Source organism: Acinetobacter sp. CAU_H_60 (genome assembly GCF_058599385.1).
Genome location: NZ_CM178653.1, coordinates 806,916 through 864,586 on the forward strand (window position 1 = coordinate 806,916; position 57,671 = coordinate 864,586).

At 42.5% G+C, this 57,671-nt stretch carries 44 protein-coding genes, 1 tRNA gene and 1 pseudogene (2 of these 46 cut by a window edge); 23 read left to right on the forward strand and 23 right to left on the reverse strand.

Features of this window, described 5'->3' with window-relative positions:
• The 4 genes from AC4MBN_RS03720 to AC4MBN_RS03735 form a co-directional block, all read right to left on the reverse strand.
• Window positions 1-923: the 5' portion of an OmpP1/FadL family transporter gene (locus AC4MBN_RS03720; RefSeq protein ID WP_491880693.1), read on the reverse strand. The gene continues 295 nt to the left of window position 1, outside the view; the window shows 923 of its 1,218 coding nt (coding positions 1-923); it begins with the start codon at window positions 921-923; its stop codon lies off the left edge, out of view.
• Window positions 924-1,244: 321 nt separating this feature from the next.
• On the reverse strand, window positions 1,245-2,780 hold the full coding sequence (locus AC4MBN_RS03725; protein ID WP_180104480.1) for an outer membrane protein transport protein: 1,536 nt from the start codon (window positions 2,778-2,780) through the stop codon (window positions 1,245-1,247).
• Window positions 2,781-3,117: 337 nt separating this feature from the next.
• Window positions 3,118-3,193, reverse strand: a tRNA-Arg gene (locus AC4MBN_RS03730).
• A 90-nt stretch (window positions 3,194-3,283) separates the two neighbouring features.
• Window positions 3,284-4,636 carry an amino acid permease gene (locus AC4MBN_RS03735; RefSeq protein WP_166139632.1) on the reverse strand — a complete coding sequence of 451 codons (1,353 nt, stop codon included), beginning with the start codon at window positions 4,634-4,636 and terminating at the stop codon, window positions 3,284-3,286.
• Between the two features lie 332 nt (window positions 4,637-4,968).
• Between AC4MBN_RS03735 and prpF the strand changes: the two genes are divergently transcribed.
• From prpF to AC4MBN_RS03750, 3 genes are all read left to right on the forward strand, one after another.
• Window positions 4,969-6,159, forward strand: a complete 1,191-nt coding sequence (gene prpF / locus AC4MBN_RS03740; protein WP_312332410.1) for a 2-methylaconitate cis-trans isomerase PrpF — start codon at window positions 4,969-4,971, stop codon at window positions 6,157-6,159.
• A 224-nt stretch (window positions 6,160-6,383) separates the two neighbouring features.
• Window positions 6,384-7,292, forward strand: a complete 909-nt coding sequence (locus AC4MBN_RS03745) for a polyprenyl synthetase family protein (RefSeq protein WP_419363184.1) — start codon at window positions 6,384-6,386, stop codon at window positions 7,290-7,292.
• A gap of 158 nt (window positions 7,293-7,450) precedes the next feature.
• Window positions 7,451-8,602: an IS4-like element ISAbe18 family transposase gene (locus AC4MBN_RS03750; protein ID WP_058951619.1), complete on the forward strand. Its 1,152-nt coding sequence runs from the start codon at window positions 7,451-7,453 to the stop codon at window positions 8,600-8,602.
• Between the two features lie 52 nt (window positions 8,603-8,654).
• Here the strand turns inward: AC4MBN_RS03750 and putP are convergent, their stop codons facing one another.
• From putP to AC4MBN_RS03775, 5 genes are all read right to left on the reverse strand, one after another.
• Window positions 8,655-10,166, reverse strand: coding sequence for a sodium/proline symporter PutP (putP, locus tag AC4MBN_RS03755; RefSeq protein ID WP_200229996.1), 1,512 nt, complete (start codon window positions 10,164-10,166; stop codon window positions 8,655-8,657).
• Window positions 10,167-10,379: 213 nt separating this feature from the next.
• Window positions 10,380-11,231, reverse strand: a complete 852-nt coding sequence (locus tag AC4MBN_RS03760; RefSeq protein WP_005234507.1) for an SPFH domain-containing protein — start codon at window positions 11,229-11,231, stop codon at window positions 10,380-10,382.
• A 3-nt stretch (window positions 11,232-11,234) separates the two neighbouring features.
• Entirely contained in the window at window positions 11,235-11,717 is a 483-nt protein-coding gene (locus tag AC4MBN_RS03765) for an NfeD family protein (protein WP_004783073.1), read from the reverse strand.
• A 101-nt stretch (window positions 11,718-11,818) separates the two neighbouring features.
• On the reverse strand, window positions 11,819-12,736 hold the full coding sequence (locus tag AC4MBN_RS03770; RefSeq protein ID WP_491880694.1) for a patatin-like phospholipase family protein: 918 nt from the start codon (window positions 12,734-12,736) through the stop codon (window positions 11,819-11,821).
• A gap of 64 nt (window positions 12,737-12,800) precedes the next feature.
• Window positions 12,801-13,430 (reverse strand): 1-acyl-sn-glycerol-3-phosphate acyltransferase, encoded by a 630-nt coding sequence (locus AC4MBN_RS03775; RefSeq protein WP_491880695.1) that lies wholly within the window; start codon window positions 13,428-13,430, stop codon window positions 12,801-12,803.
• A gap of 133 nt (window positions 13,431-13,563) precedes the next feature.
• Here AC4MBN_RS03775 and AC4MBN_RS03780 point away from each other — a divergent pair, with 133 nt between their 5' ends.
• The 3 genes from AC4MBN_RS03780 (at window position 13,564) to AC4MBN_RS03790 (ending at window position 17,401) form a co-directional block, all read left to right on the forward strand.
• On the forward strand, window positions 13,564-14,802 hold the full coding sequence (locus tag AC4MBN_RS03780) for an MFS transporter (protein WP_419374339.1): 1,239 nt from the start codon (window positions 13,564-13,566) through the stop codon (window positions 14,800-14,802).
• A gap of 359 nt (window positions 14,803-15,161) precedes the next feature.
• A complete protein-coding gene (locus AC4MBN_RS03785) occupies window positions 15,162-16,424 on the forward strand; it encodes a DcaP family trimeric outer membrane transporter (RefSeq protein ID WP_491880696.1) in 1,263 nt (420 codons plus the stop codon).
• A gap of 275 nt (window positions 16,425-16,699) precedes the next feature.
• Window positions 16,700-17,401 (forward strand): HAD family hydrolase, encoded by a 702-nt coding sequence (locus tag AC4MBN_RS03790; RefSeq protein WP_419363194.1) that lies wholly within the window; start codon window positions 16,700-16,702, stop codon window positions 17,399-17,401.
• Here AC4MBN_RS03790 and AC4MBN_RS03795 read toward each other — a convergent pair.
• Window positions 17,398-18,075, reverse strand: coding sequence for a DUF421 domain-containing protein (locus tag AC4MBN_RS03795; protein WP_419374341.1), 678 nt, complete (start codon window positions 18,073-18,075; stop codon window positions 17,398-17,400). The genes AC4MBN_RS03790 and AC4MBN_RS03795 overlap by 4 nt on opposite strands.
• A 478-nt stretch (window positions 18,076-18,553) precedes the next feature.
• Here AC4MBN_RS03795 and AC4MBN_RS03800 point away from each other — a divergent pair, with 478 nt between their 5' ends.
• From AC4MBN_RS03800 to AC4MBN_RS03815, 4 genes are all read left to right on the forward strand, one after another.
• Window positions 18,554-19,240: a carbonic anhydrase gene (locus tag AC4MBN_RS03800; RefSeq protein WP_419374457.1), complete on the forward strand. Its 687-nt coding sequence runs from the start codon at window positions 18,554-18,556 to the stop codon at window positions 19,238-19,240.
• Window positions 19,241-19,383: 143 nt separating this feature from the next.
• Complete coding sequence (locus AC4MBN_RS03805; RefSeq protein ID WP_491880938.1) at window positions 19,384-20,427, forward strand: molecular chaperone DnaJ; 1,044 nt, start codon at window positions 19,384-19,386, stop codon at window positions 20,425-20,427.
• 90 nt (window positions 20,428-20,517) lie between these two features.
• Window positions 20,518-20,898: an endonuclease domain-containing protein gene (locus tag AC4MBN_RS03810; RefSeq protein ID WP_491880697.1), complete on the forward strand. Its 381-nt coding sequence runs from the start codon at window positions 20,518-20,520 to the stop codon at window positions 20,896-20,898.
• Window positions 20,899-21,038: 140 nt separating this feature from the next.
• Complete coding sequence (locus tag AC4MBN_RS03815) at window positions 21,039-21,815, forward strand: hypothetical protein (RefSeq protein ID WP_491880698.1); 777 nt, start codon at window positions 21,039-21,041, stop codon at window positions 21,813-21,815.
• Window positions 21,816-21,880: 65 nt separating this feature from the next.
• On the opposite strand, the gene AC4MBN_RS03820 is transcribed toward AC4MBN_RS03815, so the two are convergent.
• A complete protein-coding gene (locus AC4MBN_RS03820; protein WP_491880699.1) occupies window positions 21,881-24,775 on the reverse strand; it encodes a valine--tRNA ligase in 2,895 nt (964 codons plus the stop codon).
• A gap of 174 nt (window positions 24,776-24,949) precedes the next feature.
• Here AC4MBN_RS03820 and AC4MBN_RS03825 point away from each other — a divergent pair, with 174 nt between their 5' ends.
• From AC4MBN_RS03825 to AC4MBN_RS03835, 3 genes are all read left to right on the forward strand, one after another.
• Entirely contained in the window at window positions 24,950-25,645 is a 696-nt protein-coding gene (locus AC4MBN_RS03825) for a hypothetical protein (RefSeq protein ID WP_491876061.1), read from the forward strand.
• Window positions 25,645-26,451 carry an SDR family oxidoreductase gene (locus AC4MBN_RS03830; RefSeq protein WP_419363206.1) on the forward strand — a complete coding sequence of 269 codons (807 nt, stop codon included), beginning with the start codon at window positions 25,645-25,647 and terminating at the stop codon, window positions 26,449-26,451. The genes AC4MBN_RS03825 and AC4MBN_RS03830 overlap by 1 nt, the downstream gene beginning before the upstream one ends.
• 266 nt (window positions 26,452-26,717) lie before the next feature.
• Window positions 26,718-27,992, forward strand: a complete 1,275-nt coding sequence (locus AC4MBN_RS03835; RefSeq protein WP_491880700.1) for a glutaminase — start codon at window positions 26,718-26,720, stop codon at window positions 27,990-27,992.
• Window positions 27,993-28,199: 207 nt separating this feature from the next.
• On the opposite strand, the gene dhaK is transcribed toward AC4MBN_RS03835, so the two are convergent.
• The gene (gene dhaK, locus AC4MBN_RS03840; protein ID WP_419374347.1) at window positions 28,200-29,930 is read right to left on the reverse strand and encodes a dihydroxyacetone kinase subunit DhaK; all 1,731 of its coding nucleotides are present in this window, start codon (window positions 29,928-29,930) and stop codon (window positions 28,200-28,202) included.
• A gap of 258 nt (window positions 29,931-30,188) precedes the next feature.
• Here dhaK and AC4MBN_RS03845 point away from each other — a divergent pair, with 258 nt between their 5' ends.
• Window positions 30,189-30,563 (forward strand): endonuclease domain-containing protein, encoded by a 375-nt coding sequence (locus tag AC4MBN_RS03845; RefSeq protein WP_419363212.1) that lies wholly within the window; start codon window positions 30,189-30,191, stop codon window positions 30,561-30,563.
• 93 nt (window positions 30,564-30,656) lie between these two features.
• Here the strand turns inward: AC4MBN_RS03845 and AC4MBN_RS03850 are convergent, their stop codons facing one another.
• On the reverse strand, window positions 30,657-31,487 hold the full coding sequence (locus AC4MBN_RS03850; RefSeq protein ID WP_491880701.1) for a TIGR02391 family protein: 831 nt from the start codon (window positions 31,485-31,487) through the stop codon (window positions 30,657-30,659).
• A gap of 254 nt (window positions 31,488-31,741) precedes the next feature.
• On the reverse strand, window positions 31,742-35,428 hold the full coding sequence (gene metH / locus AC4MBN_RS03855; RefSeq protein WP_419374348.1) for a methionine synthase: 3,687 nt from the start codon (window positions 35,426-35,428) through the stop codon (window positions 31,742-31,744).
• Window positions 35,429-35,944: 516 nt separating this feature from the next.
• Between metH and AC4MBN_RS03860 the strand changes: the two genes are divergently transcribed.
• On the forward strand, window positions 35,945-37,564 hold the full coding sequence (locus AC4MBN_RS03860; protein ID WP_419374349.1) for an inorganic phosphate transporter: 1,620 nt from the start codon (window positions 35,945-35,947) through the stop codon (window positions 37,562-37,564).
• Window positions 37,565-37,976: 412 nt separating this feature from the next.
• Here AC4MBN_RS03860 and AC4MBN_RS03865 read toward each other — a convergent pair whose 3' ends face one another.
• Window positions 37,977-39,518: a hypothetical protein gene (locus tag AC4MBN_RS03865; RefSeq protein ID WP_491880702.1), complete on the reverse strand. Its 1,542-nt coding sequence runs from the start codon at window positions 39,516-39,518 to the stop codon at window positions 37,977-37,979.
• Between the two features lie 230 nt (window positions 39,519-39,748).
• On the opposite strand from AC4MBN_RS03865, the pseudogene AC4MBN_RS03870 reads away from it, so the two are divergent.
• A pseudogene (locus tag AC4MBN_RS03870) lies at window positions 39,749-40,514 on the forward strand (IS5-like element ISAba31 family transposase).
• A gap of 31 nt (window positions 40,515-40,545) precedes the next feature.
• Here AC4MBN_RS03870 and AC4MBN_RS03875 read toward each other — a convergent pair.
• Together AC4MBN_RS03875 and AC4MBN_RS03880 are read right to left on the reverse strand one after the other, a co-directional pair.
• Entirely contained in the window at window positions 40,546-41,490 is a 945-nt protein-coding gene (locus AC4MBN_RS03875; RefSeq protein WP_491880703.1) for an ABC transporter substrate-binding protein, read from the reverse strand.
• Window positions 41,491-41,603: 113 nt separating this feature from the next.
• Entirely contained in the window at window positions 41,604-42,221 is a 618-nt protein-coding gene (locus tag AC4MBN_RS03880) for a rhomboid family intramembrane serine protease (RefSeq protein ID WP_419363224.1), read from the reverse strand.
• A gap of 158 nt (window positions 42,222-42,379) precedes the next feature.
• On the opposite strand from AC4MBN_RS03880, the gene nfuA reads away from it, so the two are divergent.
• Window positions 42,380-43,018, forward strand: a complete 639-nt coding sequence (gene nfuA / locus AC4MBN_RS03885) for a Fe-S biogenesis protein NfuA (protein ID WP_004783039.1) — start codon at window positions 42,380-42,382, stop codon at window positions 43,016-43,018.
• Window positions 43,019-43,194: 176 nt separating this feature from the next.
• A complete protein-coding gene (locus tag AC4MBN_RS03890) occupies window positions 43,195-45,261 on the forward strand; it encodes a TonB-dependent receptor domain-containing protein (protein ID WP_491880704.1) in 2,067 nt (688 codons plus the stop codon).
• A 34-nt stretch (window positions 45,262-45,295) separates the two neighbouring features.
• Here the strand turns inward: AC4MBN_RS03890 and AC4MBN_RS03895 are convergent, their stop codons facing one another.
• Both AC4MBN_RS03895 and AC4MBN_RS03900 read right to left on the reverse strand, forming a co-directional pair.
• Window positions 45,296-46,303: a hypothetical protein gene (locus AC4MBN_RS03895; RefSeq protein WP_419363229.1), complete on the reverse strand. Its 1,008-nt coding sequence runs from the start codon at window positions 46,301-46,303 to the stop codon at window positions 45,296-45,298.
• Between the two features lie 14 nt (window positions 46,304-46,317).
• Window positions 46,318-47,355, reverse strand: coding sequence for an alpha/beta fold hydrolase (locus tag AC4MBN_RS03900; RefSeq protein ID WP_419374356.1), 1,038 nt, complete (start codon window positions 47,353-47,355; stop codon window positions 46,318-46,320).
• A 309-nt stretch (window positions 47,356-47,664) separates the two neighbouring features.
• Here AC4MBN_RS03900 and AC4MBN_RS03905 point away from each other — a divergent pair, with 309 nt between their 5' ends.
• Entirely contained in the window at window positions 47,665-48,279 is a 615-nt protein-coding gene (locus AC4MBN_RS03905) for a carbonic anhydrase (RefSeq protein ID WP_004783034.1), read from the forward strand.
• Between the two features lie 34 nt (window positions 48,280-48,313).
• Here the strand turns inward: AC4MBN_RS03905 and AC4MBN_RS03910 are convergent, their stop codons facing one another.
• Window positions 48,314-48,943 (reverse strand): arylesterase, encoded by a 630-nt coding sequence (locus AC4MBN_RS03910; protein WP_491880705.1) that lies wholly within the window; start codon window positions 48,941-48,943, stop codon window positions 48,314-48,316.
• Window positions 48,944-48,954: 11 nt separating this feature from the next.
• Here AC4MBN_RS03910 and AC4MBN_RS03915 point away from each other — a divergent pair, with 11 nt between their 5' ends.
• Complete coding sequence (locus AC4MBN_RS03915) at window positions 48,955-49,680, forward strand: ABC transporter ATP-binding protein (protein ID WP_419374358.1); 726 nt, start codon at window positions 48,955-48,957, stop codon at window positions 49,678-49,680.
• A gap of 1 nt (window position 49,681) precedes the next feature.
• A complete protein-coding gene (locus tag AC4MBN_RS03920) occupies window positions 49,682-52,177 on the forward strand; it encodes an ABC transporter permease (RefSeq protein ID WP_491880706.1) in 2,496 nt (831 codons plus the stop codon).
• 3 nt (window positions 52,178-52,180) lie between these two features.
• Here AC4MBN_RS03920 and AC4MBN_RS03925 read toward each other — a convergent pair whose 3' ends face one another.
• Window positions 52,181-53,011, reverse strand: coding sequence for a rhomboid family intramembrane serine protease (locus AC4MBN_RS03925; protein WP_491880707.1), 831 nt, complete (start codon window positions 53,009-53,011; stop codon window positions 52,181-52,183).
• A gap of 76 nt (window positions 53,012-53,087) precedes the next feature.
• Between AC4MBN_RS03925 and mtgA the strand changes: the two genes are divergently transcribed.
• Complete coding sequence (mtgA, locus tag AC4MBN_RS03930) at window positions 53,088-53,762, forward strand: monofunctional biosynthetic peptidoglycan transglycosylase (protein WP_419363241.1); 675 nt, start codon at window positions 53,088-53,090, stop codon at window positions 53,760-53,762.
• Between the two features lie 111 nt (window positions 53,763-53,873).
• The gene (ppk1, locus tag AC4MBN_RS03935; RefSeq protein WP_419374360.1) at window positions 53,874-55,955 is read left to right on the forward strand and encodes a polyphosphate kinase 1; all 2,082 of its coding nucleotides are present in this window, start codon (window positions 53,874-53,876) and stop codon (window positions 55,953-55,955) included.
• A gap of 48 nt (window positions 55,956-56,003) precedes the next feature.
• Here the strand turns inward: ppk1 and AC4MBN_RS03940 are convergent, their stop codons facing one another.
• Window positions 56,004-56,600, reverse strand: coding sequence for a helix-turn-helix transcriptional regulator (locus tag AC4MBN_RS03940; RefSeq protein ID WP_491880708.1), 597 nt, complete (start codon window positions 56,598-56,600; stop codon window positions 56,004-56,006).
• Window positions 56,601-56,832: 232 nt separating this feature from the next.
• A protein-coding gene (gene oxyR / locus AC4MBN_RS03945; protein ID WP_491880709.1) for a LysR family transcriptional regulator OxyR crosses the window boundary here: on the reverse strand, window positions 56,833-57,671 show its 3' portion. The gene runs 70 nt beyond the window's last position; only the last 839 of its 909 coding nucleotides appear in the window; its start codon lies beyond the right edge, outside the window — the gene reads right to left on this strand; its stop codon occupies window positions 56,833-56,835.

Sequence of the window (57,671 nt, forward strand, 5' to 3'; positions counted from 1 at the left end):
TGATCATTAGAGTAATCGATCAGATTTTGTGCTTTTCCTTTTGCCAAGGCTGAAGCTTGAGCGAGTAAAGATGGTGTCACAGCAAATTGGTCCCAATGAACCCAACGAAGATTTGCAAAAGCAATAGTATTTTGAGCGATACCTGACTGTAGATCAATATTTACCGACTGAGGTGTAACCGCCTCAACAGTGCTTTCTCTTTCACCTAAAGTCGCCAATAATGGTTTTGCTGGACTTAAAGGATGACCTGCATCAGGAAGTTGTTGTCCTAAAAGAGCTAAATCAGACTGTTCAGAAGATTTTGCTTTATGCTTAATTTCTGAACGATAGGTAACAGAAGCTTTTAATGCAATTTCAGGAATTTGATAAGCAAATCCAGCAAGCCATCCAAAGGCTTCTTCTTGTTTAAGCTGAATGTTATAGCCACTTAATAAAGAATAAGCACCCCCCCGTAATTTAATATCAGCCTCAACAGTTTGCCACACTGGACCAGCATAGAAATTCCAGTTTTCTGTAGGTTGATAACCAATGAGGGCAGTTAAATTATGTGTGTCAACATCAACTGATGTACCTTCTACACCATTACCAAAAGAACCAGCAGTTTCAGCGTATGTTGCATCTGCTCCAAAAGGTTGATCATAGATCAAGCCTAAAGAAATTTTGTCTGTTGCTTGAACTTTAATTGCAGCAGAGGGGAAATAGTAATCTTCCCCCATGTCGTTAATTTTTTCACCTTCAAAAGCAGATACTTTAGATGTCCCTTTCACAGTTGGATCAAGAACAGAAATTCCTGCTTCTGCATAGTTACCAGGTTGTAAAAAAGCCTGAATAGACTGGCCTGAACGGTCTAAACCGGCAGCGAACACGAGAGAAGTAGACAGGCTAGAAAGAAGAATAGCGATAGAGATTGGCTTAAGCTTCATGGCTCATCCTTGACAATGTTGCATAAATATTAATAAAAGTTGTGGAAAAGTAACACAAATTTAAAAAGAGTAAATGCTCCACTTCGTCCAAGAAATGAACTATGGCGGTTATAAAAAATGATTGCTTAGAGTATTTATACTATATTTTTTTGATTAACTTGATGAAAATAAACAAATAATAATTTTTATTAAAATATATTCAAAACTGAATTTAGGTAAAATTTGATTGCTGATAAAAACACCAAATAGTATACAGGTGTATAAAAATATAAATGAGATAATAAAGACCACCCGAGGGTAGTCTTTATTATCTATCACGAATTAGAAGCGATAGCCCATTTTTAAGCCATAAGCAATTGCATGGTTATCTTGGAAATCACCAACAATACGATTATCTTCGCCGACTTGTGCAGCAGTTTGTGACTTCGCATCACCTAACCAGAAGTATTTCACACCACCTGCGATGAATGTCGCTGGTGTTGGGCTATATTGAAGACCTAGGCCGACATTCCAATAACCTTCTGTAGGACCAAGTGTCGACACAGGATTTCCTGCACCAGAATCCCAGCCTACTGATAGATTGCCAGCCCATAGATCATTAAATTTACGGCCTACACCTACAGTAGCTGAAATTTGATCATCAGAGTATTCAACTAAATTAAAACCATTTGGACGATTAACAGCTGGTAATTGTCCTACTGCTTCTGAAGCTAAACCGAATTGATATGGACGAATAGCAAAGTTTGACCAATCTACCCAACGTACATTAGCAAAGGCTACAGTATTAGCCATTACACCTGTTTGGAAATCCAAGTTTACAGATTGCGGAGTAGTAATTTTTGTTACACCTTGAGTTCCAACAATATCTGCTGGATTAACACCAACTAATCCAAAACCTGCTGCTGCAGAAAGCTGCTCAGTAGTATCAGCTTCATGATCAATTTCAGAGCGGTATGTTACTGAGGCTTTAAGCGCAATATCGGGAATTTGAAATGCAACACCCGCTAACCAGCCAAGATCACCAGTTTCCTTCATCGTGGCATCATAACCATTAAAAATACTGTAAGCTTGACCACGTAAACTTACTGTGCCTTTCACAGTTTGATAAACTGGACCTGCATAAATGTTCCAATTTTCATTAGGTTGGAAGCCAAATAAGAAAGTAAGATTTTGTGTTTGAACATCAACTTTAGTATTGCCTGTCCCTAATGGAATACCTTCTAAAGTTTCTGCTAACTGTGCCTGACCTTGAGCAAGAGCACCTTCTCGTACTTGAGGAAGTACAGCCTCTGCAGCTGCATCTACATCTCCACCTGCTTGAGTGATGATTCCTGTAATAGTATTTGAAACTGCCGTAGCATAGGTTGGATCATCTGGAGCAATACCTTGCTGAGCCACTAAACCTTGAGCTGCTAAACCTACTAATTCTGTACTAGATAAGTCACCAAGAGTTGCATCAACTTGATTTGCTACTAAACCATCTAAAAGGGGTTGAGGTAAAATTGTATCAGTAGGTTGTGATACAAATGCATTGTTACCTGTATATTCTGCTTCAGCACCAAATGGCTGGTCATACAAAATACCAAATGAAAATTTGCTAGTAGGTTGAAGTTTTAATGCAGCACTTGGAAAATAATAATCGCCAGCCATATCATTGATATTACGACGAGCAGGAGCTTCTCCAGCCTCTTTACCCGATACAGTAGGGTCTAATACAGAAATACCTGCCTCAAAGTAATTACCTGGTTGTAAAAACGCTGCGATAGATTGGCCTGAACGGTCCATTGCCGCAGCAAATGCACCTGTCATAGGCACAGTTGCAAGAATCATTGCAGTAGTTAATGTTTTTAATTTCATTTACGTCTTTCCTTGAGGTACAAATTTATATCTAGCGTTGTTGTTTGCACTTATTAAATTCTTGGAGATTTCGGGTATTTATCCGCAATCATTTGTTACTCCATGTGACAAAAATAGCACAATTAAAATAAGAGTAAATGCTCTAGAAAAAACTAATTAGTCTAAAAAAGCATCAAAATAGAGTTTTTACACCAAAAAATAGCTGTATTTTAAAATAAGTATTTGAAAGTAAAAGAAATAAAATAATGGAGAAAAAATGATTTTTTGTATAAAAAATATTCTAAAAGTATGAAGATTGACGCTAATTTTTTGAAGTATAGATCACATTTTGAAAGGATGGTGCGCCCTGCGGGACTCGAACCCACGTCGGTCGCTTAGGAGGCAACTGCTCTATCCAGTTAAGCTAAGGGCGCGAAAAGAAGGCTATTGTACTGTAAAAAACGCAAAAAAAAGTTATTGCCGAAGCAATAACTTTAAAAATCATCGATTAAAAGATTTTTTGATTAATTCTTAGGGCGCAGTGCCTTAAACAGAATAAACATGATCACTACCCAGATCGGAAGCATCAGTACTGATTCTTTAAAGCCTTGTGTCCACATGATGTAAAGAATGGTTGCAATGAAAGCTAAAACCAGAATATTACTTGCAGGTGACCACAATGCAGGGAAACTGGTCTTTTGTCCTAACTGCTTCATGCTTTGCATAAACTTGAAGTGGGTCAAGCTAATCATGGCCCAGTTCAGTACCAATGCACCTACCACCACATAAATCAGGTGACTTAAGGCATCTTCAGGAACAAAGTAGTTTAGGAGTACACAGCCGAAAATCAGCAGGGCAGAGAACAGAACTGCAGGAATTGGCACCCCTTGCTTGTTCACAGTCTTGAAGATTTTAGGGGCATTACCTTGCTGTGCCAGACCATAAAGCATACGGCTATTGGCATACATACCACTGTTATAAACAGAGAGCGCTGCTGTCAGGATGATGAAGTTCAGCAGATGTGCTGCCCAGTCAATGCCCAGCTGGCTGAAGATCATCACAAACGGGCTTTTATCCAGACCACCCAGTTCCAGCTGGTTCCAAGGCACTAAAGACAACAGAATCGTCAATGCACCTACATAGAATACCAGAATACGGAATACGACCTGATTAATCGCTTTTGGAATGGTTTTTTCTGGATTTTCAGCTTCTGCTGCTGCCATTCCGATCAATTCAATCCCACCGAAGGCGAACATCAGGAAAGCCAGCATATAGAATAAGCCTTCAAAGCCATTCGGGAAGAAACCGCCTGCTGTCCAAAGATTGCTGAAAGAAGCACCTGAAGAGGCATCAGCAGTCAGGATCAGATAGAGACCAAAGACAATCATGGAAACGACCGCAGTCACTTTCACAATGGATAGCCAGAATTCTGATTCACCGTAGAATTTCACATTGCCGAGATTGACCAGCGTAATTACGATGAAGAAAAACAGGACTGAGGTCCAGGCTGGAATATGAGGCCACCAGTAATTAATATATTTTGCAACGGCGGTGAGCTCGGTCATAGCCACCAGGATATATAAGATCCAGTAGTTCCAACCCGCAAGGAAACCAGGGAATTTACCCCAATATTTATAAGCAAAATGGCTGAATGAACCTGCTACAGGTTCATGAACAATCATCTCACCCAATTGACGCATGATTAAGAATGCAATTAAGCCACCAATGGCATAGCCAAGAATAATAGAAGGGCCCGCAGATTGGATCACCTGTGCGGAACCTAAGAATAAGCCTGTGCCAATTGCACCGCCCATGGCGATCAACTGAATATGACGGTTCTTTAAGCCACGCTGAAGTTGTGAAGACTCGTTATTCAAAGTGTTCAGCCCGACAATGTAAGAAATAGGTATAAAGATTGTAATGGAACAAAGATAAGAAGCCTAGAGCGCCCGTCTGGATGAAATATTATTATCGTATTTATAAAAAAAAATTATAAAAATAAATAGAATAAAAGATATGTGAATCAATATATTAATTTTATTGAAAATGTAACTGATGAGTTTGCTGTTTTTTTAACTCGACACAAATGCTGTTTTTTTATACTTAGGTCGGGCAAGGCAGCTACTTGGCTTTAAACCGATTATACTCGTCTCACAAATATTCAATAATTTTGATCAGAATAAAGACAAGCCAGAGGAAGAAAGTATTCATGAGTTTCGCTGCCCAAATCAAAATCCCAGCCACTTACATGCGCGGAGGTACCAGTAAGGGGGTGTTCTTTAAACTGGACGATTTACCTGTTGCTGCACAGCAGGCAGGTCGAATTCGGGATCAGCTATTATTAAGAGTGATCGGCAGCCCGGATCCATATGGCAAACAGATTGATGGTATGGGCGGTGCCAGTTCAAGTACCAGCAAAACCGTGATTTTGTCTAAAAGCCAGCAGGAAAATCATGATGTGGATTATCTGTTTGGACAGGTATCTATTGATCGACCTTTTGTAGACTGGAGTGGTAATTGTGGCAATCTGACTGCTGCAGTTGGGGCATTTGCGATTTCCAATGGTCTGGTCGATCCTGCACGTATTCCTGAAAATGGGTTGTGTACGGTGCGAATCTGGCAGGCGAATATTCAGAAAACCATTATTGCCCATGTACCGATGCAGAATGGTCAGGTTCAGGAACTAGGCGATTTTGAGCTGGATGGCGTAACTTTCCCAGCAGCCGAAGTACAGATTGAATTTCTGGATCCTGCCGATGATGATGCCGAGGGCGGTTCAATGTTTCCGACCGGAAATTTAACCGATACGCTGGAAGTACCGAATATTGGCAGCTTTGAAGTGACGATGATTAATGCCGGGATCCCGACAGTTTTCTTAAAGGCAGAAGATCTAGGCTATAACGGTACCGAGTTACAGGACCATATCAATAATGATGCAGCTGCCTTGGTGAAGTTTGAAACTATCCGAGCCTATGCTGCTCAACAGATGGGTCTGATTCAGGACATTAGTGAAGCTGTTACACGTCAGCATACGCCAAAGATCGCCTTTGTGGCTCAGCCAAAGACTTATACATCCTCTAGTGGTAAGGAAGTCACTGAAGCAGATAGCGATATTCTGGTCCGTGCCTTATCGATGGGTAAGTTGCATCATGCCATGATGGGGACAGCGGCTGTAGCGATTGGGACAGCGGCAGCGATTCCGGGAACCTTGGTCAATCGTGTTGCAGGTGGCGGGGAGCGTGAATCAGTTCGCTTTGGTCATCCTTCCGGTACCTTAAGAGTGGGTGCGCAAGCAGTGCAGGAAAATGGGGAATGGAAAGTGAAAAAAGCCATTATGAGTCGTAGTGCTCGTGTGCTAATGGAAGGTTGGGTACGTGTTCCTGAAGATGTTTTCTCTTAAAATTATTACTTGAGAAAATTAGCCTAAGTAAAACCATCAGTTCTCTGGTGGTTTTTTATTGATGCAGATTTTCTACCTCAAATTTTCAGTCTCAATACAGAATTATGAAACAACATTTGGATTTAAGACTGAAAATTCAAAGCAATTCTAGGTACAATGCCTGATAACAGACAGGCACTTATAAACTGTCATTTTATTATTCTGGCTACGTATTCGAGGCGAATGTGTCATCTATCACTGACGTATCAACCCATGCACTAACTCAAGCACAACAACGGATTCAACACGATTTACTGACTGCTTTGGAAGCCTTTTCCATTCCGGAACCGTTAAAGTCGGCAGTACATCATGCCGTAATGCTAGGAGGAAAGCGGATACGTCCAGCACTCTGTTATGCCACTGCCGCATTAAAACCAAATCAGAATAATGCTGCGGTACGCCGTGCCGCAGTTGCGATCGAGTTTATTCATTGCTATTCGCTAGCCCATGATGACCTGCCATGTATGGACAATGACTTGTTACGTCGTGGTCAGCCAACCTGTCATGCTGCTTTTGGTGAAGATACGGCTCTTCTGGCAGGTGATATTTTGCAATCTATGGCGTTTGAAATTCTGGGTAGTCGTCTATTTGATCAGGGGCCTGCAGTAGAACCAGCGATTGTCTTGAAGCAGATGCAGATTCTGGCGACTGCTTCCTCGAAAATGGTCAATGGTCAGGTACTGGATTTACAGGCCGAAGGCAAAAAAATTGATCAGGAAGCATTGGAAACCATTCACCGAAATAAAACCGGAGCCTTGATCAGTGCAGCGATCATGATGGCAGCGGTGACGATCTTTGAAGGGGCTGATGTGGCCATTCCAAAACTGCGTGAATTCGGGCAAGCGATTGGTCTAGCTTTCCAGGTACAGGACGATATTCTGGATATTATTTCTGATACAGAAGTGCTGGGTAAAACGGCGGGCAAGGATGAACAAGTGGAGAAGTCAACTTATCCTGCATTGATGGGTTTAGAGAAAGCTCAAGACTATGCACAGCAGTTACATGATCAGGCGATGACTGCACTGAATCATTTTGAAGGTCAAGCTGATGACCTGATGCAGATTACCCAGTTCCTGCTAACACGTAAGAGCTGATTTAAATAAATTAATCTTCCTGAAATTAGCTTAAAACGAGCATAAAAAAGAGGACTTAAAGCACTGCTGTCCCATAGTTTACTTTAAATAAAAAAACCTGAGTCCTAACAGTTAAAATATGAGTGCAAACAAACACTTTAACGACCAGGATTCAGGTTTTGTCACATCAGAATACCGTATTTCATGAGCTAATTAAACCTGTTGTGCGACAGGATTTTGAACAACTTGCTAAAGTACACCATGTTGGACAGAAATTTAGAGCAGCTTCCCGGTGGGATCAGTTTATTGCCATATTGATGTCTCAATTCTCTTGTAGGCAAAGTCTGAGAGATATTCAATCCAATTTGGAGTGCCAACAGGAAAAGCTAAGTCATCTCGGAGCAAAGTCTATTCCCCGAAGCACGCTGGCACGAATCAATGAGCAGCAGCCTGCTGCCTTGTATCAACAGCTATTTTACAAGTTGCTTAAATACTATGAACACTCAAAAGTCGCTCATAAATTTCGCTTTAAGAATCCCTTGTATTCCTTGGATGCCAGTCATATTGACCTGTCGCTTTCCTTATGTGAATGGGCCAAAGTTCACGACTCAAAAGCCAGCATGAAACTCAGTATAGGATTGAATCACAGCAATGATATTCCTGAGTTTGTTGCAGTTGAAAATGGCAAAGAAAATGACATGGTACAAGGCCGCAAATTCCAGTTTCCTGCTGGCAGCATTGTAGTTTTTGATAAAGGCTATGTCGATTACCAATGGTATGCAAATCTGACTGCTCAAAACATTGGATTTGTCACACGTTTTAGGCCTAAATCTGTGTATCAGGTGATCCAGCAACATCCAGTGCTTGAATCCAAAGGTATTCTAAAAGATGAAACCATTCAGCTGAATAGCGCACATGCCCTAAAAAGAAAAGCCCCAGTGTTAAGAAGAATTGAATATAGAGATCAGCAAAGTGGCAAGCACTTTAGCTTTCTCAGCAATAACTTTCATTTAGCCGCCTCCACCATTGCGGCGATTTATAAAGATCGTTGGAAAGTTGAGCTGTTCTTTAAGGCGATTAAGCAGAATCTCAAATTAAAAGCGTTTCTAGGCCGCAGCAGGAACGCAATTCAGACACAAATCTGGATTGCGATGATCGCCTATTTATTGGTGAGTTTCGCTCAACATTTAGGAAAAACAGGTTGGACAGTTCAACGTTTACTCAGAATAATTCAAGTGAATTTGTTTGAAAGAAGAACTTTAAAAGCTTTATTTTCACCCGATAAAATACCCATAAAACAAGAGGAAGCTCATTTGAGCTTCCTCTTGTGAAAAATTGTGGGACAGCAATGGGACTTAAAGTCCTCTTTTCTTTTATATTAAATTATTTGCTTTCATTATACAGACGTTCTGCCTGTTCAAAGCGTGTGGTAATTTCAGCTGTTGGCGCTTTGCCGAGTAGACTTACAACTACAATCGCAATCCATGAACAGATAAAGCCTGGAATAATTTCATAAATGCCGGCTGGAATAAAACCAAGACCTGTTCCACCAATAGTATTTTTCCACAGAATCACCATGCATGCACCGACAACCATACCTGCCAAAGCACCATTTAAAGTCATACGTTTCCAGAACAGAGACAGAATAATCAATGGACCAAAAGCAGCGCCAAAACCTGCCCAGGCATACGCCACCAGACCCAGTACTTTAGATTCAGGATTACCAGCCATCCAGATTGCCAGTAAAGCAATGAGAAGCACCATCAAACGACCGACCCACACCAGCTCTTTTTGTGAGGCATTTTTACGCAGGAATGATTTATAGAAGTCTTCAGTCAAGGTACTTGAACAAACCAGTAACTGACAGCTAAGCGTACTCATCACTGCAGCGAGAATTGCCGCCAGAACCACACCAGCAATCCATGGGTTAAACAGGATTTTAGTTAGTTCCATAAATACGGTTTCAGGATTGGCATTCACCACAGCAGCGAGTTCCGGATGTTGCTGGAAATAGGCAATACCAAAGAAACCTGCGGCCACTGCACCACCCAGACAAAGGGTCATCCAAGTCATCCCGATACGGCGTGCATTCGGAATCGACTTCACTGAATCGGCTGCCATGAAACGCACTAAAATATGCGGCTGACCAAAATAACCCAAACCCCATGCCATTAGGGACAGGATTGCGATGGTACTCAGATCACCGACCAAGTTCATGGCCTGTGGACGTGCCGCTTCCAAAGCGAGTGTAACTTGGGACATATCTGAAAAAGTCAGAATGGTTACGATTGGCGTAAGGAGCAGGGCGAAGATCATCAGGGTAGCCTGAATGGTATCGGTCCAGCTAACTGCCAGGAAGCCGCCAATAAACACATAACTGATGGTTGCAATCGCACTGATCCAGAGCGCTGTACTATAAGACATGTCGAACATACTTTCGAACAGCCGCGCACCTGCGACCATGCCTGAAGCACAATAAATTGCAAAGAAAATCAGAATGACAAATGCAGAAACTACACGCAGTACTTTTTTCTGATCGTTAAAGCGGTTCGAAAAATAATCCGGCAGGGTCAGGGCATTGTGCTGGACTTCGGTATGGACCCGTAAACGGCCCGCAACCAGCAGCCAGTTCAGCCAGGCACCGATAATCAGACCAATCGCAATCCACATTTCAGACAGGCCTGAAAGATAAATTGCGCCCGGCAAGCCCATCAGCAGCCAGCCACTCATGTCGGAAGCCCCTGCAGAAAGTGCAGTTACGAAACTACCTAAACGTCGGCCCCCTAAGATGTAATCAGAAAAGTTGTTTGTCGCGCGATATGCCATCAGGCCAATCACGACCATGCCGACAATATAAAAAAGAAAGGTAATTAAGGTTGGATTTAGGGAGCTCATACGGTATCCATTTTTAAGTTGGACAGTAGATCGAAACAAGGATTATGACAGATGCGAAAGACTTTAATCCGAAAGTCAGGCAACATCGAATCCAGAGGATTTCAAAAATAAACGCGAAATTTAACCATAAATTCACAATCTTTGCTGAGATTTTCTTATTTTGAAAGAAAATAGGCAACCAATTGGCTGCCTATTGTGAAGTATCTCTGAAATTTAGTGACGTCCCATCACACCGCGAATGGTATTCAGCACATCGGCAGGCAAGACCACAGTCTTGGCATTTGGAGACTTGGCCATATCCTGCATGGCTTTGACATATTGTTCACCCAACAGATAAGCCACAGGAATTTCCTTATCGCCAATAGCCTGACTCACCATATCAATCGCACGCTGTGAAGATTCTGCCAGTACGACTTGCGCTTCTGCATCACGACGTGAAGCTTCCAGACGACCATCAGCTTCCAGAATGGCGGCCTGTTTTTCACCATCTGCTTTAGTGACGGTTGCACGACGTTGACGCTCTGCCGCTGCCTGTTCTTCCATCGCCGTCTGCATGGTTACAGAAGGTTTAATATCCTGAATTTCAACCGTCTTTAAGGTGATACCCCAGTCTGAAATATCATCAGAAATGCTGGACTTTAAACGCGCTTTAATATGATCGCGTGAAGATAATGCATCATCCAGATCCATTTCACCCACGATTGAACGTAGCGAAGTTTGTACCAGGTTCTGAATTGCCCATGAGTAGTTCTCAATCCCGTATACCGCTTTTTCAGGAGTTGTCAGGTTGATATAAGCTACCGCATTCATCAGCAGAACAGCGTTATCACGGGTAATCACTTCCTGAGAAGGAATATCCAGAACGATATCTTTAGTGGTGACTTTATAAGCCACCTCATCTACATAAGGAATAACAAAATTCAGGCCAGGATTAAGTGTGGTGTGGTATTTACCTAGACGTTGCACGATCCATTTATAGCCTTGTGGAACAATTCGTACACCTTTAAAAATGGTAATCGCAACAAAGGCCAAGAACGCAATAACAATGATAGTGCCAGCAGACATAATTTATTCACCTTTTTCGTTTTGATATTGAGTGCTGTGGGGCTGTACAACTAGGTCATTTCCCAAGATATCGACAACACGGACACGATCTCCGACCTGAACTTTATCCAGAGCCCGGCAATCCCATTCATCCGAGCCTAGAACGGGCAGCGGAAAACGGACCCGGATCTGATCCTGTTCAAGATCGGTCTGGATCACCATGCCAATTTGGCCAATGGTTGCTTCACGCGACAAGCCGGCTTTGGTCTTGTCGATAGAAAGTGGCTTGATAAACTTGAACCAGAGCAAGGTACAAAGAACAGACAGGATGATCCAGGTCAGGATCTGGGTGGTCAGTCCCATCATCGGGAACATCCAGTACAGAATGCCGACCATAATGGCACCAATCCCGAACCAGAGGGCAGCAAAAGCGGGCAGGAGTAATTCTGACAGAATAAGAAGTATTCCCAATACAAACCAGTGCCAAGGTTCAAGAACTAATTCCATATCGTGACCTATATTGCTAAGTATTTAATTAATCATCATCTTTATATGATTTACTTCCAATGTAGCAGATGCTGCAGCAGATGAATATAAAAAATTTCTGATTAAAATTTTGCCGGTCGTGCAGGCTTGAATGCAGCCGGAGACTGCCTAAAATCACTGATGGCTTTTTCAATTGAACGGATTTTCAGTTGCGCGGCTTTTTCACCTTCAAGAATGGTCTCATTGCTGGCTTTTAAATCCAGCGTACCAATATGGCCTACTTTAGGCTGGATCACGATATTGGCCTGACTGAGTTCTTTGTTGATGCTTTGCTGACCCATGATATTAATCGTCTGGTCCAGTACGCCCCACATGTTGAGCGCTTTATTGCTGTCTGGACGTGCAGATATATCTACGGCAATAACAATATCAGCTCCCATATCTTTGGCCGTTTTTACCGGAATCGGGCTAACCAGACCGCCATCGACATATTTTGTGCCGCCAATTACAGCGGGCACAAAGACATTCGGAATGCTGCAAGAGGCACGCACGGCTTGTCCGGCATTGCCTTTGATAAAATCAGCTTTACGGCCATTGTCCAGGCGGGTTGCAACTGCTGCGAAGCGAATCGGGAACTGTTCAATCGGTTTATTCGCCACATTTTTATTGACGAAATCCTGCAGTTTCTGTCCGGCAATAATCCCTTGACGGTTCAAGGTTAAATCACGAATATCAGATTCCTTAAAGTTCAGGGCAATTTGCTGCAACTGATAAGGAGATTTGCCGCTGGCATACAGGCTACCCACGAAGCTTCCGGCACTGGTTCCAGTAACAATCTTCGGTTTGATGCCATGCGATTCGAGAACTTTGAGTACCCCGATATGGGCAAAGCCTTTGGCACCACCACCACCGAGCGCAATAGCCACCACAGGTTCACGAGCCTGGAGAGGAGTAGGTGTAGTCGGTGTTTTAGTAGCTTTATCACATGCTGCAAGGCTTAAACCTATGCAGCCAATCAGAGCATAACGAGCTAATTTCATTATAAAAAACTGGCGATTAAATCAACAAAATTCAGGCTATCACATCAAAAAAAGCCAGTTTTGCCTAGTCTTTTTTCAAAAGCTTTTGTAACGGCTTGGCGACCCAATCTGGATTTTTGGCCGAAAATTTACCTTCATAATGCTTATAGATCTGTTCCAGATCATATTCATAATCACCTGTCAGGTGATATACACCGAGGATATGAATGGTCTTGATGTCATAGTCAAAGGAAAACATCACAATCGGCAAATTGGCTGCCTTGGCAATATGATAAAAACCACTGCGGATTTTTTCTGGCGCCTTGCGAGAACCTTCCGGTGCCATCCCCACCCAGATATGATTGGTTTTGTTAATCACATCGACAATCTGTTTGGTTTGACCTTGCGGCGTATCACGTACTACAGGAACTACACCGATCCATTCCAGAATAGGTTTAAGCGGAGTACGAAACAGGCTGTCTTTACCAAAAATCGTAATCTGAATACCCAGACCGAGTAGAGCATTAAAACCTAGCCAGGCATCGATATTCGAGGTATGCGGGGAAATAATTGCCACTGCTTTAGGCAGGTTAGGGAATTCGCCTTTGAGCTGCCAGCCCTGAGCCAAAAATAGCTGTTTAAACAGGGTTTGGCTCAGTTTACCTCCGCGGGAGGGATCCAATGGAGGGAGTTTGGGAAAACGTGTTGTACTCATCGATGTCTCATCCTGAAACGTATTTTTCTTTATTTTTGATCATATTAGACTGTTGTAAAATCCGGATCATTGGCAAAATGTATAGCGATGATGGATGCTTTTAGCATTTTTACCTTAAGGACCTGCGCTGAATATGCGGAATACTTATATTTTATTGTTTTCCCTATATTGGGCACAGGGGCTTCCGGTCGGGTTTATGACCCATGCCTTGCCGGTCATTCTGCGGGCTGAAGGCGTATCTCTGGCACATATTGGTGGCTTTGGCCTACTTATGCTGCCATGGTCGATAAAAATCTTCTGGGCACCTTTAGTTGATCGACATGGATCAAAAGCTAGAGGTCATTATCGAAGCTGGATTATTCCTTTGCAATGGCTTTCTGTCGCTGTACTGATTGGGCTGTCCTTCTTGCCGATCCAAGCCTTAAACCAGCCCCTGTATCTGGTGATCTTTTTTATCACGTTGTTAGTAATGAATGGGGTCGGTGCTACTCAGGATATTGCTACGGATGGACTGGCAGTCAATATTCTGAAAAATGAGCAGCAACACTGGGGCAATACCTTTCAGGTGATTGGTTCGCGTCTGGGATTCATTGTCGGAGGCGGGGCCATATTATGGCTGCTCGATTTGCTGCAATGGCAAAGTACTTTTCTGTTGCTGGCTGCGCTGGTTTTTGTTAATACTTTACCGATTTTACTTTTTAGAGAACCTCAGCATTCAAAAATTATCACGCCAGCTGATAAAGGACCTGCACTCAGCAATATAAAAACCTATTTTCAATACTTTTGGTCAGATTTAACCTTGGCGAGGTGGCTTCTGGTTTTACTGACCTTTAAAATCGCCGATGGTTTATCCGGGCCTTTATTAAAACCGTTAATGGTAGATCTCGGGCTGAGCTTTAGCCAGATTGGCCTTTATGTCACCATGTTAGGTGCATTTGCGGCACTGATTGGGGCCGGATTGGCTGGCTGGTGTCTGAAATACTGGTCACGTAGCCGGAGTTTACTGATTTTCTCTGTTCTGAAAGTCATGACTTTAATGGCTTATGCCTGGCTGGCTGCCCAGTATGAAATCCAAAATAAAGTAGAAAACTGGATCATTTATCTGATTAATGCCGCCGAAGATATGATCTCTGCCATGCTCTTGGTGGTCATGCTGACCTTGGTCATGCAATACAGTCGCAAGCATCTGGCCGGTACTGATTTTACCTTTCAGGTGGCGCTGATGGCCACAGTGAGTGGTGGGTTATATAGTCTGAGTGGGATATTCGGGGATTATTGGGGGTATGCACAGTATTTAACATATATTGTATGGATCAGTGTGTTTTTATTATGGCCTATCGTATTTTGGGGTAGAACACAGCAAGACTCCTGATCATTGCAACGCATCAATTAAAGCCGTATTAAAAACAATCAAATTATTTTAAAAGTGTCGTTAATACATATTTTAGCTAAAAGTATGAGATAAAAATGATTTCAAACTGAGTCTAAAATTGTTAAATTTCTGATGTTTTTATACGGCTTATTATGTAGGTATAGTAAAAAATCATAAATCCAGTAAAATCATGTAACATGATAAGGATGGTTTTTAACTATGCATATTGTTCGTGAGTGATCTCGCGAGATAATAAAATAAGTCAATTTATAATTATAGATATTCCCCACGCTTTAGATTTTAGTGGGAATCAGTGAGCTTTCAAAGCCAATGAACGTTTGTTCAATATGGAGAATTTAATGAATCAAGTTTTAACACGAAAGTTTTTAGTTAAGGGATTAGCAGTCGCAGTAACAACCTTGATGATGGGGACGGTTGCACATGCTGAAACACAAGAGCAAAAAGAAATTAAGCAGCTGCGTCAAGAAGTTGAAGCACTAAAAGCATTAGTAACACAGCAGCAACAAGTTCAGCAAAATCAAGCCGTGCAGATTGAACAAGTTAAAGCAGCACCACAACCATCAGCAGCTGCACCGAAAGCACTAAGTACAAAATCAGATACTGAAGTGAAGCTATATGGTTTCGTTCGTGGTGATGCAAACTATATCATTGAAGGTTCAGCAGGAGACTTCTCTGACGTTGCTAAAACCAATGGTCAAACCAGAGACAAGTTAGTCGCAACAGCAAAAACAACACGATTGGGTTTAGATTTTAAAACTAGTGTTAACGGTGCAGAGGTTGGCGGTAAACTTGAAAGTGATTTCGCAGGTACTAACGATTCATTCCGTATACGTCAAGCATATTTAACCTATGAAAATTGGTTGATTGGTCAAACCCAATCTAACTTCTTGTCAAATCATGCACCGTTTATGATTGACTTCAGCACCAACGTCGGTGGTGGTACTACCCGTCTACCAATGGTTCGTTATGGTTTTGATTTGACGCCAGCAACGCAATTGTTCTTGGCGGCAGAAAAACCAAACTCAAGTGCTGAAGACATCAAATCAAGCGTGCCAACATTGACTGCTAAATTGGCACACAACTTTGATGACAAAAAAGGTAATGCGTCTGCGCGTGCTTTAGTTGAAGTTTATAAAGATGAAGACGTCAACAAGCGTAAAGCAGGTTGGGGCCTAGCAGCAGGTACAACGTATCAAGTACTTGATCCTTTAAAAGCGACGCTAGATGTCAGCTATACCAAAGGTGTAAACGGTATTTTGTATGGTACCAATGCCAATGCTGCATTCGTAGATGATGAAGGTAACCGTAATATTGAACAAAATGAAATTTGGGCGGTACAAACGGGCTTAACGTACAGCATTTTATCTAACTTAAAAACCTCACTTGGTTATGGTGCATTATTTGCTGATAAAGACTCAGACTATGCAGACCTCAATGGGGCTGCAAACAAAGAGGTACAACAAGCATGGTTAAACTTGGTGTATTCACCAGTTAAACCGCTTGAGTTTGGTATTGAGTATGTCAACGGTGAGCGTAAAACCTTTAATAATGAAAAATTCAAAGATAACCGTATTGGTTTAATGAGTAAATATAGCTTCTAATTGATGATGTGAAGCTAAATAAAAAAAATCCCACCACTTGGTGGGATTTTTTTTATCAATACCTTGGGAGAAGGTTGTTTTTAATTAAAGCATAGGGATTTTGTACATGCTTAAAATACAAATTCTAACCCAGAGTTTTATTTTCCTATCAAAAATCGGTACTTCAGCATCACTTTTTATGCTCAAAACAACAAAACTTAGTAATTTTATGTCTGATCTAACAAGTTTCGGACTGTTAACATGATTGAAAGTTTCAGCATTTCGTTTTGAAAATTATGACCATTCAAGCAGTTTTATTCGATCTCGACAATACCTTGACACACCGTGATCTGACGACACAGGCTTATAGCCGTTATCTGGCAGAATATTATGCTTCGGCACTAGCACAGGTTGAACTTGAGAAAATTATCGAGATTGTACGACGCATTGATAATGGCGGTTATCCGAAAAAGGAATTGCTCACCCATGGCAGTATTGGCGCTTCAGCCGCATATGCATTGTTGCAGGAATTATCCTGGTTAACTCCACCAGCTCTAGATGAGCTAGCGCAGTTCTGGTTCAACCAGTTTGGCCGTTTTGCCGTAGAGATGCCGCAAGCAGGACAAGTATTAAAACGGCTTAAAACTGAAGGTTATCGCTTGGCCATTGTATCCAATGGAGGACATGAGACCCGATTAAATACCCTTCGCGGTTTAGGTATTGCAGATTATTTTGATGAGATTGTCAGTTCAGGATTGGTCGGCTTTAATAAACCGCAGCCGGAAATTTTCCAGATTACCGCAGAGCGTTTAGGTGTACAACCAAAGCAGTGTCTTTATATTGGTGATCATCCTGTTAATGATGTTCAAGGCGCAACAGCCGCGGGTATGCATGCTTTATGGATGCAAGGTTTCCATCCGGATGCCGGGCATATTCAATACAAAATTCAGCAACTGCCAGAAATCTTTGACCATTTGCAACGACTTAAGCAGCTCTAAGTAATCCGGTGGCTATTCATGGCTTTTGCCCATTGGTGAGAATGGCAGCGTGGACAAGTTTGTTTTGCTTCTTTTAAATGCTGGACTTGACCGCAATAAATACAGGCATAAAGCTCTTCTGGTCTGACTTCTTTGACAATGCAGCAGGATTTAGGGAAAAGCGGGAGCCCATGCTGAACATCATCTGGATGGAAATACAAAATACTAAATTTACCGTCAGTTTCCAGTAAACCCAAGCGCACCTGACCCAAGTGTTCAATGCCTTGCTGACGCATCTCAGCAAAGAATTCATCATGAGACATTTTGCCTTTTTTAATTTCATCAATGACCAGTAAACCATCTTCCACAATATGAATCGGTTTGCCTTCGAGCAGGTCTTCAAACCATTGAAATTTCATCATGAGCCAAGTAGTCAGACGATACAGGAAAATGATCACCGACATGATCAGCGCCGCCTGAATCAGGGGAAGATCTTCTGTAAACATCGGATCGCCGGCAATAGAACCTAAAGCAAGAATGATGGTGACTTCAAAGATCGAAAGTTGTCGTACCCCACGTTTACCTGTCAGCCGCAGAAACAGGATAATCATCGCGTACATGACTACACAGCGCAGCAAAATCTCTGTGGCAAATTCCCAGGTCGTATCATTTATAAATATGGTGGCCCAGTCCATTGTTATTATTCCAGATCACTCTTTGTTCCGAGTCTAGCAATCTCGGCTGTTAGTTTGCTGCTGTAATTATGTAAGTTTTTGAATAAAAATAAATTATGTTTTTTGAATATGATTGCTATGAGTGAAAGATATAGCGATTTTAAGAAAATAAGATAGATATTTCATGTAAATATTGATTGATTATTCAATAAATTAAATTTGAACCAGTTCACATTTTACTCTGTGTAACTTTTAAGCAGTACAAATAATATCCTGCTGAAATATATCAAGATAAAATCTGAGCAATTTCCTAGGAATAATAAGAACTATTTAATGATTTGTAATCAAATAACTTGGAACTTATAAATTTCTGTATGTTGTGCCCTGAAAAATATAGCGATTAGATCAAGCTAAAAATCTGTTTTTTAAATTAAAAATATTGATTTTGACTTCCAAGAAAGGATGTGTTGTGAAAAAGATATTCACGCTTTTAACGGTTATGGGCTTAAGTACAGCAGTATTTGCAGATGCAGACTGGAACTATAATCAGCCTGAACAATGGTCGACTCTAAACCAGAAATATTCAGCCTGTAGTGGGCTGAACCAGTCACCGATCAATATTGAACGAACAGTCAAAGCCGAACTGGAACCGCTCAAGTTTAGCTATAACACCATGATTCACGCGATTGAAAATAAAGGTCATACCGTTCAGGTAGACTTTGCTCAAGGCGGAGAATTGCAGCTGGATGGTGAAACTTTTGTGCTGAAACAGTTTCATCTGCATAGCCCAAGTGAGAACCTGATTAAAGGCAAGAGCTATCCTCTAGAGATTCATTTTGTCCATGCCAATGCTCAAGGTGAACTGGCTGTAGTGGCGATGATGTTTGAGCAGGGTACAGAAAATCCGATGCTTAAACGTATGTGGAACCGCTTGCCGAAAAAGCAAGGTGAAAAAGTTGTCTTAAAGACCCAGCAACCTGTAAATGAGATGTTGCCTAAGAATCTGGATTATTACCGTTTTAGCGGTTCGCTGACGACACCTCCATGTTCCGAAGGTGTGCGCTGGTTAATTCTAAAAGAGATCCAGCAGGCCTCTGCGACACAGATTTCAGAATTTTCCAAGCTAATGGGCCATCCAAATAACCGTCCGGTACAGTCCTTAAATGGCCGTGTGGTACTGGAATAATAAAGAACCACATGGAAAAAGCAGACTTCGTTCTGCTTTTTTTAATTCTGATACAAATTTCAATAGCCTAAGGTGAAAAGAACTTTGTAGCGAATGCTGAAAGAATTAATATAGATAAGATTTCCTTGGGTCTTTCTGCTGCCATGCTCTTTGACTTAAAAACCATGATCCAGCCATTCACAGCGCTTTCGCCACAGCAGAAGAAGCTGGATCGTCTGATTGATAAAATCGAACAGCAGAAGCTGGAGTTAAAACAATGGCAACAGGCTGAAGAAGACCTACAGCAATATACGCATAAAACTTTCATGCCGGTCTATCATGAATTACATGGTGTGCTGTTTGAGCAGCTCGAACAGCTCTGGAAGCACTTGCAGGAAACAGATTTTACCAAGGTCGAGTTGGTAGTACTGGATGAGAAGATTCAATACCTGGCAGATTATCTGCAAGATTTTCAGGCGATGTCAGCGCAAGAAGCCAATAAGGTAAATGAAATCTTCACCTATTATCAGCAGCGTGCCGAACATGCCCAATTCAGGAAAAGCCAAAAAAAGACCAATGAACTTGAAAGGTTTTTTAAGAATGAAAATGTCCCAGATCCGGCAGATGCTGAGGGATTTGAAGAATGGGCTTCTGATCATTTTCAGCAAGTCCGCGAGCAGGCCAAACTAAAACGCCGGCAGGAAAAGCAGGAACAGGCAGCCGCAATGGCAGAGCAATCAGTGAAATCGGTATATTTAAAGATTGCTGCAGCGATTCATCCGGATCGTGAAGCAAATGACGTAAAGAAGATTAAAAAGACTGAATTGTTGCAACGTGCCAATGAGGCTTATGCAGAACAGGATTTGTTTGCTTTACTAAAAATGCAGCTTCAGATTGAGCAAGATCGAGATCCTTCGCAAAAGAGTTTAAGTGCAGAGCAAGTCAAGCTGTATCAACTGGCTTTGGATGTGCAGAGCCAGAAGTTACAAGAGCAGATTGATGCATTGATCAATCGATTGGTCTGGTCATCAAAAACCAGAATTGCAGTCAAAAAGGCAAAAGGTAAGGTTCAAATTGCTGACTTGTATAAGCAGATTGATGAAGATACTTCTACTATCAAGCAGCAAATCAAAGTAGAAAAAGAACGTCTGATGTATATCAAAAAGTTAAGTGGATTAGAGATGTTTTTAAGGCATGGGATGCTTTAAGGTTTTTCTCCCTCTCCCTTTGGGAGAGGGTCGGGGTGAGGGCATTTAAAATTTCTGTTATCCTCAATAAAATAATAAAAACAAAATCCCATGAACAAAAAGCTCGATCCTCAACTACTCATTTTCGCCAAATCTATGCACCATAGTGCTACTGATGCAGAACAAGTGATGTGGCAAATACTAGGTACTAAGCGTTTTATGAATCTCAAGTTTCGCCGTCAGCATGTGATTGCTTCCTTTATTGTAGATTTTTACTGTCATGAAATTGGTTTAGTGATTGAGTTGGATGGCAGTCAGCATGGAACGGATGATGGACTTGAATATGATGCTGAACGCACAAAGTTTTTAGAGTCTTTGGGTTTGAGAGTTGTGAGGTATTGGAATAATGAAGTGTTGTTAGAAACTGATGATGTATTAGATGATTTATGGAAAGTGTGTTTAGGGCTTAAAAGTAAAAACACCTCTCCCTAACCCTCTCCTAAAAGGAGAGGGAATTTCATTACTAAATCCATGCAAGCATTAATTCAAATGACGCTCCATCTCCCTATGGGAGAGGGCTGGGGTGAGGGTATAATAAGAATATTAAATGTTAATTTTATATAGGGAAAATAATGTCTTATTTGAATCTAGCTACACATCAAGTATTACTTCGCAGTTATGAAGAATTAGCTATATTACACAATAGAAAAAATAAGCCAGAAAACCCAAAATTGACAGATGATGGATTTAGTGAGAGTTACTTGAAAGTATTTTCTAAGGAAGAAAAAAGAATAGATAACTATGTATATAACTTCCCATTACTTTCGATGAATGCAGCAATAATTGAGGGAGCGTTAAGATACGTATTATCTCAAAATTTGAGAGCTGAGATTAGCAGGCATATTAGGGAAAATTCAAAAAAAGGAGCTACAGGAAAATCATCGTATGAAAATATTTTGGATAGTTTCCTTATTCGTTTAGAAAGTGAGGGAGGTATTGAAAAGTTATTTTCGTTTTATACAGGTTTTTTAAAATTTGATATTAGTAAAGAAATTGATAAAGACACCTATAGAAAAATAAAAATTTTATTTAGTCTCAGAAATATTTTGGCTCATGGTACTACATTGGTTGAGACAGATCCAAATTCAATTGATGAAAATAATGAAGCATTTTTTAAACAGCAAAAGACTTTGGAAGAAGCAAGAAAATTGTTGAATCAATTATATGGTGAAGATGATTTCTTAAAAAATTTAAGCCATTTTGAATTACCTAAATTTTTTATGGATACAACTCAAGAATTTTTAAAAGAATTTAAGAGTAAATTTGGCGCCAAATTTAAATTATCTGATGATGATAATCGGTTTTTAGATAAGATAATCAAATACTCATGGGGATATAGATTAGTTTAACTTTAAAAATAAAGGGCTGAATAATCAGCCCTTTATACTACAAATTAGATCAAACTAACAACACATTAAAGCGCCGCAATTTGCTCCATATTCGCTTTAATCTTCGCTAACTGATCAGCAAACTCAGCAAGTTTAACTTTCTCGCCTTCAACCACAGCAGCAGGCGCTTTCGCCACAAAACCTTCATTCGAAAGTTTGTTGGCAATTTGGTCATGCTGTTTCTGAACTTTGTCTAAGTCTTTTTGCAGACGACCTAATTCCGCTTTCGGATCAATCAGACCTTTCATTGGAACGAATACAGACACGTGACCTACAACACTCGATGAAGACAATGGTGGTTGTTCACCATCAGAAAGGAAAGTGATGCTTTCAACTTTCGCCAATGCTTTAAATAGCGCTTCAATACGTGTGATCTGCGCTTTTTCAGCTTCAGTCGTGTTCTGAAGGAGAACTGGTAACAGACGCGCATTACCTAGGCCCATTTCACCACGGATGTTACGTACTGCACCGATCAGACCTTGCAGCCATTGCATGTCTGCTTCAGCTTGTTCGTTGATCTTCGCTTCATCTGCAACAGGATACTGAGCCAGCATGATGGTTTCGCCAGAGATCCCCAATTTCGGTGCAAGCGTTTGCCAGATTTCTTCAGTCAGGTACGGCATGATTGGATGCGCAAGACGTAAAGATGCTTCCATCACCGCCAATAACACACGACGAACTTCAGCTTTACGCTCTTCAGATACGTTTTCATCATTCAGAACCGGTTTAGTCAGCTCGACATACCAGTCACAGTATTCATTCCAGATGAACTCGTAGATCGCTTGAGCAGCTAAGTCTAGACGGTAAGTTGCGAATGCTTGCTGAACCGCTTGTTCCGCTTTTTGCAAACGGCTCACGATCCATTGTTCTGGCAATTCCCAAAGATCAGGACGTGCAGTTTGACCAACCGTTTGACCTTCAACATTCATCATCACGAAACGGGTACCGTTCCAGATTTTGTTGGCGAAGTTACGGTAACCTTCAACACGTTTCATGTCGAACTTAATGTCACGGCCAGTGTTTGCTAATGCACAGAAGGTGAAACGAACCGCGTCAGTACCGTAAGCCTGAATACCTTCAGGGAATTCTTTACGGGTAGATTTTTCGATCTTCGCCGCCTGTTTAGGGTTCATCAGACCGAAAGTACGTTTTTGTACCAAGGTTTCCAGATCAACACCATCAATCAGGTCTAATGGGTCAAGTACGTTACCCTTAGATTTAGACATTTTCTGACCTTCGCCATCACGTACCAGACCGTGTACATACACAGTTTTGAATGGTACTTGTGGTGTGCCATCTTCATTTTTCATGAAGTGCATGGTCATCATGATCATCCGGGCAACCCAGAAGAAGATGATGTCGAAACCAGTCACAAGCACATCAGTTGGGTGGAAAGTATTCAAGAAATAGTTTTCTTTATCTTTCGCTTCGTCGCCAGTCCAGCCTAATGTTGAGAATGTCCACAAACCAGAAGAGAACCAGGTATCCAGTACATCTTCGTCCTGTTTTAATTCAACTTCAGGTGCAATACCGTGTTTCGCGCGAACTTCTTCTTCGTTACGACCGACAAATACATTGCCTTCAGCATCGTACCAAGCCGGAATACGGTGACCCCACCACAATTGACGCGAGATACACCAGTCCTGAATGTTGTTCATCCATGACATATACATGTTACTGTATTGCTCAGGAACGAACTTGATCCGGCCATCTTTTACCGCTTCAATAGCAGGTTCAGCCAGTGGTGCAATTTTCACATACCATTGGTCTGTTAGAAGTGGCTCAACGATTACGCCTGAACGGTCACCGCGAGGTGGTTTCAAAGTGTATGGTTGGATCTGATCTAACCAGCCTTCAGCTTCCGCTTGCTCAACCAGTTTTTTACGTGCTTCAAAACGTTCTAAGCCAATGTAGTCTGCTGGTGCTGGGATGGTTTTAGAAATCTGTTCGCCGGCTTTCGCGATGTATTCAAACTCAGCCAGAACTTCAGCATTTTTGTTGAAAATGTTGATCAGTGCCAGACCACAGCGTTTACCCACTTCATAGTCATTAAAGTCGTGCGCAGGCGTAATTTTCACACAGCCTGTACCGAATTCTTTTTCAACATATTCATCAGCAACGATGGCAACGGTACGGCCAGTAATTGGCAATACAATATTTTTGCCGACAAGATGCGCATAACGTTCATCTTCAGGGTTGACCGCAACCGCAGTATCACCGAGTAATGTTTCTGGACGAGTGGTTGCAACGACAATATGGTCTTTACCATCTTGAGTGCGCAGTGATTTATCTTCAAAGAAATATTTGAAGTGCCACAATGAGCTTTGTTCTTCTTTATCAGATTCTACTTCAAGGTCAGACAGGGCGGTTTGCAGTTTAGGATCCCAGTTCACCAGACGTTTGCCGCGGTAAATCAGGCCTTCTTCATGCAGTTTCACGAATACTTCTTTAACGGCGTTGGATAAACCTTCATCCATGGTGAAGCGTTCACGTGACCAGTCTACAGAAGAACCCAAACGACGGATTTGACGGGTAATATTACCGCCAGATTGCTCTTTCCATTCCCAGACTTTTTCGATGAACTTTTCACGGCCCAGATCATGACGGCTTACGCCTTGAGCACCTAACTGACGCTCAACAACCATCTGGGTTGCGATCCCCGCATGGTCAGTACCTGGCTGCCATAAGGTATTTTTGCCTGACATACGGTTATAACGGGTCAACGCATCCATGATGGCATTGTTAAAACCATGACCCATGTGCAAGCTACCAGTGACGTTTGGCGGCGGAATCATGATACAGAATGATTCACCTTTTTGAGACGGCTTGAAGTAACCGCGCTCTTCCCAGGTTTGGTACCATTTTTTCTCGATCTCGGTCGGATCGTAGGTCGTAGCAATATTTTGCGCTGAATCAGTCATAGTCTAAACAGATCAAAAGTGGATAAAAAATTGCATCTATTGTAGCAAAAAAATCAAGGCATGCGGCAGCTTAACCAAAAGCAAACTTTCGCCAATTGGCAGTTGCCTGAACTCAACGTATGATAGATTGATAAAACGCGACTCATCGCAGACGATTAAAAAAAGGATAACAAGATGAGCTATAGCATTTCTCTCAAGATTCACCCCGATACCCATCAACGCTTTAAAGACCTGCATTCCCGATTTAATGCTGGCGAGCAGGAAAGTCTGGCCAAACTGCTCGGTGAAAATCTGGCCGATATTGCCTGTGAGATTATTGACCAGATTTTTGGTCGTGTGGTGCAGCTCTCCAGCTCCCCGGATCAGGAATCCGAAAAAGTCATTCAACAGATTTTAGAAACGACTCGCAAATATATGCCATGGTCGGTTTCTTTCTTTGGTAATGATCGGCTGATTCCTATGGTGAACTATCTGTACAAGATGACCCATGAAAATGAAGATGGATACTTTGTTCGCTATCCGGTAGAACGCATGCTGATCACGGAACTGCTGGGCTGCGTGGAGCAGATGAAAAGTGGCAATAACCAGTATGTCTCACCGGCATTGAAAGCTTTTATTCAGGTGGTGGATCAGGGTGTGACGCATCTGGTGCGTGAACCAAAAAAGATGCTGAAATTTAATGTGGTGGTGGATAAAACATTGAATGGTGTGATTCACCTGACCACACAACTGGGTTATAAACGTTTTGATAAACTCGGTAGCCTCTATGATGCGGATACCATGAGTTATTATTTTGAGCAGTTGCTGGCATTTCTGGAAGATGAAATACCGCCAGGAACACATTCGTATAAAGAGGGTGACAGGATTTAATGGCAAAACTAGAAAATTTACAGGGAAAAGTAGTCTGGATTACTGGAGCATCTTCAGGAATTGGTAAGGCACTGGCTGAAGAATGTGCTGCCCAAGGTGCACAGATAGTATTGACTGCACGACGTTTGGAAGAACTGGAAAAAGTCCGTGCAGGACTGGTGAATCCTGATCAACACATCTCAGTCGTGGCCGATATTACTGATGAAAGTCAGGTACGCACGGCTTATGAACAGGTGCTAAGTGAGAAAGGCCGCATTGACTGGCTGATCAATAATGCTGGACTCAGTCAGCGTGCCCTGATTCAGGAAACCACCATGCAGACTGAACGCGCCATTATGGAAGTCGATTATTTCTCTCAGGTGTTTTTGACCAAAACGGTTTTACCGACGTTTTTAAAACAGAAATCTGGCCGGATTGCCTTTATTTCCAGTGTAGCCGGTCTACTTGGAACTCAATATCGGGCGTCTTATTCAGCAGCCAAAGGCGCGATTCATATGTGGGCGAATAGCCTACGTGCTGAAATGGCAGATCAGGGTATTCAGGTATCCGTGATTTTTCCGGGATTTATTAAAACCAATGTGTCTTTTAATGCCTTAAATGGGGAAGGCAAACCTCAGGCCAAGCAAGATGAAGCGATTGAAAATGGCCTGGAATCGGCTGATTTTGCCCGTCAGACTGTAGAAGCGTTGAAACGTGGTGAAGAATATATCGTGGTGGGTGGCTCTAAAGAAAAACTGGGTGTTTTAGTTTCACGTCTATCGCCAAAAGTGTTGTATAAGATGATTCGCAAAACTAAGGTGAAATAATCTGCCTGGAACATCAAGCTGGTTCTCATCGGTTACAGGTTTATTGCTTCATAGAAATAGACCTGTAATCTGAAAGTAATGTGCTCATCTTTATGATTTCTCATTTTTAAGATTTCTTATCTTGTCCAATTAAGTCATCTATTTATTTTATCTCTTTTACCCATCTCCCATTTTCACAACATAAAACTGCATAAAAGTAGCAAAACCGTCTTCAGTATTCAGTTTTAATAAAAATGATATAAAAGATTGAGATGGGAGCATTTGCCATGAAAACGCCAGTACCGGATTATTTGAATCATGTGCTTTCTGCTTGCCATGATAATAAAAAAGGCGCGCTGGCAGATTACATTCCTGAACTTGCTGCGGTTGATCCTGACAAGCTCGGACTTGCACTATCGACAGTAGATGGAACCATCTATTCTGCCGGGAATGATGACGTTGAATTTACCATGCAGTCTCTTTCCAAGCCTTTTGCCTATGCGCTAGCAATCAAGGAACTAGGGCTAAAACAGGTACTGGAAAAAGTGGGTGTAGAACCTTCGGGAGAGGCCTTTAACCAGATTTCGTTGGAAAAAGAACGCAATATTCCAAAAAACCCGATGATTAATTCTGGTGCGATTACCACGCATTCTCTGATTCCTGCCAAGAAAACAGTATCACGTGCTGAACAGTTACGCCGTTTTTTAAGTGGACTGGCTGGACGTGAATTGTCCTTTGATGAGCAGGTGTATAACTCTGAGATTAAAACGGCTTTTCGGAATATGTCGATTGGCTACATGTTACGTACTGTTGGGGTGCTGGACGAAGATCCTAAAAAAATCGTGCATGGCTATATCAAGCAGTGTGCGATTAAGGTCACCGTCAAAGATCTAGCCGTGATCACCAGTATATTGGCCAATGGTGGTGTGCATCCTAAGACGGGTAAGCGCATGCTGGATCGGGCTTTAGTCCGGCAATTACTCAGTGTGATGCTAACCTGCGGTATGTACGATGCTGCAGGTGACTGGCTGACTACAGTCGGTATTCCGGCCAAGAGTGGTGTGGCAGGTGGCATTATTGGAGTACTGCCAGGGCAAGTGGGGATTGCGGTCTTTTCACCGAAAATCGATGAGCATGGTAATAGTGTACGTGGGGTCAGAATCTTTGAAAATCTGTCGCACGATATGGGACTGCATCTCATGGAAGGTACGCCGTCAGCACAGACTATTCTGCAAAGTCGTTACACAGTGGGGAAAAAGAATAACGTCGTGGTTTATGAATTGCGTGGCGTATTGCAGTTTACCGAGTCTGAAATGCTGCTACGGATCTTGCAGGATGAACCGGAAGGTAAAAGTACCATTATCCTCGATTTAACCAATCTCACTCTGATGCATGATGTCGGTGCCCGAATGCTGTTTGAAGGCGTGGATCGCTTAAAACAGGATGGGCATAAAGTGCTGGTTGTAGACTCAGAAGGTTTATTGGATAAAGATCAGTTGAAGGGGAGAAAGAGAGTGGTGGTGACGGAGGAATTGGAGAAGTTTTTGGAAAGGTTTAAATGAGACCTCTCCCTTGCGCAGCAGTGCTGCTCATCTCCTAAAAGGAGAGGCAATTTCATTTTTAAATTACTGAAGCAAATAAACACATGTTACTCCCTATCCCTGAGCGAGTTTAAAGCACTGCTTTAAAGGAAGCGCAAGAGAGGATTGAGGTAAGAATATAAATAAAAAGCCCCGAACAATGTCGAGGCTTTTTCACATCCTGTAATCTTATTTAATATGCTCAGCAATATCAGTAAAGATCACACCTAAACCATGTGCACCAGCATCTGGATAACCCAGGCTACGGTCACCTACAGTTCCAGCCCGGCCCATACGTGCCACGATGTCTTTGGTGGATTCTGCACCTTGAACCGCTGCTTGAGCACCTAGAACAAAGTTCTCTTTGAAGGTCTTGTCGGTATTGGCTGACCAAGAATCGGCACATGGAACCAGAGCATCAATCAGGGTTTTGTCACCTACAACGGCACCACGGCCAAATGAACGTTCACCAGTTGTTTGAATACCTTTTACCGCAGCTTGTAGCATCTCTGCAAAATCCGCAACAGTTAATGTGGTTTTACCTTTAATCGATTTGCTGGCTGCACGGAAAGCAGAACCCCAGATTGGACCAGATGCACCGCCACAATGTTCCATGATAATCATGGAACAGTTCAGCAGGAAATCATCCATCTGTTCAGCTTGAACCAGTTCATGCCATTGGCATTTCAGCTGTTTAAAGCCTTTTGCCACACTCATACCGAAGTCACCATCGCCGGCATGGGCATCCAGCTCACAGAAAGGCACTTCATTTTTAATGATACAGGCACTCATCACATCCACCACATAGCGCATGTTTTCAATGGTGAATTGTTCATTGGCAATCACAGCATGTTCAGGATGTGTTTCAACATCTGTATTTACTGTGCGTACAGCAGCTTGGTCTTTGGCAGCAAACTCAAATGGCAGTGCAGGTGAACCATCCATTTTAAATGCGGGGGTATTGGCTTCTGCATCCAGATAAGTTTTCAGTTCATCATCCACAGCTAGTAGCGAAACTGATGCACCTGCCATGTCGATACTGGTCATGTAGTTGCCGACAAAGGTACGGTAAATTTTGATGCCTTTACTTGCCAGATGTTCACATACATCATTATTGAACACATACAATTCTTGCAGTGGTGTTGTACCAAAGCCATTTACTAGAACTGCAACTTCAGTCAGGTTTGGACGATCCAGGAACAGGTCATCGACAATGCGCTGAGCTAGTTCTTTAGAAGGCAGAATCTTTTCACGACGGATCCCCGGTTCACCGTGGATACCGACGCCGTATTCCATTTCATCTTCAGCTAAAATGAACGTTGGTGTGCCTTTGGCTGGAACGGTACAAGAGGTAAAGGCAAAACCAAGGCTCATTACATTGTCTGCCGCTTTTTGTGCCAGTTCTTTCACACGTGCAAGTTCATAACCTTTAGAGGCAGCAGCACCGGCAATCTTATGCACGAAGATTGTACCAGCAACACCGCGACGACCAACTGTATATAGGCTGTCTTTTACTGCGATGTCATCTGCGACTTTTACGTAATCAACCTTGATGCCATCTTCAGTTGCTAATACAGCGGCATTTTGAAAATTCATCATATCGCCAGAATAGTTTTTGATGATCATCAACACGCCTTTGTCAGTCGCCACTTGCTGCAAGGCTTTATAAACTTGAATCTGTGAAGGTGAGGCAAACACGTCACCACATACGGCAGCGTCCAGCATGCCTTGACCGACAAAACCGGCATGAGCAGGTTCATGACCGCTACCCCCACCACTGATCAGCGCGACATTTTGGTGTTTTTCCTTTCGGGAAATGATTTTATAAGATTCATTAAATGCCAGTTCTGGATGTGCCAGGACAAAGCCTTTGCACATTTCGACAACGATGTTTTCAGCACCGTTCATGAGTTTCTTCATTGGAACACCAATAGTCATTGATTTGGGAGATAAATTTATTGGTCTATTATTCATGAAAGTGATGATTTTTGCAGACTTAAAAATGTAATAACGGACAATTTTGGAATGATGGGTTAGAAAAGGGGCGCATATTTGATAAATTAAATCCCTCCCAACCTCCCTTTGAAAAAGAGAGGAGCTGTCACGTAATTTATTTACATGGCGTCCCCCTCTTTGGAACATAGGGGTTAAGGGAGATTCTAAAAAATGAGAATAAAAATGAAACCTTACAATAAAAACTTAAAACAAGCCTCGCGTGACTTACGTAACAACCTGACCGATGCTGAAAAATTATTATGGTCACGACTTCGGAATAAGCAAATTTTAGGTTTGCAGTTTTATAGACAGAAACCAATTTTAAATTACATAGTGGACTTTTATTGCCCAGCAGCGAATTTGGTCATTGAATGTGATGGTAGTCAGCATTTTACAGATGGTGGTTTAGAGGCAGATCGGGTTCGTGATAAAGCCTTGGCTCAGCTAGGTTTAAAAGTATTGAGATTTGATAATAGGCAGGTGATGGGGCAGATTGATGATGTGGCAAATGTAATTTATAAATATTGTTTGAATGAACTTCCTAAAGAATCCCCCTAAATCCCCCTTTTATAAAGGGGGACTTCATGCGAATTTGATGGCGGTTATGGAATCACGTAGTTCCTCCCTTTTTCAAAGGGAGGTTAGGAGGGATTAAAAACTACTTTCATATATCTTTCTTGCTTCAGCGGCTTTATCTAATTTTCTATGAATTAATGATACTGTTGATAGAATATCTAAGGCATCTTGTTCATCAATATTCCATGTGATTTTGGGAGCATGAGCAGTCGTATTTCGAAAATTTCCAAAGACACCTTTAAGTAAATTCATGAAACCCTTCTGCTCGCTCTCCTCACTTTCAGTGGTAAGTTTATTTAATGCTAAATAAGGGATTTTACCTTTATAAGAAAAGGCTTGATCAACAAGTTCTGCACCATCAGTAGTTAAATTTGTTTTAATTCTAATTTTTTCAGCAATACTTTTAGTAGCTTCAAAAACCGCATGAAAATAATTATCTACGAGTAGTTCTGCTCTACAGAAGGCTAAGACATCAGGATGTATTTTTCTATCTAATAAAGTTTTTCTTAAATTTTGTGCTCGTGCTTCAGCTTCATCAAAAGTTTGAACTTTGTCTGCTTGCTTGAGTTCGCCACTTTCAGTGAGTTCAAAACCTTCAAATGACAAAATATAATTCAATTCAGTTCGTATATTTTCAAACCATTCTTTTCTATGGATATGCCGTGAAGGACGCATAACATACTTAATAAAAGCTAAGACATTATTGGAGCAGCGATCTTCAGTTTGTTTTGAGTATAGAGCATCATATAAGCGTTTCCATTTTGTTGAATTTAATTGAAGATCTTTGATATTACATTCAGCCAGATACTTGGTAATTTCTGTTCCTGAAAGCCCATTATTAGTTTCACCTAAAGTTTTACAGATGCTTTCTAAGCTTCCAAGATCTAAACTTTTTATTATTGCCATTTGTCAATCTTAAATTTTTCATGGATTTAAGCATTCTAAATATTCATTTTATTTATAGCAATTTAATCCCTCCCAACCTCCCTTTAAAAAAGGGAGGAGCTGTCATGTAATAAATTTGATACGTGAAATCCCCCTCTTTGAAAAAGAGGGGTTAGGGGAGATTAAAAACAAAAAAATCCCCTCACTCGAGGGGATTTTTTATATTCGATAAGAATGGATTCTTCTCCCTTTATCAAAGGGGGATCGAGGGGGGATTAAACCACTGAATCATCCAGATTTGGCGCTAACCAGCGTTTCGCTTCATCCAGTGTCCAGCCTTTACGCTTCGCATAATCTTCCAGCTGATCGCCAGAAATTTTGCCCACGTTAAAGTATTCAGTTTCAGGGTTTGCATAGTAGAAACCGCTCACTGATGAAGGTGGCCACATCGCAAAGCTAGAAGTCAGGTAAGTACCCATCTTCTCAGTCGTACCTAACCAGTCAAAGAGTGGCGCTTTTTCAGAATGTTCAGGACAAGCTGGGTAGCCCGGCGCAGGACGGATGCCGACATATTTCTCTTTGATCAATTCATCATTGTCTAGAGTTTCGTCTGCCTGATAGCCCCAGAACTCTTTACGGATCCTCTGGTGCAGATGCTCAGCAAAAGCTTCGGCAAAACGGTCACCCAAGGCTTGAACCATAATCGCATTATAGTCATCACCTTTGGCTTTATATTCCTGAGATAATTCTTCCGCACCGAAGATCGAAACGGTAAAGCCACCCAGATAATCCTGAGCTACATCTTTAGGTGCAATAAAGTCAGCCAATGAGTAGTTTGCTTTACCGGTTACTTTGTCAGATTGCTGACGTAAGTGCTCGAAGGTATGCGTTACGTTACCAGCTTCATCAGTCACTGCAACCGTATCTGAACCGGTACGATTTGCAGGGTAGATGCTGAACGTTGCACGCGCATCGAAACGTTTATTTTCGATAATGTCTTTCAACATTGCTTGTGCTTGTGCATACAGATCACGTGCTGCTTCACCAACGACTTCATCTTCAAGGATTTTCGGGAATTTACCCGCAAGGCTCCAAGAGATAAAGAACGGTGTCCAGTCAAAGTATTCCACCAAGGTTTCTAAAGGATAGTTGGTGAAAGTCTGTGAACCGATGAAGTTTGGTTTAAATGGCGCATTCTTGTCGAAGTCGATTTTGAAACCATTTTCAACCGATTCAGCATAAGACAGTTTCGCTGCTTTCGGCTGTTTGTTGGCAAGACGGGTACGGATTTTTTCATAATCCGCTGCATAGTCTGCTGCCAGTTTTGGCTTCATCTCGGCAGAAAGCAATTGAGTCGCTACACCTACAGCACGAGAGGCATCAGCTGTGTAGTACACGCCATCATTCTGGTATTGAGGGGCAATCTTCACAGCCGTATGTGCCTTAGAAGTCGTCGCACCACCAATCATCAATGGAATGTTAAAGCCTTTACGCTGCATTTCTTTGGCAACGAATACCATTTCATCCAGAGAAGGGGTGATCAGACCAGACAAACCGATGATGTCAACTTTCTCATCAATCGCAGTTTGCAGAATCTTTTCACATGGCACCATGACACCAAGATCGACCACGTCATAACCGTTACAGCCCAGTACCACACCAACGATATTCTTACCGATGTCATGTACGTCGCCTTTTACGGTGGCCATCAGGATTTTACCTTTGGCTTCACCTTGGGTTTTTTCCGCTTCAATGTACGGGTTCAACCAGGCCACGGCCTGTTTCATCACACGTGCAGATTTCACCACCTGTGGCAGGAACATTTTACCGGCACCGAACAAGTCACCGACCACATTCATACCGGCCATCAATGGACCTTCGATTACGTCGAGTGGACGAACGGCTTTCAGGCGAGCTTCTTCAGTATCCTGATCGATATAAGTGGTGATACCTTTAACCAGCGCATATTCAAGACGCTTTTCAACCGGTTCATTACGCCATTCCAGGTTTTCTTCAGCTTTTTGCGCGCCGCCTTGACCACGATATTTCTCAGCAATTTCAAGCAATTTTTCAGTTGCTTCGTTGCCACTTTCACCCTGGTTACGGTTCAGAATCACATCTTCAACCGCATCTTTCAGCTCTTTGTCGATGTCATCATAAATCGCCAATTGACCGGCATTCACGATACCCATGGTTAAACCTTGCTGGATACCGTAGTACAGGAATACCGCATGGATCGCTTCACGCACCGGTTCATTGCCACGGAATGAGAAGGATACGTTCGAGATACCACCAGAGATCATCGCATTTGGCAGGTTCTGTTTAATCCAGCCAGTAGCTTCAATGAAATCTACAGCATAGTTGTTGTGTTCTTCGATACCGGTTGCTACCGCGAACACGTTCGGGTCAAAGATGATGTCTTCAGACGGGAAGCCTACTTCATTCACCAACACGTCATAAGAACGCTTACAAATTTGTTTTTTACGTTCAGCAGTATCGGCCTGACCATTCTCATCGAATGCCATCACAATCACCGCTGCACCGTACTGACGGCAGAGGCGGGCACGTTCTACAAACTCGTCATAACCTTCTTTGAGGGAAATCGAGTTAACAACCGCTTTACCTTGGACGCATTTCAGACCAGCTTCAATGATTTCCCATTTTGATGAGTCAATCATGATTGGCACGCGTGAAATATCAGGTTCAGATGCCACCAGATTCAGGAAGTGCACCATCGCGCCTTCCGAATCAAGCATGCCTTCATCCATGTTAATGTCGATGATCTGTGCACCGGCTTCAACCTGTTGACGGGCAACATCTAGCGCTTCGGCGAAGTTTTCTTCTTTGATCAGACGCAGGAATTTTTTCGAACCGGTAACGTTAGTACGTTCACCGACGTTCACGAACAATGAATCTTTGGTAATGTTAAATGGTTCCAAACCACTTAAACGACATGCAGGCTCAATTTCTGGCACTTGACGTGGGGCAATACCTTCAACTGCTTGAGCAATGGCACGGATGTGATCAGGCGTCGTACCACAACAACCACCAGTAATATTGATCAGACCACTTTCCGCAAATTCTTTAATGAATGCTGCGGTCTCTTCCGGAGTTTCATCATAACCACCGAAGGCATTTGGTAAGCCTGCGTTAGGATGGGCGGACACAAAAGTATCAGCCACGTCAGATACAGTTTTTACGTGTGGGCGCATGGCATCTGCACCTAGGGCACAGTTAAAACCAATCGAAATTGGTTCTGCATGACGCATTGAGTTCCAGAACGCTTCTGCAGTTTGACCAGTCAGGGTACGACCAGACGCATCGGTAATCGTACCAGAAATCATAATTGGCAATTCAGTGCCTAGTTCTTTAAATACTTCCTTCACTGCAAAGATCGCAGCTTTGGCGTTTAAAGTATCGAATACGGTTTCGATCAGGATGATATCGACACCGCCTTCAATCAAGGCCTTGGTTGATTCGATGTAATTCACTTTCAATTCGTCAAAAGTGATATTACGGAAGGCAGGGTCATTTACATTTGGTGAAATCGACGTAGTACGTGATGTCGGACCAATTACACCTGCCACAAAACGTGGTTTTTCAGGCGTTGAATATTTTGCACAGGCTTCTTTAGCCAGACGTGCTGCTTCACGGTTGATTTCCGGAACCAGATCTTCCATGTGATAATCAGACATTGAAACACGGGTGCCGTTAAAGGTATTGGTTTCAATAATATCGGCACCAGCTTCAAGATACGCTTCATGAATGCCTTGAATAATCTGTGGCTGAGTCAGCACAAGTAAGTCGTTATTGCCTTTAAGGTCGTATGCCCAATCAGCAAAACGCTCACCACGATAATCGGCTTCTTCCAATTTATGGCGTTGGATCATGGTACCCATCGCACCATCGATAATTAAAATTCTCTTGGCAAGAAGTTCTTTTAGGGTGGCAAGTGTGGACATTCAAACTTTCTCAGTAAGCATCAAAAACGGCAATAATCTTAACAGATTAGTGCGCAGTTTTCTGTAACGCTTATACAGAATGCTGGATATGCCTGATTTGAAAATTTGATAAAGACACTCAAGCCGGTATAGAAAGCTGAAAACAGATGGAAATCTGGAAATTAAAGTTCTTGATAAAAGCGTGCGACTGGAAAATAAAATGTAAGCAGCTTTCATCAGAGTGTCATATAACAAAGCTAATCTTTAATCAAATATGACAGGCTCGGAAATATGACAGCCGGGTAGGAATGACCAGATATATTGCAAAACATGAATAAAGCCGGGCGATTCAAGTGTTTTTCTTTTAATAAATAATTGATTATATTTGTATATTTTTAAAATTTAGAGCATGTGGTTACAGGATAAACGGCAACGAGAAAGTCTAAAAAACTGGTTTATATGACAGCACTTTGTCATATAATTGTCACAATTTAACTGAACAATATGGGGATTCTTGAATCCTCTATTCCTGCTTGCATGAATTCTAATCAAACTCCCTTAGGTTCAGCACAACAGTCGCCTTCTGATAAGCCGGCCAATGTTCATGTGCCAACACCGAAATTTTTTATGCCGGTGTTTCTGACTCTAATTATCTCCACGCTGATCTATATCGGCTTCCAATTGACTTCAGATTTAGCTCATGTCCCACCGATCGGTCTGTATTCAATGATTCTTTTAGGCACGGCGTTATTCATTGCGCTGGGCTTTGAATTCGTCAACGGTTTCCACGACACGGCCAATGCGGTTGCGACCGTGATTTATACCAATGCATTGTCTGCACCGGTTGCAGTCATGTGGGCAGGTTTTTGTAATTTCCTCGGGGTAATGGTGGCCAGTGGTGCTGTTGCATACGGAATCATTGCATTATTGCCTGTCGAGCTGATTATGAATGTCGGCACAGGTGCCGGTTTCGCTATGGTCTTTGCCATGCTGATCGCTGCGATTCTCTGGAATCTGGGTACCTGGTTCCTTGGTATTCCCGCTTCAAGTTCACATACCCTGATCGGTTCGATTCTGGGGGTAGGTATCATGAACTACCTGCTGAATTCTGGTGGTGGTGCTTCTGGTGTGGATATGGAACAGGTGCTGAAAGTTGGTAAAGCATTGCTGTTTTCACCTCTGATCGGTTTTGCTTTTGCTGGGGTACTATTTCTGCTGGTGAAAAAGATCTTCAGAAAGCAGCTTGAACTGTTTAAGCCACCTGAAGGCAATAAGCCACCACCACCGCTGATTCGTGCCATTCTGATCTTTACCTGTACTGGTGTAAGCTTCGCGCATGGTTCAAACGATGGTCAAAAAGGTATGGGCCTGATCATGCTGATCCTGATCGGCTGTGTACCTTTAGCATATTCATTAAACAAAAATCTGGATGCAGCGCATATCCAGTCTTTTGGCCAGTTGTCTGCGCAAACGGCTGATGCGATTTATCCGCAGCATGAAGATATTCCGGACGAAAAAGCACGTGCCATCATTACCACATACATTCAAACCAAAGAATTGAATGCTGAGGTTGTTCCTGCACTGGCAAGTCTGACCGATCATTTGGGTGATAAAGTTGGTAGCTACAGCAACATCAAGGATGTTCCAGAAGCACAAGTTTCAGAATTCCGTAATGACATGTACCTGAGCACCACAGCGTTTAAACGTCTGGATAAAGCACAAGCTTTACCGGCAATGAGCGAGGTTCAGGAACAAACCGTTGATGAGTATCGCGACAATCTGGATTCATTCCTGCAATACATTCCGACCTGGGTAAAAGTGGCAACAGCTTTGGCACTTGGTCTGGGAACGATGGTCGGCTGGAAACGAATTGTCGTGACTGTGGGTGAGCGGATCGGTAAAGAACATATGACTTATGGTCAGGGCATGTCTGCTGAATTGGTAGCGATGTCGACCATTGCCGCTGCGGATGGTTTCGGTATGCCAGTCTCTACGACTCACGTTCTAAACTCTGCAGTTGCAGGTACCATGGTGGCGAACAAGTCTGGCCTAAACTTTAAGATGGTGAAATCGATCCTATCGGCTTGGGTGTTTACACTACCTGCAACGATCTGTTTATCTGGTGGTTTGTACTGGATTCTTCTGAAAGTTTTCTAAGAAGATTCGATGTAAAAAACGCTGCTGATGCAGCGTTTTTTTATGGGTGCTAGAAAAGTTTTAGCCTTAAGAAATAGTGATTTGCTTTCTGGAAATAGGAGACTTTTTGTTATCTAATGACTTTCAAAATTATAAGGGATGCTCTCTCTATGGGATGAGTAGCATTGCTGCGCAAGGGGGGGAGGGTAATCAGAAGGCTAAAAGTATTTTCAATAGAAGGATTAATAGCTAATTTCAACTAAATGTAAAAAATGAGTATTTCTTAGTCTTACTTTTGAAAGATGAGAAGTGCACTTCGCAAGGTAACAAAAATCTTTTGTTAGGCTGATGATATGTCCCTATATCACAGCCTAACGGCGACATCCATGTCGCCTGACTAATAAAATTGATTTCATCTTTATTTCAGAAAAAATCACTTCTTCAACTTACCTAATAATCCTTTCGGTAGTTTATCTGTTGCAAAACCATACAACGCAGCAAACGGCAATGCTGTACGTGCCAGATAAGCCACACGCCATAAACCGCCATGATTCGCACCAGACATCATTAACTCAAGTGGATGATTGAGTTTTACATCAGGATTGGCGACTGACTCAGGATTACGCAAGTCATGAATCCAGAGTGCAGCCATAATCGCATTGGTGGTTTCAGGAGCGAATGCTTCTACATCAAACAGGCTGGCACCGTTAAATGCAGCTTTTAATAACGGATTCTTGGTCACTGAATAAGTTGTTGTTGAAGGGGCGATATTGATGCTCACTTGCTGCCCGTTAGCACGTGCCAGCGTCGCACGCCATTGCTGGATCCGTTTAGCCAGTGCATAGTTTGGACCTTGCTCAACGACCAGACAGTCGCAAACACCATAGGACTTGTCGCCAACCTTAAACAGATCCTGCTCATTCTTCTGGAAAAAATGCTTGCGTGAAATCAGTGAAATCCCTTTAGTTAAAGTGCTTTCTAGCTTAGATAATTGCTGATATTTGCTTTGTGAAGCCTGCACCACTTCTTCAGGTACTGCGTAGACATCCGTTGGCGTACACATATACATCAGGCTAGTATTAGCTTTCTGCTCGCTGACATATTTCATGATGGCATCCATCGCCATGGAAACACGTACGTGCTTTTCACCGTCCAGATAAGCAATTGCCGCGAGATCCAGATTCTGTTTGAACTGAATCAGCCATTGGGCAATTTCAGGAATCTGGGTGAGCAGGTTAGCCCCCAGTTTTTCTTTTAAAATATCTAGTGAAGTATCAGTTGGCAGCGCTTCAACTGATGGTGCATATAAAGTGGCGTTGCCTTGACTCACTGTATCTAGAATCTTGCCCCAGACACGAGTATTTGGCAGATCGATCGCTACGATATTGGCTTTCCATTTGGATAGCCAAGTCAGTGGACCTGCTTCAGAAGCGGCTCCAAATAGAACAGTGGTACGATCGGATAGGTCAAACCATTCCGGATGGGCAATACATTCACGCAGTGCATTGGCATGACTAGGTTCGACGATACCACGCTCTTCCCAAGACTGGATTTGATCCAGTAATGTTTGTCCTTGCAGTTTTTTGCCATGATAAGGCACATACCATTCTGGGGCTTTTTCAGACTGGCCTTTCAGCTGGAAGGTATTCAGGTTCTGCGCAGGCAAGGACATCACATCTTTTAGTAGATGCTTCTGGCCATCACGATCAAATTCAAAGCTGGCATGTGCAGTTTCCAGACCTTGCTTGGCAATACTCAGTGCTGCACCTGCGGAGCGTAATCCATCTACAACCAGATGTTTAAAGTGTACTGGATATTGCTTACGCCAGTTCTTTTCCTGCTGTGCTGCGGTAGCATGTACAGGATCAACTGCGCCTAAGGCTTCAGAAATAATGTTACGGCCGATTTTCGATGTGCTTGGTTTTTGTTGTGAAGCAGAAATGGGAAATTGAAGACCGTCTAGGGAAGTGGACATGCAAAATATCTCGCAACTTACAGCAATTAATATACAGATGTATACATTATCGCTGCTAAGTTGCTTCCTGGGTTGGCATTAAATTCCAGTCTTGGGTCTTAATTTATTACGAGATGTTTCAAATAAAAAGGAAGCTTGAAGCTTCCTTTTTAGGGTGTGTTGACACTTTTAGCTTAAAAAAATAGCGAAGTAGTAAAATCAAATCACCAAACCCAATTTTACTATTCGCTATGCCTCGTACCATGCTGACAGATCAACACTGGCAAAAGTTGAAAGTTATTCTGCGTAATTTATCCATTCACCACAACTCAAATTTACGCAATTTTATTGAAGCTATTCTCTATAGAATTAGAACAGGCTGTCCGTGGCGAGATATTCCTTCTTGTTTTGGTCATTCCAATTCTATTTTCAAACGTTTTAATCGTTGGTCAAGCAGCGGTAAGTTACTTAGATTATTCAAATTACTAGCCTCATGCCCCGATATGGAGTGGATTTTTATTGATGGCTCTCATGTACGTGCTCATCAACATTCTGCCGGCATAGCGAATCAATCTATTTCTAAAAGTGTAGGAGGAAACTCCTCAAAAATACATTTGATTGTTGATGCACATGGCAATCCTATTGATTTCATGATTACCGATGGAACCACACATGATGTTAAAGTTGCGCCTGATTTAATATCAACATTAGATTTAAAAGAGACAAAAGTGGTATGTGCAGATAAAGGCTATGATTCAGAACCACTGCGTGAACAGATCAGGAAAACAGGGACTAAAGCGAATATACCAAAGAAAACGAATAGCCAATCGAACAATGACCATATGGACTGGTATTTATATAAAATCAGGCATTTAGTTGAAAATATGTTTTGTAGATTAAAGCAATTTAGAGGAATAGCTACTCGATATGACAAGCTCAAAAGAAATTATCAAAGTTCTGTTGCCTTAGTCTGTATATTTTTATGGCTACCGTTATAGGGTTAATTATGAACAGTAAGTGTCAACAGACCCTAGCAATAGGTTAAAAATTAATTCGCTGTGCCTTTAATGAGTTCTTCCAGCATGAAAGCGGTATTGTCCAAACCCGCACCAGTGATGTACCAGGCATCGGCATTCACATAGATGACTTTTTTCTCAGCCAAGGCTTTGGCATTTTTCAGGGTAGGGTGTTTTTGAATATTATCCTGAGCGGTGTATTTCTGGGTATTCACCGCACCACGATCCAGGACAATGATGTAATCCGGATTCTTCTCAACGGCTGCTGTAATACGCTGAACATTTTTCTCAGCTGCTTTCAATGCTTCTGGAGAGCCGACTTCTGGACGGGGTGCATCAGACTGTTCAGATGGATCCAATACCGGTTTAAAACCTGCTAATTCATAAACAAAGCCAAAACGGTCATTTTCTGCATGTGGCATAAAATTTTCACCGACTGCAAACAGCATCAGTGCAGTTTTGCCTTCAGTCTGCTTTTTCAGTTGTTGCTGCAGCGTTGCGATTTTACCGAGCTTTTCAGTAGCAATTTTCTCTTTACCAAATGCACGAGCCAAGACATGGGCACGTTCCGTCAGATTGGCAATATATTGGCTAGTATCTGGAGAAAGATCTAAAGTCGGAGCAATACCTTTAACAGCCTCTGCTTTGGAAGCCGAACGGCCACCGACAATAATCAGATCAGGTTTTGCAGTTTTTAGTACATTGAGATCCGGTTCGAACAGTGAACCAGCTTTGGTGAATTTGTCCTGCTGGTATTTGCTTAAGTTGCCTGCAAAGTTTGCTGCAGGCACCAGTTGAGCTTCAAGCCCTAGTGCATTCAAGGTATCCAGTGCAGATAGGTCATATACTGCGATCTTTTTCGGGGCTTTTTTGAGTTGAATATTTTGGTCTTTATAGTCGAAAGTGACCTGTGCAGAAACTGTAAAAGAAGTTGTCAGTCCTAATATTGTGGCAAGTACTAAAGTCTTAAATTTCATATTTATTCCTCTAAATTCGCGACAAGATTAGCATAATTTATAGAAATGAAAATTATTTTCATATGTGAATTGTTAAAAAAGGGATATTTGCTATCCCTTAATCATTCAAAACTTTAGAAGGGAATTTGAGTTAGTTTATTTAGGAAATGCGGAATAAGTCGTGGTTCCAGAATAATCGTCATCACCACACCATAAGCCGCACCCCATAGATGGGCACTGTGATTGATATTGCTGTTGCCGCGCTTGCCCGACCAGATACTATAAGCCACATATAAAACAGCAAAAATAATCGCAGGGACTGGAATAAAGAACACGAAAATCAGCTTCCATGGTTCAAACAGAATATAAGCGAACAGAACCGCGGATACTGCACCGGAAGCACCTAAGCTTGCCCAACGCGCATCATTTTTATGTTTCAGATAACTTGGCAGAATCGCTGCAACCAGACCACCGAGATAAAACAGAATAAAGCCCAGATCATATAAATACTGGCGATAAAAACTTTCAATAATGCTGCCGAAAAAGAACAGCGTGATCATATTGAACAGTAAATGCGTGCCATCTGCATGGATAAAACCATGGGTAATGAAACGGTCATATTGACCACGTTGCATGGCAGGCGGCCAGAAAATCAGACGATTCATGACCTGTTCTTTTGAAAAAGCAATAAAAGAAACAATACAGGTGATCAGAATAATAGTGACGGTATGATTAAAAGGTAAATCAAGCATATAAGTAATTCTGGTTCTATCTATTTGACAATGATCATGCCATTAAAACAAATCTAAAGTGCGACTTTTATAATAAATCCGACAATTTTGGTTGAATTTTTATAATTACCCCGCATCTTCAGTTAAAATAGCAGCTTCAGCTTGAGGAAATTATTGTTATGTCGACTGAGAACAGCAACACTCCGGTTGCAGAAGAAATTCCAAATCTTTTGATTACACCGACAGCACAAGAGTATTTAAAGGATCTATTGGACAAACAGAATACACCAGGTATTGGCGTACGTGTGTTTGTAGAAAATCCGGGTACACCGCGCGCTGAATGTTGCATGGCTTATAGTGCACCTGATGAGGTTGTACCTACAGACTATAAGCAGGAATATCCAGATTTTCCGGCCTATATTGACTCTCCGTCAATTCCATACTTGCTAGATGCAGTTATTGACTACAATAAAGACCGTTTTGGTGGTCAGCTGACTTTCCGTGCACCAAACTCTAAAGTGCCACGTGTCGGTCCTGATGCCTCTGTAGAAGAACGTATTACCTATGTGCTTCAGTCAGAAATTAACCCGGGTCTTGCAGGTCATGGTGGTAACTGTGCACTGGTCGAAGTGGTTGAAGATCCTGAGCATGGCTTAACTGCGGTTCTTAAATTTGGTGGTGGTTGCCAGGGTTGTTCAGCAATTGATGTGACTTTAAAACAAGGCGTTGAAACGACCTTGAAACAGCACATTCCTGAGTTGGCACGTGTCGTTGACCAGACTGACCATACCCAAGCTGAAGGTGCTTATTTCAAATAAGTCTCTAATAAAATTTAGCTTGTAAGAAATACCTCGAATGATCGGGGTATTTTTTTATTCAAATTTAATAATGATAATAATTATCAATACTAATTGTATTTATAGTTACATTTGATACAATGCGTGACAATTTCAACATGATTTCTTCATCAAAATGACTTTGGGGCGTATAAAGCATGACTAAGCCATTCATAAAATCGACTATAGCTTTTGCTGTATTTACAGCGATGACGGGTAATACATTTGCAGTAGAAGAAACAGCTGTTCCGCAAGCTGAAGCAACAAAACTGCAAACGATTGTGGTGACTGCAACAGGCTATGAGCAGGATCTTGCTAAAGCGCCAGCATCCATTACAGTAATTGATCGTGAAGAATTAGATAAACGCGAATATAACGATATTACGGATGTATTACGTAATGCCCCAGGGGTAGTTGTTTCAGGTGCAGGTTCTGCACAAACCATTAGTATCCGTGGGATGAGCTCAAACTACACCTTGTTTCTGGTTGATGGTAAACGTCAATATGGCAAGGATGTAAACCCGAATGGTGATGATGGTGGTTTTGAAAAAAATATTCTGCCACCGATTGCTGCCATTGAGCGTATTGAAATTATCCGTGGCCCTGCTTCAACCCTTTACGGTTCAGATGCAATGGGTGGGGTAGTCAATATCATTACCAAAAAAGTATCGGATGAATGGTCTGGGAATGTTGAATTAGGAACCATCATTCAGGACAGTAACCGTTCAGGTGACATCAAAAATGGTTCTGCCTATCTGACAGGTCCTCTAATTGCAGATAAGCTTGGCTTGCAACTGGCAGTTAATAAACAAGAACGTACAGAAGATAATTATGTGGGTGGTTTCCGTGGAACAGAACGTGAAAGCTTAAATTCACGTCTGACCTATGCAATTAATGATGATCATGATGTACAGCTTGAAGCCAATTTTGTTCAGCAGGAATCGACGACATCGGTAGGAAAAACGGTAGAGCCAGCTCAAGGGGCAGAAGACTCTTTCTCGCGTAATTACCGTAATGTTTATTCAGTGACACATAATGGCCGTTATAGCGATAATTTGGACAGCTCATCCTATATTCAGTATGAAAATTCAAAGAACCCGGATCGTGGCAATACTGAGCTGGGGACTAAAGGAATCACGCTGGATACCTGGACGGCGAACAGTCAGTGGAACTGGTTATTAGGCGATCATACCTTGTCCTTCGGAGGATATTTCAAGGATGAAAAACTGGTCGATAAAGCAACGAACCGTAATCCAAATGCGCCTGAATTTAGTGAGCTCACACGCTGGTCTGCTGCAGCCTTCCTCGAAGATACCTGGAGTATGACGGATCGTTTCGACTTAACGGCTGGTCTACGTTACGACCATGATGAAAACTATAGCGGCCATTTATCACCACGACTTTATGGCGTCTATTCTGTAAATGATAATTTCGTTGTAAAAGGTGGTGTCGCAACCGGTTATAAACAGCCTGATATTCGCGCAGCTACTGAAGGCTTCTATAGCGTGACGGGTGGTGGCGGTTCGCCATTACCGACAGGTCGTGGCATTATCCGTGCCAATCCGGACTTGGAACCTGAATCAAGCGTATCGACTGAATTAGGTTTTAACTGGAAAAATGATTATATCAATACGTCGCTTACGGGCTTTATCACTAAATATGAAGACCGGATTACGGAAGTTCGTGCCTGTGAAACCGATACTGACGGTACAACCACAAACCGTAATAACTGGCAGAGCTGGAGCTGTTTCGAAGGGGATATTCCGTTCTACTTTATCAGTGAGCGGATTAACGTCGATAAAGCGGAAATTCGCGGTGTAGAAGCAACTGTAGAAGCTGATCTAAATGATTACACGACTTTAACTGTCAATTATACCTATACCGATTCAGAATTTAAATCAGGTGATTTTAAAGGTCAGCCACTGAACCAAATGCCAGAACATATGTTTAATATTGGCGTGGATTATGATTTAAATGATGCACTGAATGTATGGAGCCGTTTGCATTATCGTTCTGAGACCTCAGCTTACCTGAGCCGTACTTCGATGGCTGAACCAAATCCAGGTTATCAGTTTGTAGATGTGGGTTTTAACTATAAATTTAGTCCGAATTTAACAGGTAAATTTGGCGTATATAACGTTCTTGATGAAAAAGCTGAAGATATTGATGGCGATCAGCTCCTAGATGGCCGTCGTTACGGTATCAGCTTGAATGCTAAATTCTAAAAATATAAAAAAAGCCGCTTTCAAGCGGCTTTTTTTAGTCTTCAATCTTTAAAATTTTTAAGGTATTTTCAGTATAATAGAATTTTTCCAGATAGGCACGGGCACGTTCACGTAAATAGCCCTGATGAATCATCTGCTGAATAATCGGTGTCAGCAATTCATTCAGTTCGGTCTGGATCAGCGATTCATCAATATTCAGATCTCGTAATAATTGATCAAAAGTATGTTCCTGATTGCGTACATACCAGGTATAAATCCCGTCATGCAGTTGCTGCTGCATATATTCCGTCTGGCGCATATGATCCCAGATCTCGTGCCCTAAACTCACCGTCTGGTTCAGATCCTGGGTTTCAATATAGTTCTTGAGTACGGAAAGTGGCATGTCTTTAATCTTATGCCAAAGATTGGCCTGAAAATGATACAGCTTTTCATCATCGAAGTGCTGATTTAGCACATGCTCACTCATCTGGCTAAGTTTTAAAATATTTTTTTGCAAATAACGGGCGACCGTGTTGTCCAGACTGGTATCAGTGACATTTTCCAGAACAGATTTTCCCATTTTCATAAAACGGGAAACGCCCGGCACACTCTTGGCTATTACAGAATTGTCCAGATAATCCTGAATTGAATGCTGGATCAGTTGCGTAATCATCGCTGAAAAAGCAGGATTATTCACCACCGCTTTGATCAGGCGCTGACGATGACCACTTTTGCTGGCCACATATTGTGCAATTTTATCTATGGTCAGTACCGGAATGACATCGGCGATTTTGGTTGTATCATTGGCTGGATGAACCAATGCGAACCGGATATGTTCGGCAATCTGCTCAATCAGAAAAGAACTGGCAGCAGTATCCAGAATCTGCTTTTGTAGCAGCTGATTGATCAGTTCACAGCTCCACAGATCTTTAAGCGTCTGCTTGCGCAACCAGAGATAAAACTCATGAAACTCGCTTTGAATGGTTTCAGATTGAGAAAATACCTGATCAAGAAAATCAAGTTGAGCATCAATCAACTGCTCAATCATCGGGTGTTTCTGCATAACTTCTCTGAAACTTAATTGAAAGGAATGAGTTTATCAGCTAGTGGATTTTTTAGGGTCTGTGTCTTGGCCAGGAAAGGCAAATAATGTTGGGCGACCTGTTTTTCTGCTTCCAGAATCGGCATATGACCGACATTATTTAAAATTACCGGAGTTTCGGCACGTTTCAGCAGTGAATAGAGCTCTTTCACCACTTCGACATTAATAATTCGATCCTGTTTTCCCCATAGAATCAAGGTAGGTGCTTCCACTGTACGAGTCAGACGGGCAAATGTATCAGGCGTATACAGCCGGTTAAGCATCACCACCTGATCAATCGATTTGCTGGTTTGCTCAGAACGGGCAATCAGCAATTTTTCTTGTGCATGTCTTAACTGGTAAGGCAACGCTGGTGGATTCTGCATCAGCTGTTTGGAGACATCTTCCAGATCGCCCGGTTTACTGACAATCAGGTCTTTGAGTGCATGCGGGTCTTTGGTATAAGGCGTATTGCCCATTTTATAGATGCCAGCACTATTCACCAAAAACAGGCTTTGGGTATCGAAAGGGTATTGGGATGCATAAACTGTCGCAATTGAACCGCCTAGAGAATGGCCAGCGACATGCAGATTTTTTTCAATCTTCAGAGTTTCGACAAAGGTACGTAATTGCGAAGTGACATTGGGTACAGACAAGTCAAAATCTGCTGGAATCCGGGTATCGCCATTGCTCGGCAAATCTGGAATGATGACATGATAATACGGGGTCAAAAACTGGGCGACGCGGTTCCAGTTGTCGCGTGTGCCTGCCAGACCATGAATCAGGATAATCGAGGGTTTGTTTTTTGCCCCGCCTTCACTATAACTCCAGGTCACCTCACCAACTTTTAAGGTTTTAGATTGTAGACCCGCCTGAATGCGTTGCTGGCTCAGATAAAGCTGTAAAACTTCGGCAGACTTGGCTTTCGGCGGCGTAAACAGATATTGGCTATGGCTCAGGCTAGATAGGCTAAGACCCAGAGCGACTAAAGTGGAATAGATAATTTTTGAGCGCAATTTTATTATTTTCTTCATTAGCACTGTCCCCTGAAAAAACTGAGCAAAAACGCTCAAAATACTTCCGTGTTATCGATTTGCAATTTATAGATGAATCAAATCGTAATCTTTCACTTATTTTAAAGCATTCCTTAATATTGTACATCTGTTAATTATTAGCTGGAGCAGAAAAACTGCCCAAAAAACGTGATGAACTTCACAGAAAAAATTCCCAGAACAAGAAATCATCAAAGCGCTAAAAATTTTACAGCTAATTTTTTTTGCAAGTGACATTCAAAAAATCTAGCAGTAAGATATTCCCACTAAAAACATCGATGGTAAAAAAGAATGCTCACAGCTCAGGAAGCTATAGATCGTCTTAAAAAGGGTAACCAGCGCTTTGTCAATGGTGAAACGCAGCATTTAAAATTATTATCGCATCAGCAACGTGCTGAGATGGCAGAAAGTCAGGAACCATTTGCTATTGTTTTAGGATGTTCAGATTCACGTGTACCCGCAGAAATGGTTTTTGACCAGGGTCTGGGTGATCTGTTTGTCATTCGGGTAGCAGGTAATATTGTTGCACCGTCTCAAGTCGGCAGTGTCGAATTCGCAGCAGAAAGCTTTGGCTGTCCGATTGTAATTGTCTTGGGTCATACACATTGTGGCGCTATTCATTCAACAATTGAAGCATTAACCAATCCAGCAACGCCGCCATCTGCAAATCTGATGTCCATTGTGAACCGTGTACGTCCATCAGTTGAAATTCTAATGCAGACTGAACTGAAAGATGACCTGAATAAACTGTCTAAACATGCAGTGCGCTCAAATGTATTTGCATCAGTAAACCAGTTACGTCATGGTTCTGCAGTTCTGGAAAGCCTGATTGCTAAAGGTAAGCTACAGGTGATTGGTGCAGAATATTCACTTGAAACCGGTGAAGTAACTTTCTTCGATTTCTAAGTAAATTTCAAGATTTGATTTAGTTAAAGGCGCCTTAGAGGGCGCCTTTAATATAAGAATAAGCATTATTTAATAAAATGGACTGGGCTTTGGCATTAGGGTGGATCTGATCCTGTTGCATCAGACTTTTATTGCCAGCGACACCTTGCATAAAGAAGGGTAGTAGTTTGACCTTATACTGTTGACTGACCACCTTATAGTTATTTTCAAAAGCCTTACTATATGCCTGGCCATAATTTGGCGGTATTTTCATTCCAAAAACAACCACATTCGCTTTGGCTTTCTGGCTTTGTTGTACCAGAGCAGCTAAATTTTTTTGAATCATTTGGGGTGGCTGTCCACGCAGGCCATCATTCCCACCAAGCTCAATCACCACAATATCTGGACGGTGCGTCTGTAGCAGTTTCGGCAGCCTTGCCAAGGCACCACTGGTGGTTTCACCGCTCACACTTGCATTGACCACTTTATGCTGTTTCGGATAGTGTTGGTCCAAACGCTTTTGTAATAAATGTACCCAACCTTGCTGTGGTTGCATGCCATAACCAGCACTTATACTGTCACCCACAATCATAATGGTCTTTGCCGACAGACTAAAAGGAATCAGGCACAGTCCAAAGAATACCAGGCAAGGCAATACACGATTTTTCTGATTTAGATCTTTCATATAGGACACGTATGATTCAAAGCAGCAACGATTCGACCATCATGCCACAAGCGATTATTTCTGCCCAGAAATTGACACAAAAGATACAACTTTCACAAAAACAACTGACTATTTTTGAAGATCTTTCGCTGGAAATTTTGACTGGAGAACAGGTCGCCATTACCGGACGTTCCGGTTCAGGAAAGTCGACTTTACTGGGCATTTTGGCCACTTTGGATCAGGCCAGTTCCGGGCAGTTAACCGTTTGTGGGGAGTTGGTATCGAGCTTGAATGAAGAACAGCGTGCTTTAGTCCGGCTAAAAAATATTGGCTTTGTATTTCAGTCTTTCCAGCTTTTGCCTCATCTTACTGCGCTTGAAAATGTCATGCTGCCTTTACGTTTACAGCCAGATTTTAAGTATAGCCATGCCGAACAAAAGGCGCTGGCATTGCTACAAAAAGTCGGATTAGACCGTCAGGCTCAGCAAACACCGAAAGTGCTGTCGGGTGGGGAGCAGCAACGTGTCGCCATTGCCCGTGCACTGGTCAGTGAACCTAAAATCATTTTTGCTGATGAACCGACAGGTAATCTGGATGGGGAAACTGCCCAAGAAATCGAACAGCTGCTCTTTCAGTTAAATCGCGAATTAGGCACCACACTGGTTCTGGTTACCCATGATCCTGATCTGGCCCGACAATGCCAGCGTCATTTTGAACTGGTCAATGGTCAGCTGATTGAACATGCGAGTGGAGGCTGATATGCAGCATCTGTTTCGTCCTTTACTCAGACAAAGTTTTAATACGACAGGGATTTATCTGCTAATCATCGCGCTGACCTTAGCCATTAGTGCCACAACGGCGCTCAAGTTCAGTAATGAACAGATTCAGAACGCCGTTGCTTTACAGGCAGCCGAAATGCTGGCTGGAGATCTGGTGCTATCTGATAATGAACCGTTGGCACAGGAATGGCGTGATCAGGCCAGGCAGCTCGATTTACAGCAATCTGAAGTCACATTTTTCAGTACGATGGCTTATACCAATGATCAGTTTGTCATGGTGAATGTTAAGGCCATTGATCAATCCTTTCCTTTACGAGGAGAGCTACGGGTTGAACCTGCAGCAGACAAAATCCAAGCGGGGGAAATCTGGCTGAGTTCACGGGCCATGGATCTACTCAAGGTCAAACTGGGTGATGAGCTCAATATCGCCGATGCCAAATTTAAGGTTACTGCAAAAATCGAGCAGGATTCGAATCAGGAGCTCGGTTTTTCTGGCTTTTCACCGACTGTGATTATTGCTCAGTCAGAAGTGGCGCGCACCAATGCGATTCAGGTCGGTAGCCGGATCGATTACCGTTTATTAATGGCGGGTAATCCAGCCGATACCCGGCAATATGAAGCTTGGTTCAAGCAGAAGATAAAATCTGAAAATGGGACTTCAGATGAAGCAGATGCTGAGGTTGAGGGACAAGAACTGGAACAGCAGGGCAGTCTACGCTTGCGTAATGCCAGCGAAGGCAATACCCGTTTAATGAAACCAATTGCCAATCTGGATACTTTTCTGCAACTGGCCAATATTCTCACCATTTTGTTATGCGGGATTGCCATTGCTTTAACCGCACAACGCTATGTACAGCAGAACCAAGATCATATTGCCCTGATGCGCTGTATTGGCGCGACCAAAAATCAGATTCTAGCCGCTTATCTGGCTTTGCTAGGTTTAGTGCTTTTAATCGCCATGCTGATTGGTAGCGTAATAGGTGTAGCATTGGGTTATGGCTTGCTGCAACTCATGCTACAGCTGATTCCAAACTTGCAGCTTGAGTTTTCTGCTACGGCGATGCTGCTGGGACCATTGCCAATTGCCATGCTGACCAGTGCTGTGGTGTTATTGGGCTTTGTCATGCCAAGTCTGTTTCAGCTCTTGAATACCCCTCCGATTCGGGTCATTCGTCAGCAGGAAAAATCCGTCCATTCGATGTTGTGGATGTTACTGACCGGAACCTTAAGTCTGATTCTTTTCAGTGTGATTTTAACGGAAAATATTGTGCTGACAGCTTGGGTGATCGGGGCCATTATCCTGCTCTGTGCCGTACTGTATTTCACGGTCTGGAGTATCTTAAAACTGCTGCGTAATCTGAAATTCAGCCTGTCTGCGTATGTGCGGACACCGTATCAGACCGCTTTACAAATTACTGCTTTAGCCCTTGGACTCAGCTTGATTAGTGTGCTGGCTGTGCTACGTACCGACCTGCTTGATCGCTGGCAGCAACAGTTGCCGGAAGGGACACCCAACCAGTTTGTCTATGGTCTGCCGCCTTTTAACATGCCTGACTTAAAAGCTCAGTTAGAACAGAATGGCTGGAAAAGTACACCCTTGTATCCCAATATTCGCGGGCGTCTGGTGGCGAAAAATGATCATCCTTTTGCTGCTGAACTGGTCAAGCAGAGTAATACCTTAAGACGTGAACTGAATCTGACTCAATCGGATCGCTATCCTCAGGATAATGTCATTGTTCAGGGGGAGGCAGGATTGAAACAGCCGGGTGAAGTTTCGGTCGAAGCCAATACTGCACAAGAGCTGGGCATCAAACTGGGGGATAAGCTCAGTTTTAGCTTGCCTGAAGGCATACTCGAAGCCAAAGTGGTGAATCTCAGAACGGTAGAGTGGGAGAGTTTTAGTCCAAACTTCTTCTTTATCTTTGCACCGAATACTATGGATGCTAATGCTGGCAGTTATCTGGGCAGTTTCTATGTACCGGAAACAGACAAAGATAAACTGGTGAATCTGGTTCAGCGTTTTTCCAATACCGTATTCATTGATGTCAGCCTGATTCTGGAAGAAATCAAACGAATTGTGAATGTACTGGTGCAGATCATTACCATTCTGGCTGTGCTGGTCAGCGTATCCGGTTTTCTGGTACTGATGGCTTGCTTAAACTTGCTTATGGATGAACGTAAACGTGAAGTGGCTTTGCTTCGGTCTTTTGGCAGTTCCAAACAGAAGCTGAAAACCATGATGAGTCTGGAAATCGGTTTTATCGGACTATTCGCAGGTATTGTTTCATGTCTGTTTGCAGAAGTGATCAGCGCCATTGCCAGCTATAAGATGGATCTGATCATTCAGCCCCATTGGGAAATCTGGATTATCCTGCCTGTGTTTATGACTGTGTTATGTACCTTGATTGGGCGCTATCGTCTGAGTTATCTTTCCGAGATTCCACCCTTGCAAAGCCTGCGTGAGATGAATCAATAAGATTCATTTCGCAGGTTGATCCGCTAACTGCTGTTTTAGCATCTGTAAAATCTCTTGCCAGAGTGGGCGGATCGGTTCAAGTAGAGCCAGGTTATGTTGATACAGCACGACACAGGCAGCGACGCCGAGCAGTAAAGCAACTAGGCTGACCAAAAGGCCACGCTGCATTTTCTGACCGAGATACCAGAGCGCTGTTAGTCCGGCCCCCATGATCATGCCACCAATATGTGCGGCATTATTAATTCCGCTAATCATAAAGCCCATCGCCAGGTTAAGACCCATGATCATTACCAGTGTCTTTTTATCCAGAATAAAAGGCTGACGAGGCAATATTGGCAGTAAAGACAGAACAGTCAGTGAGGCACCGAGACCCATGACTGCACCTGAAGCACCCGCACTAACACCCGGTAATAAGCCAGGATTGGCTACACCGCCTTCGATTAAGGCATAGCTGTCCTGGATACTCATATATCCACTGAGCAGGCTACCCATCAGTCCTGCACAAATATAAAGACCTGTAAAATAGACCCGGCCAAAAATTTGTTCAGCGACACTACCAAAAATATACAGTGCCCACATATTCAACATCAGGTGAATTAAGCCAAAATGAAAAAACATGCTACTAAACAGGCGTATGGGTTCCGCTAAATACGTTAAAGGTGCATAATCTGCTCCCCAGCGAATTGCATCTGGAGAACTTGGCTGTGTGATGTCCATTCCATTCAGCACTTGCCAGCCAAACAGGCCGACATTGATACAGATCAGGAGTGCGGTCATCCACCACAGCTGCATTTCAAGTTTGCGATGTGTTGTTGGGGGAGAATATTCAGGCATGCTATTTTTTGCTGTGATTGTATATTTCGAATAAGCTTAACACGAAAAATTGAATTTTCAGGAGTAACGCACTGACATGAAAGCCTTTCTGACCCGCGCCCTTCTCGTGATTGTCAGTGTGATTCTACTTGTTCAACTGTGGATTTTTGCAAGTTTAGCCTGGTGGCGAACCAATCCGGTGAATACCACCATGATGATGCGAATTGACTACTGGACTGAACCCTCCAAGCCCATTCAACATCAGTGGCGTCCTTATGATGAAATCAGTACCAATCTGAAACGGGCAGTTGTTACGGCAGAAGATGGAAAATTCATGCACCATCATGGCTTTGACTGGGATGGTATTCAGACTGCACTCAGCCGTAACAAGAATGAAGGTCGTGTCGTGGCAGGGGGGTCAACCATTTCCCAGCAGCTGGCTAAAAACCTGTTCCTCGTTAACAAGCGTTCATTCCTGCGTAAAGGTCAGGAAGCTGTCGCGACCTGGATGATGGAGCGCATGTGGTCTAAAGAGCGTATTCTGGAAGTGTATCTTAACTCGATTGAGTTTGGAGACAATATCTATGGAGCAGAAGCAGCAGCCAAACATTATTTCGGTAAGACCGCAGAGAGCCTGACCCGTGATCAGGCCATCTTCCTGGCAGCGATTCTCACCAATCCAAAATATTTTGAAGATCATCGTAATGCATCCGCACTAAAAGCACGTAAACGTATGATTCAACGTTATATGCGCTATGCTGAAATCCCTTAAATAAAAATATCAAGATAAAGCCCAAATATTTGGGCTTTTTTTATGAAAATGTCATTAATTTGAAGCATACTAAAAGCAATAAGCAAGACTTGAAAATAGCGTAGGTTTGATATGAATACGGCAGCCAGTTCGACTTCGGCACCAACCGAATATACTTATAATGATCGTTACATTAATCGTGAACTGTCTATTCTGGATTTCCATTTGCGTGTGCTGGAACAGGCGGTCGATCCATTGCATCCTTTGCTGGAACGCATGAATTTTCTACTGATCTTTTCACGTAATCTGGATGAGTTTTTTGAAATTCGTGTGGCTGGCGTCATGGAACAACTGGATTTGGGCAATGAAAGCCGCAGTCCGGATGGTTTGACGCCAAAACAAGTATTAGAACAGATTGCCGAAACTGCGCATGCCGCCATTGAACGTCAGTACCGTATTTTAAATGAAGAGATTTTGCCGAAACTGCGTGAGGAAGATATTTGTTTTCTGCGTCGTGGAGAGCTAACACCGGCACAATCGGCTTGGGTGAAAAAATATTTTCAGGAACAGGTTGCTCCAGTGCTTACGCCTATTAGCCTTGATCCGGCCCATCCATTCCCACGTCTGGTGAATAAATCCCTGAATTTTATTGTGACGCTCGAAGGGAAAGATGCCTTTGGCCGTCAGATCGATCTTGCGGTTGTTCCTGCGCCACGTTCATTGCCACGTGTTGTGCGTTTACCGGATGAACTGACTGATGGTAAAGAACATCATGTGATGTTATCCGCCATCATTCATGAACATGTGTCTGACCTGTTCCCGGGCATGACCGCGACTGGCTGCTATCAGTTCCGTGTTACCCGGAATGCCGATCTGGCCTTAAATGAAGATGTTGAAGACCTGGCCAAAGCCTTAAAAGGCGAGCTAAGTTCGCGCCGTTTTGGTCGTGCAGTCCGTCTGGAAGTGACTGAAAATTGTCCGCAGCATATTTATGAATATCTGCTGGAAGAATTTGATCTGGATGAAGAACAGCTCTATAAAGTGGCAGGACCGGTTAATCTGGCGCGGTTACTGTCCAACTTCAAACGTCCACATTTACGTTATGATTCACATACGCCAATTCTGCCTAAAGTACTGAAGAAATCTGAAAATGTTTTCAGTGCCATGCAGAAGCAGGATATTTTGCTACATCATCCATTTGAATCTTTTGCACCCGTGATTACGCTGTTACGTGAAGCAGCACGTGACCCTCAGGTACTGGCAATCAAGCAGACATTGTATCGTAGTGGTCCAGATTCCGAGATCGTGCAGGTGCTGGCAGAAGCGGCCCGTAACGGTAAGGAAGTGACTGCAGTCATCGAGCTGCGTGCTCGTTTTGATGAAGAATCCAATATTGCAGTTGCTAATGTACTGCAAGAGGCGGGGGCTGTCGTGGTCTATGGCATTGTCGGCTATAAAACCCATGCCAAAATGATTCTGGTGGTACGCCGAGAAAATAACAAGCTGGTGCGTTATGTACATCTTGGAACCGGGAATTATCATGCCGGCAATGCGCGAATTTATACCGACTATGGTCTCTTAACCACGGACAAGGATCTGTGTGAAGATGTGCATCGTATCTTTCAGGAATTGACCGGAATGGGGAAAATGGCCAAGCTGAAAAAGCTGCTCCATGCACCATTTACCTTACATGCCCAGCTCATCAACTATATTGATAATGAAATAGCCAATGCCAAAGCGGACAAGAAAGCCCAGATCATCGTGAAGGTCAATGCTTTAACTGAGCTGCAACTGATCAATAAACTGTATGAAGCTTCTCAAGCAGGTGTACAGATTGATCTGATTATCCGCTCGATTTGCTGTCTGCGTCCAGGCTTACCGGGACTTTCAGAGAATATCCGGGTACGTTCAATCGTCGGCCGTTTCCTTGAACATACACGCGTGTTTTATTTTAGCAATAATGGTAATTCTCGGATTTATTGCTCAAGCGCGGACTGGATGGACCGCAACCTGTTTAATCGTGTAGAAGCTTGTTTCCCGATTGAAGACGAAGCATTAAAGAAACGCATTTACCAGCAAGGTTTATTAAATTACCTGAAAGACAATCAGCAGGCCTGGTTGTTACAAGGAGATGGAACCTGGGTGCGTGCCCAAGTTGCAGAAGGTGAACAACCGCATAATGCACAGCGTACCTTGCTGGAAACCTTTAAATAACTCTATGCAAACTAAAAAGGCTGATAATTCAGCCTTTTTTATATTTTGTTAATTTTGAGAATGGATAAATGGCTTCACGAGCTTTTGATAGATTCTGCGAATAGCAGCATAAATCTGGTAATCGTGCAGACTTAATCTATTTTGAATTTCGGCCAAAGTCAGGTCTTGACTAAAATACTTTAAAATCTGTACTTCAGTCTGATTTAAAAGATGTATCTTTGTTTCCTGCCTCACTAAATAACGGGCTAATTCAGGATGTAAATCGGCACCACCACGTAGGATAATTTTCAAGCCTGCTACTATTTTTGAAACAGGATGCGAAGCAATCAGATATCGATCCACGCCAGATGACAAGAATAAATCGATCATTTCAGGTGAATCGTCAGCTAAAACTGCAATCAGATGAGGAATCTGGATTCGTGCTTGAATTACATTAAGATTCTTAAGTTGTGCTTTCTCATGAATCTCATATAACACGAGATTGGGAAGATACTGTTCAATATGGAATCGAGCAGACAGATGATCGGTATAGGACAGCATATCTGGTTGATAACCGAGCTGTAGCAATGCAAGATCAGGATTGGAAGAGAGCGGTGGTGGATAAGGTTGCACCAATAACACGGGTGCGGGCAAAAATGAGGCCAAAGAAATCTTATCCTGAGAGTAATTAATATACAGATGTATTTTGGCTTAAACTATTCTCAATGCCAATCCCCAGAAATATGGATTTAATTTTTATATATTATAAATAGTTAAAGTTTAAAAAACTGGTTTTTGGATCATTTTAATTGACTGAATTTATAAAAATTTACTTTATCAGAAGACGCAGGCAAGAAAAAAGGAGCAATCTAAGTGCTCCTTCTTTATTAGGGCTTAATTAAGATGCATCGTGAGCAGTAATTTTTTGCAAAATTTGTAATAACACATCGAATTCGCTTTGTAGCGGTGTGCTCTTACGAGTGACCAGCGCCAGAGTACGGCTTGGTGCAGCATTGATTGGATTAATACGTAGATCCGGATTGGCTTTAATCATATTGGTATGCAGTGCAATTTCTGGCAACAGGGTAAAACCAAGATCAGCAGACACCATTTCGATCAACGTTGGTAATGAACTTGCTTTCAGGCGATGATCATTTTTGCGCTCACCAATCGGACAGGCACTCAATGCATGATCACGCAAGCAATGACCTTCTTCCAGAAGCATCAGGCGAGACAGATCCAGATCTTCCAGAGATTTGGCTTGAGCCGCATTCTGGTCAGATTTGTGATGTACCAGATACAGATTCTCTTTAGCAATTTCAGCAACTTTCAGGCTACGGGTATCGAAAGGCAGTGCTAGCACTACCATATCCAGATTACCATGCTCCAGTTTCTCTACAATTTTCTCACTTTGAGCTTCATGTAAATGTAGCTGAATTTTCGGTAGCTGCTGATGCACTTCATCCAGAAATTGCAACAGGATGAAAGGGGCAATGGTTGGAATAACGCCAAGATGCAGATCACCGGTTAATGGTTCACTCATTTCACGACTTAAACGCATTAAGTCCTGAGCATCAGCCAGTAGAACACGGGCACGTGCAACCACTTGTTCACCAAGCGGCGTTAAACGTACATTCTGGCGATCGCGTTCAACAAGAACGCCACCGAGTAAACGCTCCAGCTCCATAATACCGCCAGACAAAGTTGACTGGGTAACAAATGAGCGGCGAGCAGCTT

Bases quoted from the DNA above. Each gene is read 5' to 3' on its own strand.
- prpF (WP_312332410.1), top strand. From the start codon at position 4,969: ATGAGTTTCGCTGCCCAAATCAAAATCCCAGCCACTTACATGCGCGGA.
- AC4MBN_RS03845 (WP_419363212.1), top strand. From the start codon at position 30,189: ATGAAACCTTACAATAAAAACTTAAAACAAGCCTCGCGTGACTTACGT.
- AC4MBN_RS03775 (WP_491880695.1), bottom strand. From the start codon at position 13,430: ATGAGTACAACACGTTTTCCCAAACTCCCTCCATTGGATCCCTCCCGC.
- AC4MBN_RS03835 (WP_491880700.1), top strand. From the start codon at position 26,718: ATGAAAACGCCAGTACCGGATTATTTGAATCATGTGCTTTCTGCTTGC.
- AC4MBN_RS03790 (WP_419363194.1), top strand. From the start codon at position 16,700: ATGACCATTCAAGCAGTTTTATTCGATCTCGACAATACCTTGACACAC.
- AC4MBN_RS03770 (WP_491880694.1), bottom strand. From the start codon at position 12,736: ATGAAATTAGCTCGTTATGCTCTGATTGGCTGCATAGGTTTAAGCCTT.
- AC4MBN_RS03925 (WP_491880707.1), bottom strand. From the start codon at position 53,011: ATGCCTGAATATTCTCCCCCAACAACACATCGCAAACTTGAAATGCAG.
- AC4MBN_RS03880 (WP_419363224.1), bottom strand. From the start codon at position 42,221: ATGCTTGATTTACCTTTTAATCATACCGTCACTATTATTCTGATCACC.
- AC4MBN_RS03900 (WP_419374356.1), bottom strand. From the start codon at position 47,355: ATGAAGAAAATAATAAAATTGCGCTCAAAAATTATCTATTCCACTTTA.
- mtgA (WP_419363241.1), top strand. From the start codon at position 53,088: ATGAAAGCCTTTCTGACCCGCGCCCTTCTCGTGATTGTCAGTGTGATT.
- metH (WP_419374348.1), bottom strand. From the start codon at position 35,428: ATGTCCACACTTGCCACCCTAAAAGAACTTCTTGCCAAGAGAATTTTA.
- AC4MBN_RS03780 (WP_419374339.1), top strand. From the start codon at position 13,564: ATGCGGAATACTTATATTTTATTGTTTTCCCTATATTGGGCACAGGGG.
- AC4MBN_RS03915 (WP_419374358.1), top strand. From the start codon at position 48,955: ATGATTCAAAGCAGCAACGATTCGACCATCATGCCACAAGCGATTATT.
- AC4MBN_RS03805 (WP_491880938.1), top strand. From the start codon at position 19,384: ATGCTCTTTGACTTAAAAACCATGATCCAGCCATTCACAGCGCTTTCG.
- AC4MBN_RS03850 (WP_491880701.1), bottom strand. From the start codon at position 31,487: ATGGCAATAATAAAAAGTTTAGATCTTGGAAGCTTAGAAAGCATCTGT.
- AC4MBN_RS03820 (WP_491880699.1), bottom strand. From the start codon at position 24,775: ATGACTGATTCAGCGCAAAATATTGCTACGACCTACGATCCGACCGAG.
- AC4MBN_RS03810 (WP_491880697.1), top strand. From the start codon at position 20,518: ATGAACAAAAAGCTCGATCCTCAACTACTCATTTTCGCCAAATCTATG.
- AC4MBN_RS03860 (WP_419374349.1), top strand. From the start codon at position 35,945: ATGAATTCTAATCAAACTCCCTTAGGTTCAGCACAACAGTCGCCTTCT.
- AC4MBN_RS03920 (WP_491880706.1), top strand. From the start codon at position 49,682: ATGCAGCATCTGTTTCGTCCTTTACTCAGACAAAGTTTTAATACGACA.
- AC4MBN_RS03760 (WP_005234507.1), bottom strand. From the start codon at position 11,231: ATGTCTGCTGGCACTATCATTGTTATTGCGTTCTTGGCCTTTGTTGCG.
- AC4MBN_RS03895 (WP_419363229.1), bottom strand. From the start codon at position 46,303: ATGCAGAAACACCCGATGATTGAGCAGTTGATTGATGCTCAACTTGAT.
- AC4MBN_RS03815 (WP_491880698.1), top strand. From the start codon at position 21,039: ATGTCTTATTTGAATCTAGCTACACATCAAGTATTACTTCGCAGTTAT.
- AC4MBN_RS03865 (WP_491880702.1), bottom strand. From the start codon at position 39,518: ATGTCCACTTCCCTAGACGGTCTTCAATTTCCCATTTCTGCTTCACAA.
- AC4MBN_RS03785 (WP_491880696.1), top strand. From the start codon at position 15,162: ATGAATCAAGTTTTAACACGAAAGTTTTTAGTTAAGGGATTAGCAGTC.
- AC4MBN_RS03890 (WP_491880704.1), top strand. From the start codon at position 43,195: ATGACTAAGCCATTCATAAAATCGACTATAGCTTTTGCTGTATTTACA.
- AC4MBN_RS03905 (WP_004783034.1), top strand. From the start codon at position 47,665: ATGCTCACAGCTCAGGAAGCTATAGATCGTCTTAAAAAGGGTAACCAG.
- AC4MBN_RS03910 (WP_491880705.1), bottom strand. From the start codon at position 48,943: ATGAAAGATCTAAATCAGAAAAATCGTGTATTGCCTTGCCTGGTATTC.
- AC4MBN_RS03725 (WP_180104480.1), bottom strand. From the start codon at position 2,780: ATGAAATTAAAAACATTAACTACTGCAATGATTCTTGCAACTGTGCCT.
- AC4MBN_RS03800 (WP_419374457.1), top strand. From the start codon at position 18,554: ATGGGCTTAAGTACAGCAGTATTTGCAGATGCAGACTGGAACTATAAT.
- AC4MBN_RS03830 (WP_419363206.1), top strand. From the start codon at position 25,645: ATGGCAAAACTAGAAAATTTACAGGGAAAAGTAGTCTGGATTACTGGA.
- nfuA (WP_004783039.1), top strand. From the start codon at position 42,380: ATGTCGACTGAGAACAGCAACACTCCGGTTGCAGAAGAAATTCCAAAT.
- AC4MBN_RS03795 (WP_419374341.1), bottom strand. From the start codon at position 18,075: ATGGACTGGGCCACCATATTTATAAATGATACGACCTGGGAATTTGCC.
- dhaK (WP_419374347.1), bottom strand. From the start codon at position 29,930: ATGAAGAAACTCATGAACGGTGCTGAAAACATCGTTGTCGAAATGTGC.
- AC4MBN_RS03765 (WP_004783073.1), bottom strand. From the start codon at position 11,717: ATGGAATTAGTTCTTGAACCTTGGCACTGGTTTGTATTGGGAATACTT.
- AC4MBN_RS03825 (WP_491876061.1), top strand. From the start codon at position 24,950: ATGAGCTATAGCATTTCTCTCAAGATTCACCCCGATACCCATCAACGC.
- putP (WP_200229996.1), bottom strand. From the start codon at position 10,166: ATGAGCTCCCTAAATCCAACCTTAATTACCTTTCTTTTTTATATTGTC.
- ppk1 (WP_419374360.1), top strand. From the start codon at position 53,874: ATGAATACGGCAGCCAGTTCGACTTCGGCACCAACCGAATATACTTAT.
- AC4MBN_RS03875 (WP_491880703.1), bottom strand. From the start codon at position 41,490: ATGAAATTTAAGACTTTAGTACTTGCCACAATATTAGGACTGACAACT.